Here is a 57,321-nt window from a genome sequence, read left to right on the forward strand (position 1 = left end):
CTCCGCTGGCCGGCGCCCCACTGGCCCCCGGGGGGGCGGGGCGCGGGGGGGGCGGCGCCGCCCCCGGCCCCCCCCCCGCCGCCCCCCCCGGGGGGGGGGGGGGGGCGGGCCCCGCCCCCCCGGCCCGGTCCGCGTCCCGCAACGCGCCCCCTTCCCCCAGGAGTTCGACATGCACCGTCCGCCAGGACCCGTCGGCGGCCGGTTCACCGGCAACGGGCCCGCCTACGACGCCGACCGCCTCGGGTTCGTGCTCGACGCGACGAGGACCCACGGGCCCCTGTGGTCGTTCGACCGTTCCGTGTACGTCGCCGCCGGCCCCGAGACCTGCGCGGACGTCCTGCACCGCACCACCCGCGAGTTCGAGCTGTCCGGCGGCTTCCTGCCGCCGCCCGACGGCGCCGCGGGCCACGAGCACGAGGGGCGGCACGCGCACGCCGCGCGCATGCGCGGACTGCGTCCCTCCGCGGTGCGCCGCGCGACCGGCATGGTCGCCGAAGAGGCCATGACCTTCGCCCACGAGTGGCCCGACACCACCCCCGTGGACGTCCTGGCCACCGCCCGCACCGCCTTCTCCGGCGTCGCCGCCCGCTTCGTCTTCGGCGCGGACGCCGAACCCCTGCGCCACGTCGAGCAGGAGCTCTCCCGCCTGAGGGCCCAAGGCGCGCCCCGCCGCCGGGTCCGCCGCGCCATGGACGCCGCCGCGTCGCGCATCGGCGCCGCCGTCGCCGCCCGCCGCGCGCACGGCCGCGACGAGGACGACGTGCTCGGCGCGCTGCTGCGCCCCTCCCAGCAGTACGGCACCCTGCGCGACGAGGTCGTCGTGCACGCCTGCGTGCTCGTCCTGCTCGGCGCCCAGGAGATGCCCACCCGCGCCCTCGCCTGGATCCTGCTGCTCCTCGCCCGCCACCCCGAGGCCGCCGACGCCGTCGCCGCCGAGGCCGCCGCGCTGCCCCGCGCGCCCGAGGAGACCGTCGCCGAGGACGTGCGCGGCCTGGTCCGCACCGAGGCCGTGGTGCGCGAGGCGCTGCGGCTGCACCCGCCCAACTGGCTCTTCGCCACCCGCACCGCGACCGTCGACACCCGCGTCGGCGGCTGCCCCGTGCCGCGCGGCACCCGCGTGATGGTCACGCCCTACCCCGTGCACCGCGACCCCGGGGTCCACCCGGCCCCGGACGACTTCCGGCCGGACCGGTGGATCGGCGACGACGGCGAGATCCGGCCAAACGCGGGGGCGGTCGACGGGGGCTACCTCCCGTTCGGCACGGGCCCGCGCGCGTGCGAGGGCACGGCCCTGGCCATGACCGAACTGGTCCTCTTCACGGCACACCTCGCGCTGCGCCACCACATCGGTGTAGACCTGGAGGGTCACCCCGTCCGGGTGGGCACCGAAGGGGCGTTGACGCCCGAGGGGCTGCACCTGGCGCTCACCCGCCGCAAGGCCGCCACGCCGCCGGGGGCGTAGGGGCATCCCGGCCTGCCCCCGTACCGGGACTTTCGGGCAGCCGGGCACCGCCTCCACCCCTCTAACCTGCGGCCATGACCATGTGGACCTCTCTGGACCCGGCCGATGTGACCGTCGAGCCGGGGTCCCGGACCTCCTCCCGCCTGCGGGTGCGCAACACCGGGGACACCGTGGAGGAGTACCGCCTCTCCCTCGTCGGCAAGCCGTCGGGCTGGGGCCGGATCGAGCCGGACGTTCTGCGGCTCTACCCGGGGAGCGAGGGGACCGCCGAGATCTCCTTCGCGCCACCCCGCACGTCCGACGCGGAGGCGGGACCCGCCGCCTACGGTGTCCGGATCGAGCCCCGGGAGAACGCCGGGGCCCGTGACGTGGTCGAGGGGCAGCTCACCGTCGCCCCGTTCAGCGAGGTCCGCGCCGAGATCCTGCCGCCCACGCTCATCGGGCGGATGCGCGGGCGGGCCCGCATCGCCGTGGACAACCTCGGCAACACCCCGCTCACCGCGTCCCTCGTGGCGCGCGACGAGTCCAACCGGCTCACCTTCGACCTCCAGCCCAACGCCGTGCAGGTCGCCCCGGGCCGCGCCGCCTTCGGCGAGCTGGCGGTGCGGCCGCAGGACGTGCGCTGGACGGGCAACCAGGAGACGCACCGGTTCACCGTCGCCGTGCGCCGCTCGGGCGACGACACCAGCCTCGACCTGGAAGCCACCTTCGAGCAGAAGCCCGTGCTGGGCCGCTGGCTCGTGGTGGTCGGCGGGCTCCTGGTGACCGCGGCGATCGCCTTCGCCGTGCTGTGGTTCGGCTTCCAGCCCAAGGTCACCAGCGCCCTCAAGACGACCAAGCCGTCGGGCTCCGCGCAGCCGCTGCCGCAGGGCAACGACGGGCCGCTGCCCGACGGGTCCCTGCCGCCGCCGCCCGGCGACAAGGGCGGCGACGGCGACGCGCCGCCGCCCGGCGAGCTGCCGCCCCCGCCGGGCGAGCTGCCGCCCGCGCCCCCGCCCCCGGCCGACAACAACGGCGGCGGCGACAACGACGACGGCGGCGGCAGCGACAACAACAGCGGCGGCGGCGCCAAGAAGGGCGGCGGCGCGGCCCAGCCGCCCGCGGCCAAGAAGCCCGCGCCCCGGCCCGTGGGCCCGGACTGGGACATGAACTACCAGCCGAGCGTCGTCGTGTACTTCGCGCAGCTGCGGCTGTACTACATGGACTCCAAGAACCCCTGCCAGATCAAGACGAACAAGTTCTCCGTCGGCGTGATCGACGCGGAGACGCGCCGGGCGCTCGTCTGCTACCAGGACGCCGTCAACCGCAAGGACTACGGCGCCGACATCCCGGACACCGAGCGCGGCAAGCTCGGCCGCCACACGCTCACCTCGCTGTGGATGCAGGGCGTCACCTCCAGCGTCGCCAAGCGCAACGCGACGAACTGGGAGGTCACCCAGTTCGAGGCGGCCTACTGGTGGGCGTACAACAAGTCGTACGAGCCCAGCGACATGGTGAAGCTCGAAGGCTTCGCGCAGGAAGGCGTCGACCACTTCCTCCAGAAGGGGTCGAAGGCCAGGAAGTACAGCGCGACCGTCGCCGAGCACGTCGGCAACTACCAGCGGTGGGTGGGCATCGAGCCGACGGGCACCCTCAACTCGACGACCATCAACCGCATGCTGGGCGGCGGGGTCCGCGAGTAGCGCGCACACCGCGGCGTTCGAACTCCAGAGTGACCGGGGGGCAGCCGGTGTTGCCCCCCGGTCTGCCCGTATGTCCCCTGTCCCTTGCCCTCGTGGGCAGTTGACTGGCGCGGGTGAGTATGTGGACACAGCTGGAGCCCGCCGCGACGACAGTCGACCCGGGTTCCGCAGCAACCGTGCGGCTGCGCCTGCGCAACACCGGGGACACCGTCGAGGAGTACCGGCTGACGCTGGTCGGCGAAGCGGCGGGCTGGGCGCACATCGAGCCCGCCGCGCTGCGGGTCTACCCGGGTGCCGAGGAGTCCGCGCAGATCACCTTCGCCCCGCCGCGCACCTCCGACGCCACGGCGGGGCCCGTCCCGTTCGGCGTCCGCGTCGAGCCCAGGGAGCGTCCACACACGGCCGACGTCGCCGAGGGCCGGCTGACGGTCGGCCCGTTCACCGCGGTCAAGGCGGAGCTGGTGCCGCGCACGGTACGGGGCCGCTTCCGCGCCCGGGGCGCCGTCGCGGTCGACAACCTCGGCAACCAGCCGCTCACCGCCACCTTCTCCGGGCGCGACAACGGCGACTCGGTCGGCGTCGAGGCGACGCCGGGCGCGGTCCAGGTCGAGCCGGGACGCGCCGGGTTCGCCGAGCTGAACATCCGCCCCGGGCGCGTCAGTTGGATCGGCGGCTCGACCGAGCACCCGTACACCGTGAAGGTCCTGCGGGCGGGCTCGCAGGAGCCCGAGGAGCTGCGGGGCAGCTACGTCCAGCCGTCGGTGGTCCCGGGCTGGGCGCTCGCCGTCTGCTCGGCGCTCGTCGTGCTCGCGGTGGCCGCGGCGGCGCTGTGGTTCAAGCACGACCCCAAGGTGACCAGCAGCGCGACGGTCAAGAAGACGGCGGCGTCCGCGCTGCCCAACCCGCAGGGCTCGGCCTCGGCCGCGCCCCCGCCGCCGAAGTCGGCGCCCCCGCCGGAGCCCAAGACCGACAACGACCCGCCGCCGGAGGGCGAGGCGAAGGCGCCGCCCAAGGAGGAGAAGAAGGACGGCGGCGGTGGCGGCGGCGCTCCGAAGGAGAAGAAGAAGTCCCCGTACGACCCGCTGAAGAAGATGTGGATCCAGTCCGGGCTGAGCGAGAAGTACCTCGGCGCGTCCAAGGAGCACGCGCGCAACGGCCGCAACACGTACACCCTGGGCTGGATCGACAACCAGACCCCGTGGGACCAGTACTGGTACGTCCACCCGCTCCCCGACGGCAACTACGCCTTCACCTCGTCCGACCTGCCGATCGCGCTGCTCGACAACACCCGCGAGGGCGACCAGGTCCAGCTCTGGGAGTCGGTCAAGGGCACCGAGCCCATCGCCAAGGGCGGCATGCGGGACAACCAGAAGTGGCGCATCAACCCGATCGGGGACGGCTGGGTGCGGATCATCAGCCTGGAGGACGGGAACTGCCTGACGGACATGTCCCCGAACAGCAGCCAGTACCTCCAGGTCACCGAGGTGAAGCCGTGCGAATCGGTGAGCCGGGACCAGCAGAAGTGGAAGATCGTGGAGTCCAAGGACCAGGGGTAGCCCAGAGGCGTGGGGGGGGGGGGGGGCCCCCCCCCCCCCCCCCCGCCCCCCCCCCCCCCCCCCCCCCCCCGCCCCCGCCGGCCCCCCCCCCCCGCCCCCCCCCCCCGCGCGTGCGCCGGGTGTTGGGGGGGGGGGGGGGGGGGGGGGGCCCCGGCCGGTGGGGGGGGGGGGGGGCCCCCCGGGCGGGGGGGCCCGCGGGGGGGGGGGGGGGGCCCCCCCCCCCCCCCCCCGTCCGGCCTGAAGCGTCCCTACGGCGCCCAGGGGGCCCTGTCGCCCAGGACCAGGCGGCCCGCCTTGAGGTACTCGCGGCGCGCCCCCGCCAGCACGTCGTCCGCGGTGACCGCCGATCCGCGGCCCGCCGCGCGGTAGCCCGCGGTCACCGCGGCGGAGCGGATCGCGCCGCCCGCCAGCTCGAACTCCTTGGCGCAGCGCGCGATCGCCTCGTCCAGGTCGTCCGCGCGGGGCGTCCCCGCGAGGCAGGAGTTCCACAGCGAGACGCGCTGCTGGGCGTCGGGGAACGGGAAGTCCACGACGACGTCGAGCCGCCGGGTGAACGCCTCGTCGATGTTGGCCCGCAGGTTCGTCGTCAGGACGGCGATCCCGTCGAACGCCTCCAAGCGCTGGAGGAGGTACGCGCTCTCCAGGTTGGCGTACCTGTCGTGCGAACTCTTCACCTCGGAGCGCTTGCCGAAGACCGCGTCGGCCTCGTCGAAGAGCAGCACGCAGTCCGTGCGGTCGACCTCGACGAAGATCTTCTCCAGGTTCTTCTCGGTCTCGCCCACGTACTTGTCGACCACCGACGACAGGTCGACGACGTACAGGTCAAGGCCCAGCTCGCCCGCCACCACCTCGGCGCCGAGCGTCTTGCCGGTGCCCGACTCGCCCGCGAAGAGCGCGACGACGCCGCGCCCGCGCCCGCCGCCGGTGCGCAGCCGCCACTCGCCGAGCACCCGGTCCCTGTTGCGGGCCCTGCTGGTCAACTCGTGCAGCATGTCGAGGGGTTCGTCCGGCAGGACGAGGTCGGCGAAGCCCACGGCCGGCCTGATGCGCCGCGCGTGGCTGTCGAGCAGCGGCGCGGAGACCAGCCGGGCGCTGCGCTGCACCTGGGCGAGCGTGAGACCGGCGCCCTCGAACGCGGCGAGCGCCCGCGCCGAGCGGGCCGCCCTGCGGACCTGGTCGCCGCTGAGGCGGTACGGGGCGGTGGCCTCGTCCAGGTCGAAGTCCCGTTCCAGGGAGGCGAGTTCGCGGTGCCACAGGTCGCCGGTGCCCGCCACGGCGCCCGGCGCGTCCAGGGCCAGCAGCTCCGCTTCGGGGGCCCACCTGGGGTCGGGCGCGTCCGTCCCGGCGAGGACGACCGTCGCTCCGGGCACGGCCAGCGCCCGTACGAGCGGTCCGGGCCCGGTGGGCAGCGGCTCGACCACCACGGCCGCGCCGCGCAGCCGCGCCTCGCGCAGCAGGGCGCGGGCCGCCACGGGGTCGGCGCTCTCGGGGCGGTAGCGCAGCACGGGCCGCCCGGCGGCCCGCAGCGCGGCCACCACCGGGTCGGTCGCGGCCCCGGGGACGCGCTCGCGCAGGTGCACGGTGACGTGCCCGGCGGCGGCGATCCGGGCGCCCAACGGGTCGGCCGCGCCCTCCTCACCGGCCGCGCCGGTTTCCCCCGGGGCGTCCGCGCCGGTCGGCGCCAGCAGTTCCACGCCCGCGCCCAGCAGCTCAGGGTCCAGGCGGCTGTCGTCGCCCAGCAGGTGGGCCACCACCCGCTCGGGCACCCGCAGCGCGCGGCCGGGCAGCGGCCGGTCCTCGTCCTCAAGGGTCAGCAGGCCCCCGGCGCGCAGCGGCGCGGCGGGGTGGAAGCGGTCGCGGGCGGCCGGGTCGAAGGGGCCGGTGCCCGCGAGGTCCAGGGCGAGCGCCACGGTGGCGCGGCGCCGCCCGACGTCGTCGTTGAGGTACCCGTACAGCGCCTCGAAGCCCCGGTCGACGTCGGGGGCGAGCGCCGCGACGAGGACGTGCGCGTCGAGCGCGGTCAGCCCGAAGGTCCGGGCGAGCGCGGCGAGCCGGTCGGCGCCCCCGGTGCCGGGCAGCGGCACGCCGTCGCCGTGCGGGGCGGTCCGCACCGGCTCGGCGGCGACGCGGCGGGCGGTCTCGTCGCTGATGTACAGGCCGCGCAGCGGGTCGCCCGCCGTGGGGTCGCCCGCGCTGCGGGCCTCCACGAGCGCGGCGACGCGGGCGCGCAGCGCGACGACCGACTCCAGCACGCCGCCGGAGCCCGTACCGTCCGTGTTCACTCCCCGGCCCCGTCCGTCTTCTTCGTGCCCACGCTGCGGCGCATGATCCGGGGCCTGGACCCGGCGGTCGTGCCGTCCGTCCCGCGCACCCGGATCACGCCCTCGGTGACCGGCGGCGCCACGTCGAACACCGGGGTGACCGGGAACGGCGTGGTGACCACGACGTCGAGCGAGGGCTTCAGCTCCCCGCCGAGCGCCGACCAGATGTCGGCGAGCGAGCGCGACTCGGCGGGCGGCACGCCCACCGAAAGCGGCAGGGTCCTGGTGAGCGGGCGCACCGACTCGGGCACCGCGTCGCCGGTCAGCACCTCGTGCGGGAGCAGCAGCGCCAGCACGCCGGAGAGCAGCCGGTGCTCGTCCTCGGGCCGGGAGGTCCAGGCGGTGACCAGGTAGGAGAGCCGGAACCAGCGCGGCGCCTGGCGCATGCGCTGCACGACCCCCTGGCCGTTGCGCTCGGGGTGGGCGCCGCGTTCGCGCAGCGCGAGGTCCTCGCGGATGTCGTACAGATAGGCGTTCAGCGTCGGGGCGTTGCGGCGGGCGGCCCAGTCGCGGGTCGGCGCGTCGAAGGCGACGTCACCGGTGACGGCGGGCGCGAGCAGGCCGCGCAGCGCCTCGTCTATCTCGTGGATCATCAGATGTAGCCTTCGCGGAGCGCGTACGCGACGGCATGCGCCCGGTTGGTGAGCTGGAGACGCGTCATGAGCGCGTGCAGGATGTTCTTCACCGTGCGCTCGGAGTACGCCAGTTTCTCACTGATCTGCCGGGTGTCCAGGCCCTCGGCGAGCAGCCGCAGCACGTCCACCTCGCGGGGCGCCATCCCGAAGACCGGTACGGCCCCGGCGGCCGCCGCGCCCGCGGCGGTGGCCCTGCGCAGCCGTCCCACCTGCACGAGGAGCCTGCTGATCAGGTCCGGCGGCAGCTCGCCCTCGCCGCGCGCGGCGCTGTGCACGGCGGCGAGCAGCCGCTGCTCGGTGGCCTGGTGGCGCCAGATGATGGCGCGCACGCCGTACTCGACCACCGCGAGCAGATCGGGTTCGCGCAGCTCGCGGGCGACGAGCACGACGCGCTGCTCACCGCCGCGCACCACGCGGCGCAGCTCGGCGGTGGAGAGTTCGTCGATCTGGTCGAGGAGCATCACGGCGACGGCCGGATCGTTCTGGGCCCCGTTGGTGCGTTCCGGTATGACCTCGATCGTCGGCTGATGCTGAAGGTGACTGATGACCCCGGCCCGGCTCAGCGGATCGGAAGCATGAACGGTCACTGTCACGCGCTTGGTGAGCACTTGCCGCTCCCTGTCCTAACCCCGTACGTCTCAACCGTCCAAGAGTGGACCACGCGAATCAACGTTCCATTGACACCCATTGAATGCCAGTCAATGGCCGATTACTGGTGGGTAATTTGTCTTGTAACCGCTCTCAGGGGATCGGGACGCAATACGGCCCCGGGATCTTTGTGCAGGTCCCGGGGCCGTACTGATCAGTAAGAAGACTGCTTACGCCGGCTTCTCCTCCAGGCGCGGGAACAGCACCGCACCCTTGGTCACCGTCGAGCCCGCGGGGAGCCGGCCCCACGTGCCGGCGTCCTGCACCGGCTGCTCGGCGAGCGCGCCCAGCGACGCCTCGGCGCCCAGGGAGTCCCACAGCTTCTGCGAGGTCTCCGGCATGATCGCGTTCAGCAGCACCGCGACGCCCCGCAGGGACTCGGCGGCGGTGTAGAGGATGGTCGCGAGGCGCGCCCGGCCCTCGTCGGACTCGTCCTTGGCCACCTTCCACGGCTCCTGCTCCGTGATGTAGCCGTTGACCTGCTTCACGAAGTCGAAGATCGCCAGGATGCCGCCCTGGAAGTCCAGCTCCTCGCCGATCTTCCGGTCGGCCTCGGCGACCGCCTTGGCCAGGCCCTCGCGCACGGCCAGCTCGGCGTCGCCCGCGGCGGCGTCGGCGGGCAGCGCGCCCTCGAAGTACTTCCCGACCATGGCGGCCACGCGCGAGGCGAGGTTGCCGTAGTCGTTGGCCAGCTCGGAGGTGTACCGCGCGGAGAAGTCCTCCCAGGAGAACGAGCCGTCGCTGCCGAAGGCGATGGCGCGCAGGAAGTACCAGCGGTAGGCGTCCACGCCGAAGTGCGAGGTCAGGTCCTGCGGCTTGATGCCGGTCAGGTTCGACTTCGACATCTTCTCGCCGCCGACCATCAGCCAGCCGTTGGCCGCGACCCTGCCGGGCACCGGCAGGCCCTGCGCCATCAGCATCGCGGGCCAGATCACCGCGTGGAAGCGCAGGATGTCCTTGCCGACCAGGTGCACGTCCGCCGGGAAGGTCTCCTCGAACTTCTCCTGGTTCGCGCCGTAGCCGACGGCCGTCGCGTAGTTCAGGAGCGCGTCCACCCACACGTAGATGACGTGCTTGTCGTCCCAGGGGATCGGGATGCCCCAGTCGAAGGTGGACCGGGAGATCGAGAGGTCCTGGAGGCCCTGCCGGACGAAGTTCACGACCTCGTTGCGGGCGGACTCGGGCTGGATGAAGCCCGGGTTCTCCTCGTAGAACTCAAGCAGCTTCGGGCCGTACTCGCTGAGCTTGAAGAAGTAGTTCTCCTCCTTGAGGATCTCCACCGGCTTCTTGTGGATGGGGCAGAGCTTGGTGCCCGCCTCGTCCTCGATCAGGTCGCCGGGGAGCTTGTACTCCTCGCAGCCCACGCAGTACGGGCCCTCGTACCCGCCCTTGTAGATCTCGTCCTTCTCGTACAGGTCCTGCACGAACTCCTGGACGCGGTCCGTGTGCCGCTTCTCCGTGGTGCGGATGAAGTCGTCGTTCGCGATGTTCAGGTGCTCCCAGAGGGGCTTCCACGCCTCTTCCACGAGCTTGTCGCACCACGCCTGGGGCGTGACCTCGTTCGCCTCGGCAGTGCGCATGATCTTCTGACCGTGCTCGTCCGTGCCGGTGAGGTACCACACCTTCTCGCCGCGCTGACGGTGCCAGCGCGTGAGCACGTCGCCTGCGACGGTCGTGTAGGCGTGGCCCAGGTGAGGAGCGTCGTTGACGTAGTAAATGGGGGTCGTGACGTAGAACGACTGCACGCCGCTCGCCGCCCCCTGCTTCTCGGATCCAGTGGCCGCCATGGTCGAAATCCTACTGGCCCGGCGAAGCTCCACTCACCTCGATGAGCGGCGGCGGGCCCCTCCGGGGAGGGGCCCGCCGCCGCTCCTGCCTGCCGTTACGGCCTGGCGAGGCCCGCGACGCCCCGGAGGAGGCCGTCGAAGACCTCGGCGTCGGTCAGCTCGCGCGGGTCGGCGCCCGCGGCGAAGTACGCGGCGTTGGGCACGTCCAGCTTCCGCAGGAAGTCGAAGCCCTTCGCGTCGGGCTCGCCGAACGACACGAACTGCCAGAACAGCGGCTTGTCCGCGGCGTCCGCGAGGGCCTGCTTGGCGGCCCGGATCTGGTCCGGCGCGCCGTCGGTCTGGAACACGACGAGCGCGGGGCGCCCGGTGTCGGCCTTCTCGTGGTGCGCGACGACCTCCTCGACCGCGCGGTGGTAGTTGGTGCGGCCCATCCGGCCGAGCCCGGAGTGCAGGGCGTCGACGCGGCCCTCGTACGCGTCGAGCGTGAGGGTGCCGGTGCCGTCGATCTCGGTCGAGAAGAAGACGACGTGCACGGCGGCGTCCTCGTCGAGGTGCGCGGCGAGCGCGAGCGCCTGCTCGGCGAGGCCCTGGGCGCTGCCGTCCTTGTAGTACGGGCGCATGGACCCGGAGCGGTCCAGCACGAGGTACACGCAGGCGCGCACCCCAACGCTCTCCCGCTTCTTGAGCCCGCTCCCGGCGGCCTTGTACGCGGCCACGAGCCCAGGAGCCCGAGACTTGACCCGACCAAGCGAAACAGCAGCAGCGACCTTGGCGGCCGGCTCGGGCTCGGTGGCGGCGACCGGGTCCGGGTCGGGGGAGGTGACCTCGGCGGTGACCTTGGCGGTCGGCTCGGGGTCGGGCGCGGTGACCTCAGCGGTGACCTTGGCGGTCGGCTCGGGGTCGGGCGCGGTGACCTCGGCGGTCGGCTCGGGCTCGGGCTCGGTGGCGGTGACCGGGTCCGGGGCGGGCGCGGCTTCCGCCTCGGGCTCGGTGGCGGCGACCTCGACGGTGACCTTGGCGGTCGGCTCGGGCTCGGTGGCGGCGACCGGGTCCGGGTCGGGTGCGGTGACCTCGGCGGACGCTTCGGCGGCGGGGTCCTCGACCGTGGCGGGCTCGGGTGCGGTGACCTCGGCGGTAGCCACGGGTGCGGTCTCCGGCTCGGGGTCCTCCACCATGGTGGGCTCGGGCGCGGTGACCTCGGCGGTCGGCTCGGGGTCCTCCACCGTGGTGGGCAGATGTTCCGCAGGGCGGAACGGGTGGGCACCACCCTCGGGGGCGTCGACGCTACGTGCGGGCTCGCCCGGGGTGGCCTCGGCGGTGGCCACGGGTGCGGGCTCGGGCTCGGTGACCTCGTCCGCCTCGGCGGTGGCCACGGGCTCGGTCGTCCCGGGCTCCGGCGAGGTGCCCCCCGTACCCCTAGCCTCCGCGCCCTCGTCCGAGCGCGCCCCCTGCGCGGGCACGCTCACCGCGGGGGCGTCGAACGCCGCCGCGACCAGGTCCGCCGCCGACGCGGACGCCGACGCCTCCGACGCGACCTCGGGCTCGGGCGACGGCGCAGGCACCGTCACCTTGGGCGCCGGCGCCTCCACGGCCTCCACGGCCTCCGCCGGGGCGACGCGCTCCGCCTGCGCGGGCACGACCGCCGCCGTAGCCGTAGCCGCGGACCCGGCCGCCGCCTCCTCCTCCGGGGAGGCCGACGCCCCGGGACCCGCCGACCCCGCCGACTCCGTCGGCCCCGCCGACGTCACGCGGTCGCGTCCAAACACCTTGCGCAGCAAGCTCCGAATGCCCATGGGCGAGACCTTTCGCATGAGTCGGGGGGTGCGAAGAATGCCGACCTGGCGCGCACCAGAGCAACCGAGCGCAACTGATCGCTGGCCAGGGCGGACACGTAAGGTTAGCGGCCGCCCCGCCGGGCCCGTGGTTACGGCCCGCGCGGTGGTAGCCCGGACTTCATCGCGCGTTCACCTCGCGTCGGCCGTACCGCATATGTCCCCGTCCTACGGTCACGCCGACACCACGATGGAGGGGAACGAACGTGCGCAATCTGCTGCCGCTCATCAGCTCGCACCCGGGCGGGCGGTCCGCGCTGACCTGCCGCTACCGCTGCGGTGACGCCTGCTTCCAGGACGTCCCGAACACCAGCGACAACGAGTACGTCGGAGACGTCATCAAGGGCGCCCTGTCGCGCCGTTCGATGATGCGCGCGGCCGCCGTCGTGACGGTCGCGACCGCTGCGGGCACGGCAGCGCTGACCGGCCCCGGCGCCCCGCAGGCCGTCGCGGCCCCGGCGGGCCGCCGGCCCGTCGAGCCCAGCACGCCCGGGAAGCACGACGGCGCCCGCGGCCTGCGCTTCAAGCCGGTCAAGCCCAACAAGGACGACAAGGTCACCGTCCCCGATGGCTACGCCCAGGGCGTCGTCATACGCTGGGGCGAGCCGATCCTGCGCGGCGCGCCCGCGTTCAACCCGGACAAGCAGACCGCCAAGGCGCAGGCGGGCCAGTTCGGTTACAACAACGACTTCCTCTCGCTGCTCCCGCTCAAGAGCGAGCACGGCCGTCAGGTGCTCGTGGCGAACCACGAGTACACCGACGAAGTCCTGATGTTCAAGAACTACGACGCGCAGAACCCGACCCGCCAGCAGGTCGAGGTCGCGTGGGCCGCGCACGGCCTGTCCGTCGTCGTGGTGCAGGAGGAGCGCCGCAGCGGCCGCCTCGCGCCCGTGCCGCGCCACCACCTCAACCGCCGCCTCACCGCGACCAGCGAGTTCCGCCTCACGGGCCCGGCCGCGGGCTCGGACCTGCTGCGCACGTCCGCCGACCGCACCGGCAGCAGGGTGCTCGGCACCCTCAACAACTGCGCGGGCGGCACCACGCCGTGGGGCACCACGCTGCACGGCGAGGAGAACTTCAACCAGTACTTCGCCAACGGCTCCAGCCCCACCGACAAGCGCTACGGCATCGGCTCCGGCGCGACCGAGCGCAAGTGGGAGCGGTTCGACAAGCGCTTCGACGTCGCGCAGGAGCCCAACGAGCCGCACCGCTTCGGCTGGGTCGTCGAACTCGACCCGTACGACCCGGACTCCACCCCGCGCAAGCGCACCGCGCTCGGCCGCTTCAAGCACGAGGCCGCGCAGCCGCGCCTGACCGCCGACGGCCGCCCCGTCGTCTACATGGGCGACGACGAGCGCTTCGACTACTTCTACAAGTTCGTCTCGTCGAAGCGGATGAAGAAGGGCGACTCGCGCGCCGCGCGCGCCCACAACCTCACGCTCCTCGACGAGGGCACGCTGTACGTCGCCAAGCTCACCGGCGACTCCCCGGCCGCCGAGATCGACGGCACGGGCAAGCTCCCGAACGACGGCGAGTTCGACGGCAGCGGCCAGTGGATCCCGCTCGCCACCGGCGACGTCTCGCACGTGCCCGGCATGACCGCCGACGAGGTGTACGTCTTCACGCGCCTCGCGGGCGACAAGGTCGGCGCGACCAAGATGGACCGCCCCGAGGACGTCGAGCCGTCCCCGCGCACGGGCCGCGTCTACGTCGCCCTCACCAACAACACCGACCGCGGCAAGCCCGGCAAGGCGGGCGCGGACGAGGCCAACCCGCGCAACCTCAACAAGCACGGGCAGATCCTGGAGCTGGCCGAGCACTGGGACGACCCGGCGTCCGACGGCTTCGCCTGGCGGCTCTTCCTCGTCGCGGGCGACCCGAACGACCCGGCGACGTACTTCGCGGGCTTCCCCAAGGAGAAGGTCTCGCCGATCTCCTGCCCGGACAACGTGGCGTTCGACCCGCACGGCAACCTGTGGATCTCCACGGACGGCAACCAGCTCGGCTCGCACGACGGCCTGTTCGGCGTCGCGACGCAGGGCGAGCGGCGCGGTGAGCTGAAGCAGTTCCTCACCGTCCCGACGGGCGCCGAGACCTGCGGCCCGATCATCCAGGACCGGCGCGTGCTGGTGGCCGTGCAGCACCCGGGCGAGGTCGACGGGGCGTCGGTCGAGAAGCCCGCGAGCGCCTGGCCCGACGGCCCCGGCAAGATCGTCCGCCCGTCCGTGGTGGCGGTCTGGCGCAAGGACGGCCGCGACATCGGCGTGTAGTCGCCGACCGTCCGTCCCCCCGGCGGGGGGGGGGTTTGGGCCCCCCCCCCCCCCCCCCCGGGGGGCCCCCGCCGGGGGGGGGCCCCCCGCCGCGACGTCCACCGGGACCCGCGACCACGACGGGGCCCGTCCGGCGCCCGGCTCGTACCGTTGGGGTCATGATCCTTGAGGCGCGGAAGGCCCGCCGACCGGCCGAGCGGGCGCGGCGGGCGGGGCGGGAGCGGCGGGCGCACGAAGCGCGCGGGGCGCGGCTGGCCCCGCCCGCCTGGCTGGTCGCCGGGCTGCGGCCGGCCACCGCCCCCGTCCCCTGGGCCGCCGTCGCGCGCGCGGCCGTCGCCATGGCGGCGCCGCTCGCGGTGGGACTGCTCACCGACCAGGTCGCGTACGGCGCCCTGGTCTCCATGGGCGCGCTCTCCGGAGTGATCGGCGACACCGCCGACGCGTACCGGATGCGGATCTTCAACATCGCCGTGCCGCAGCTCTTCGGCGCGCTCGGCGTGACGCTCGGGACGCTGGTGTACGGCGACGGCTGGACGGCCGTCGCCGTGCTCACGCTCGTCGCGCTGGTCTCCGGGATGATCTCCACCATCGGCGCGGTCGCCTCCGTGTCCGGGCTGCTCCTGCTGCTGAACGCGGTGGTGGGCGCGGGCCTGCCGATGCCGGGGCCGTGGTGGCGGGCGCCGCTGCTGCTGTCGCTCGGCGGGGTCGTGGTCCTGGCGCTGACCCTGCTGGGCTGGCCGTTCCGGGGCCGGGTGCCCGAGCGGGCCGCGGTCGCGCAGACGTACCGGTCGGTCGCCGACCTGCTGGAGGCGGCGGGGCGGGTGGACGCGGCGGAGTACGGCGAGAAGCGGTTCGCCGTCACCGAACGGCTCAACGCCTCGTACGACCTCGTCCTCGCGCGGCGGACCCGCGAGCACGGCAGGCGCGGGCCGCTGGTGCGGCTGCTGGCCCAGCTGAACGTGGTGATCCCGCTGGTGGAGGCGGCGCCCGCGGTGCACCTGCGGGGGCGGGGCCTGGACCGGCGGATCCCGGCGGCGGTGCGCGAGCTGGCGGACGCGGTGGAGCGGGGTGAGACCGGGAGCCGGGGGAAGGGCGGAGCCCGGGGGGAGGGCGGCGCGGGACTCGGGGGCTTCGCGGGCCTGGACCTGCTGCCGGAGCCGGGGACGCCCGCCGAACGCGCCGTCGACACCGCGCTGCGGCGCGCGGCGGAGGTCGTCCACCACCCCGACCCCGACGTGTCCAACGTCGACGACCGCCTCGGGCGGCCCGCCGCGCTGCGGGTGCGGGCGCGCAGGGCCGCGCGCAACGTCCTGCTCTCCGGCTCCTCCTGGCGGTACGGGCTGCGCCTCGCGCTGTGCGTCGGGCTCGCGCAGGTCCTGGTGTCGGTGGTGCCGGTGGAGCGCTCCTACTGGGTGGCGCTGACCATCACCTTCGTACTGAAGCCGGACTTCGGCTCGGTGTTCTCGCGGGCCGTGCTGCGGGCGTTCGGCACGGCGCTGGGGCTGCTGGTCGCGGCGGCGGTGCTCGCGGAGGTGGACCGGGGGTGGTGGGACGTACCGGTGATGATGGTGCTGGCCGCGCTCGTTCCGGCGTGGTCGGCGAAGGGGTACGCCTTCCAGACGGCGGCGATCACGCCGGTGATCCTGCTCCTCTCGGACCTGCTCAACCACCAGGGCTTCGACCTGGTGCTGCCCCGGCTCTACGACAGCCTGATCGGCTGCGCGATCGTGCTGGTCGCGGGGTACCTGCTGTGGCCGGAGAGCTGGCACACCCGGGTCGGCGCGCGGCTCGCGGACGCGGCGGAGGAGGCCGCGCGGTACGTGGAGTGCGCGTTCGGCGGGGACACGGGCGGGGACCACGTGGAGCGGGTGCGGCGCAGGAGGCGGCTGTACCGGGACCTGTCCGTGGTCCGCTCGGAGTTCCAGCGCGCCCTGACCGAACCGCCGCCGACGGGTGCGCGGGCGGCGGCGTGGTGGCCGGTGGTGGTGGCCGTGGAACGGGTCGTGGACGCGACGACGGCGGCGCGGGTGCGCGTCAACCACGGGGCGCGGCAGCCAGGTCCCGCGGAGGTCGCGGACGTGGCGCGCGAACTGCGCGGCCTGGCGCGGGGGTTGCGGGGCGCGGACGAGGGGGTGCTGGTGGCGGTACGGGTGGAGCTGCCGGGGGACGAGGCGGGAGTGCTGGCCCCGGTGCGGCGCGAGGTGGCGGCGGCGAGGGCGGTGACGTCACCGGGGGCGGGCGCGCTCTGAGGGTGCGGGGTCCGGGGCAGGCACCCCAGGACCCCGGAACCTCCCGGCCCCCTCCGGGTCACCTGCCCCGGATGCGCTCCGCCTTGGCCGCGCCCTGGAGGCCCTGGAGCTTCTCCATGTCGCGGCGGTCCCGCTTGGTGGGGCGGCCCGCGCCCCTGTCCCGCACCGGCACCTGGATCGCGACCTCGCGCGGCGGCGGGGGCGGGCTGTTGTCGACGTAGCACTCGGCGGCGGCGGGGGCGCCGACGCGCTTGCGGATGAGCTTGGCGACGGTGACGACGCGCTCGCGGCCCGCGTGGAAGACCCGGACCTCGTCGCCGATCTTCACGGGCTGCGCGGGCTTGACGCGCTCCCCGCCGACCTTGACGTGGCCGGCGCGGCAGGCGGTGGCGGCCTGGGAGCGGGTCTTGGTGAGACGGACGGACCAGATCCACGTGTCCACGCGGACGGGGCCCTGCGGGTCGGATTCGGCGGGCATGGGGAAGAGCGTACGACTCCGCGGGGCCCGGCGCGGGACGGTTTTACCCGCGCACCCCTTCACCCGCGTACCCCTCCACCCCCGTACCCCTCCACCCCCGTACCCCCTACGCCTCGCGCAGGTCCAGATCCACGAGCACCGCCCGGTGGTCCGTCGCCCCCAGGCTCAGGAACCTCACCCCCCGCACCGAGAAGTGATCGCTCACCAACACGTGGTCGATCTGCGTCCGCAGCACCGTCCTGCGGTCCGCGGGCCACGACCACTCCCGCGCCCGCCCCGCCAGCCGCGCCGCGTCGTGCAGGTCGCCCGCCCGCAGCACCTCCCTGAACCCCGCGTGGTCCTGCGACGCGTTGAAGTCGCCCGCGAGGATCGTCGGCGACCCCTTCGCCCCCGCCGCGAAGTCCCGCACGCCCCGCAGCTCCCGCTCCCACACCTCAGTGTCGAAGGGCAACGGCGGCATGGGGTGCGCGAGTTGGAGCCGTACCGCCCGCCCAGCGACCGTCGCGGTCGCCCCGGGCTGGGCCATCACCGAGGGCACCGCCCGCCCCGCGCCGAGCGGAAAGCGGCTGAGGATCGCGGACCCCCGGGACCCGTCGAGGCGCGCGACCTCGCGGTACGGGTACTGCGCCCGCGGCACCCGCGCGGCCAGCGCGTCCGCGCACTGGAGGTCGCACTCCTGGACGAACACCACGTCGGGCCGCTCCCGCCCGACCGCCGCGATCAGCCCGTCCGTGGCGTCGCCGAACTCGACGTTCGAGGTGAGGACCCGCACCTGCGCCGCGACGGGCCCGTACGCGCCCGTCGATCCGGGGCCGTAGGGCCGTACGAACCAGCCGGTCGCCGCGAGCACCAGCGCCGCCCACGCCACCCCCGTCCACCACCGCCCCAGCGCGGCCAGCGCGAGCGCGAGCCCGCCGGGCACGAGCAGCAGCGGCAGGAAGGCGAGGGCCTGCGGCACGGGCGTCACCCCGTCCGAGCCGAACGCGCGGCAGCCGACGACCACGGTGGTCCCGGCCAGCACCAGCCCGGCGCCCCAGGCGGCGGCCCGCTGCCAGGGGCGGCGCGGCCTGCGCACCCGCTGCCGGGGTCCGTCGGTCGTCAGGGGCGCGAGACGCGTGCTGTCCACGGGAGGACCCTTTCCGGCTATCCGGGGCGGATGCCGGAATTCTCCGTCAGGAATGACAGATTCCGGTCACGCCCCGGTCAGGGGCGGGTCAGATCGGCGCGGACGCGGCACCGCGCAGTGCTGCTCAGCGCCACACGGCGCCGCTCAGTGCCGCAGCGCCTGCCCGACCTCCGCCGTGGTCGCACCCGACAGCGTGCGGTTGCTCCGCGCCGTGCCCGTCTTGGACTTGCCCGCCTCGACGCCGTCGATGTTCAGCACGACCGTGTCCAGGAGGTTCCCGCCGCTGTCGCGGAAGCGGACGGTGAGCGTGTAGTCGGCGCTCTTGTCCGTGGAGTTGGTCGCGGTGACCCCGGCCGCCGTGCGGTCGCCGTCCGCCTTCGTCGCCCCGTCGACCTTCACGTCGCCCTTGGCGTCGACGCCGTCCTTGACCTCGGCCATCTTCGACGCGGCCGCCGCGGTCGCCGACGCGACGGCCTCACCGACCTTCGCCGTCGCGGACGAGGCCACCTCACCGGCCTTCGCGGTCGCCGACGCGACCCCGTCCTTGGCCTTCTGGACGTCCTCGTCGGAACATCCGGTGGCGGTCAGGGCGAGCAGCGCGGCCAGCGCGGCGGTCGTGACGGCGGCGGAGACAGCGGTACGGGTACGGGTCGTCCTCATGCCCTCCACCCTGGGCCGGTCCCGGCCGCTCCGCCAGAGGGACTCCGCCATCGGAGCCACCCGCCCCCTACTCCGCCCCGCGCCGCCCCCACCACCCCCGCCCCCACGCCCATGCCCCCGCCCCCACCAGCACGCCCGCCCCGAGCACCGCCCAGCCCGTCACCAGCAGCGGCCCCGTCAGCGCGTCGTACACCGCCCCCGTCGCCGCCCTGGCCAGCTCGGGCTCCAGCCGGTCACCGGCCACCGCGCGCCCGACCGGCAGCGCCACGAGCAGCAGCACCCCGCCCGCCGCGAGCGCGGCGCCCACGCGCAGCACGGCCCCCGGGCGGCGTACCGCCAGCGCCACGGAGGCCACCGCGAGCAGCAGGGCCAGCACCGGCAGGACGACGGCCGCGCCGCGCACCCAGCGGTACGCGGTGCGGGCCGTGTCGACCTGGCCGGGCTCCAGGAGCACGACGTGGACGGCCTCGACGGGGATCCGGTCGGCCAGCGGCAGCCCGTCGTCGGCCAGCTGCCGCTTGATCGCCGCCAGGACGGGCGTCAGGTCCAGGGCGACCGGCTCGCCGCTGCGGTCGTTCAGCGCCCGGTCGAGGGAGTCGTGCGCGGCGCGGTTGGCGGTGGTCCACACGGAACGGAACGCGCCGGTCTCGGTGAAGGCGAGCACGGCGCGGCCCAGGAGCCGTTCCACCGTGCCCTGGAAGGGCCCGGCGTCGACGTCGTCCAGCACCCCGTCCGCGACCCGGTCGGCGATCGCCGCGCGCACGTCGGGGTCGTCGGCGAGCGGCGCGACCGCCGCGACGTAGCGGTCCGTGGAGCCGACTTCGAGCGACGCCCAGGCGCAGACCGCGCCGAGCGGGACGAGGAGGGCGACCAGGACGGCGCACAGGAGGGAGAGGGAGCCGCGTACGGGGGAAGCGGGGCCGCGTACGGCGGAGGGGGAGCCGCGCATGGCTCCACTCTTGATCCACTTGCCGGGCGCCGCACTCGGGTGTGACCTGAAGGGGGGAAACCGGGACTGGAGGTCCACCATGGCCGCACACGCAGCGGCGCCGACGCGGCGCCACGCACCGCTCTCGTCCGCCGGGGCGCTGCCCGTCGTCCTGGGCGTCGGCTACTTCCTGTACGCGCTGTTCATCGGCCGCAGCGCGGTCCCCGCGCTGCTCGCGGGCGCGGTGCTGGCGGTGCTGGTGTTCGCGCTGGTACGGGTCGGCGGCGCCCTGCCGCGCGAGCTGCGCGCCGCGTCGTACGGCGCGCTGGCGGGCGCCGCGATCGGCTACCTCTACAGCCTGACCGACGCCAGCGTGCTGACCTCGGTGGGCATCGGCCTCACGGTGGGCGCGGGGACGCTGGCGGCGGCGTTCTACGTCTTCTACACGCACGAGGGCTGACGCGCGGGCGGGCGCGGGCGGCCTACTTCCCGCGCAGTGCCCCCGCTTCCGCCCCGGGACCGATGACTTCCGGGAGCCCGTGGAGTCTCCTCTGTCATGAGGAGGAAACCCCATGACGTACAGCAGTGAACTCGCCATCGAAACAAGCGGGTTGGTGAAGACGTTCGGTGATACGCGGGCCGTCGACGGCATCGACCTGGCCGTCCCGGCGGGCACGGTCTACGGCGTCCTCGGCCCCAACGGCGCGGGCAAGACGACCGCGGTGAAGATGCTCGCCACGCTGCTCCGCCCGGACGGCGGGGAGGCCCGGGTGTTCGGCAAGGACGTGGTGAAGGACGCCGACGCGGTACGCGGCCGCGTCAGCCTCACCGGACAGTACGCCTCCGTCGACGAGGACCTGACCGGCACCGAGAACCTGGTCCTGCTCGGGCGGCTGCTCGGCCACCGGAAGCCCGCGGCGCGCACCAGGGCCGCGCAGCTCCTGGAGGCGTTCGGGCTCACGGCGGCGGCCGACCGGCAGGTCAAGAACTACTCGGGCGGCATGCGGCGCCGCATCGACATCGCCGCGTCCATCCTCAACACCCCCGACCTGCTGTTCCTGGACGAGCCGACCACCGGGCTCGACCCGCGCAGCCGCAACCAGGTGTGGGACATCGTGCGCGCGGTCGTCGCGCAGGGCACCACCGTCCTGCTCACCACCCAGTACCTGGACGAGGCCGACCAGTTGGCGTCCCGCATCGCCGTCATCGACCACGGCAGGGTCATCGCCGAGGGCACCAAGGGCGAGCTGAAGGCGTCGGTGGGCGCGGGCTCCGTGCACGTACGGCTGCGCGACGCCGAGCAGCGCGCGGAGGCGCGCGACGTGCTCGTCGCCGCGCTGGGCGGCGCGGACGTCGTCCTCGACCCGGACCCGGTCGCGCTGACGGCCCGCATGACCGGGGCCGCAGGGCCGGGCGAGGCCGACGGGTACGCGACCGAGCGGGCCGCGCTGGCCCTCGCCGAGCTGGGCAGGGCCGGGATCGTCGTCGACAACTTCTCGCTGGGCCAACCGAGCCTGGACGAGGTCTTCCTGGCGCTGACCGACCGCAAGGACGCGACGCGGGACGCGACGCCGGGCGCAACTCGGGCCGCGACGCATGACGCGACGCAGGACGGCACGCAGGACGGCACGCAGGACGGCACGAAGGAGGCGGCGGCATGAGCACCGTCACCACGACCACCACCGGCCCCGGCGGCGAACTCGACGCCGCGGAGCTGGCGGCGCCCAACGCGGAGGAACTGGCCGCGCTGCTCATCGCCAAGGACCGCCCGCCGCGGCCCAGCGCGCTCTCCTCCTCGCTGACGTTCGGCTGGCGCGCCGCGCTGAAGATCAAGCACGTGCCGGAGCAGCTGTTCGACGTCACGGCGTTCCCGATCATGATGGTCGTGATGTACACGTACCTCTTCGGCGGGGCGCTCGCCGGGTCGGTCTCCGCGTACATCCAGTTCCTGCTGCCCGGCATCCTCGTGATGAGCATCGTGATGATCACGATGTACACGGGCGTCGCCGTCAACACCGACATCTCCAAGGGCGTCTTCGACCGCTTCCGTACGCTGCCCATGTGGCGCCCCGCGCCGATGGTCGGCTATCTGCTGGGCGACGCGGCGCGCTATCTGATCGCATCGGCCGTGATCATCACGGTCGGCATGGTCATCGGCTACCGCCCCGACGGCGGGGTGGTCGGCGTGCTGGCGGGCGTCGCGCTGCTGGTCGTCTTCGCGTTCTCGTTCTCGTGGATCTGGACGATGTTCGGGCTGCTGCTGCGCACGGAGAAGTCCGTGATGGGCGTCTCGATGATGGTGATCTTCCCGCTGACGTTCCTGAGCAACGTGTTCGTCGAGCCGAAGACGATGCCGGGGTGGCTCCAGGCGTTCGTCAACAACAGCCCGGTGACGCATCTCGCGTCCGCGGTGCGGGGCTTGATGGCGGGGGACTGGCCGGCGGCGGAGGTGGCGTGGTCGCTGGGGTGGTCGGCGGTGTTCGTGGTGGTCTTCGGCGCGGCGACGATGCGCCTGTACAACCGGAAGTAGGGGGCGCGGGGCGCTCGCGGGACCGTGGGCCGGGGGGTGCGCCCCGTTGGGGGCGCGGGGCTGTGTCCGTTGTGCGGCTCCGCCGCGTGGGCGCGAGCACGGGTGTGCCCCGTTAGGGGTGCGGGGCTGTGTCCGTTGTGCGGCTCCGCCGCGCGGGCGCGAGCACGGGTGCGCCCCGATAGGGGCGCGGGGAACTGCGCGAGAGTGGGGCACACGCCGCACCGACCCACCCACCCCGAGCGGGCTCGCCCCAGACGAAACCCGCACCCCGGGCAACGGCACCCACCCACTCACCCGCCCACCCACCCGCACCGCAGCCCTACGCCGTGACGGCCTCACCGCACAGGTGAAGAGGCAGCCGCATCCCGAACTCGTACGCGCGCGTGGCCGCGCGCACACGGGCGGCCACGTCCGGCGAGGCGTGGAGGTCGAGCTCCCCCACCCGCACCCACCGCAGCGCGGAAACCTCGGCGGCCGCGCTCTCCGGAAGCCGTACGGCCCGCGCCTCCTGCGCGAGGAGGACCCCGCCGTCCACGACGACGCAGAACGCCGCCTCGCGCGCGGGCACTTGGTCGATCATCAGCGCGTGCGAGACGTGCCGCCGCAGCCCGGTCTTCACCAGCAGCTCCCGCGCCGCCGCGCTCGCCACGGTCTCGCCCGCGAGCACGACACCGCCGGGAAGCCGCCACCCGCGCCCGCCCTCGGTGCGGAGCGGTCTCATGAGCAGGACGGCCCCCTCCTGATTGCGGACGAGGACGGCGGTGCCGATGAGGGAGCGGGACCCGGCGGGGCGGGCCACGGGTGTTCCGTCCTCCGGAAGGGGACAGGGGAACAGGTGGTGCCCGGGGTGCCCGGCGAACAGCTCGCACAGGCCGTCGGCCGCGTCCCGGCTGACGCAGGGGTCCATGACCTGCACCCGGGAGTCGACCCACCGCCACCGCACCCACACCGCGCGGCCGGAGGGTCCGGGCAGGAACAGCAGGTGCGCGGCGTGATCGGCACCCGAGTGCTCGGTCAACTCGCACTCAACGGACGGCAGTACGTCCTCCGGTACGGCATCCCCGCCGGCGAGTTCGACGGCGCGCCGCGCCAGCGGGGGCGCGTAGAAGAAGCGTTCGGAACAACGGGTCACGAGGGATCTCCCAGAGACTTCACGGGCGTACGGGGGGCGAGGTGAGCAGCCACCCGATCGAGGCCCACGCGGCGAAGGCGGCGCCCAGGACGAGCGCGGTACGGAGGCGCTTCACGCGTACGCGGGCCGCCGGGGAGGCAGGGCGTGGGCCCGTATCGGGACGGGGGCGTCGACGCGTACGGCGTGCAGGGTGTACGTCCCGGTGGGATCGGCGGCGGTCACCGCGAAGGGGAGCCCGGCGCGGAGCCGCCCGTACACCAGCCCCCGGCTGCCCGGGTCCGCACACCAGGCCCGCAACTCGGCGGGCGCGCTGGGAAGTTCGTCCAGCGAGGGGCTGGTGACCAGGGCGCCCCGCTGGGCGGGATCGACCCAGTGCGCGTCCGGGCCGGGGTCAAGCCCGTCCGCCACCCGGTGCGCCTGAGCGAACAGCCACCCCACGGCCATCCCCAGGTACGGAGTCCGGAAGCTCCCGAGCACGACCCGGACGGTCCCGCCATCCACGGGGCCCGTGGCGGCCACCTCGGACCGGTACTCGTAGCGGGCGGGTGGGTCGCTCGATCCGCTCGGCGCGGGCGCCCGCTGGGAAGGGGCGGGGGCGGGGGCGTGGGTCGGATCACGGCGCTGGATCATCCGGGAACCCTTTCGGGGGGAAAGCGAGTGGTTCGCCCCACAGGAGAGCACGGTTGCGGCAGGCTTGCTCCACTTGCGCCGCAGTATGCAAGTCGCCTTCCTGGCGCAAGACTTGAAGGAAATCGAGTTCAGCGAGGTCGCAGCGATGAAGGACAGCACCAGCGATGAGAACTTGAACCCCCTAGTGAGCTTCGGAGAGGACCTGCGCGCGATCCGGGTGGCCAAAAAGATGACCATGAAGACGCTGGGGAAGCACGTGGGCTACTCGGAGTCCTACGTGAGCCGGATCGAGAACGGTCTCCTGACACCGAGCCCCCGGTTCGTGAACGGCTGCGACCAGGTGTTCGGCATGGGCGACGTGCTCGCTCGCCAGTACAAACGACTGGTGTCCGGGCTGAGCCCGTCGTGGCTCGCCCCCTTCCTGGAACACGAGAGGCGCGCGAGGGAGGTCCGGGACTACTCGATTGGGTTCCTGCCGGGCTTCGCGCAGACTCCGGCCTACGCCGAAGCGGCCTTTCGCGCCACGCACCCCCACGAGGACGCCGAACAGATCGCGGCCCGGGTCGAGGAGCGGATCAAACGCCGCTCGATCCTTGACCGGTCCCCACGGCCACTGGTGTGGCTGACCATCCACGAATCCGCGCTCCGCATGGTTGTCGGGTCCCCGGCGGTCATGGCGGAGCAGCTTGAATTCCTCATCGCTCTTACCGAAAGTTCGCACGTCGTAGTGCAGGTCTACCCGTTTCAAGTCGCTGTCCCCGCAACAGGCAAGGCGTTTATCCTGCTGACCGTGGGTGGGGCACAGACGTACCTGTACGCCGAGGCAGTGGGACGAGGAGTCCTGTCGAACGCCAGCGAAGAGGTCCACCACTGGCGTCGTGTCTTCGACCGGCTGTGCGCTGATGCCGAATCTCCCGCCCGATCCATAAGGCTCATCACCGAGATGATTGAGGAGTACCGCGCATGAGCAGCACCATTGGCTCTTGGGTCAAGTCCACGTACAGCGACGGCGAGGGCGCGTGCGTCGAATGGGCGCCCACGCAGATGACCACGAGCGCGGTGCCCGTACGTGACAGCAAGACGCCCGAGGGCGCGCGCCTCAACCCCAGTGCGCACGCCTGGCAGACCTTCGTGAACAGCCTCAAAGTCTGACCGGCGCGGTGTGTCCGAGGAGTTGAACGTCGCTGACCTGCCAGGGCAACCGAACGGGGAAAGCCGCCTCTCGCAGCGAGCCCTGGCTCAGGAAGCCCGCTCCCCGCACGCGTCGAGGTGTTCCGCCGCGCGGCCCGAGCGGACGCAGATCGTCGATGTCCGCCTCACGCGCACGACGACTTCACGAACGAGACCAACACCCCGTCCCTGTAGAACCGATAACCTCTCGCCCGAACTGCCGTCAGGCCAGGATCCTGCTCCGATGCACACAGCGGTACGGGCTCGCCGAAGCAGCCCATACGGTAAAGGAATTGCCAAGCCCTTCTAACGCCCCAGCTCACGAAGGGTCCGCTCCGCGCACGCGGAGGTGTTCCGCCCAGGGCCTGCACGCGCGGGCAGCCGACCAGGTCCGCTCCGCGCACGCGGAGGTGTTCCGGCGCGGTCCCCGAGCTCGCCCCGATCGCCGCCGTCCGCTCCGCGCACGCGGAGGTGTTCCGGTGATGTAGTGACGCTGGATCTCGCGGAACAGGTCCGCTCCGCGCACGCGGAGATGTTCCGTACCGACGCGCCACGCCTGCGCCAGCAGTCCGCTCCGCCCCGCGCGGCGGCGGGCCCGAGGTCCGGCGCGGTACGGGGCCGTCCCCGCACTTCGGCATCCGGGCCGTGCCCCGGACACTGGGTGCCCGGACGCGGGCCGGATCACGTCTGCCGGGATTCAGTCCCGCGCCCCGGCCCCCGCCAAGAACGCCTCCGCCAGGCCCGGCCCCTGCCTGGACCAGCCCCCGCAAGGAGCGGAACGGACCCCGCCAGGACCGCCCCCCGGCCTCTCCCTTGACCTTCCCCCTGGGGGAAACTCCAGGCTCATGGGCGTACCGAGGAAGGAAGGGAGGCACCGCACCCCATGGACGACACGCTCACCATCGGCGCGTTCGCCCGCGCCACCCGCCTCTCCGCCAAGGCCCTCCGGCACTACGACGAGCTGGGCCTGCTCCGCCCCGCCCGGGTGGACCCGTTCACCGGCTACCGCCACTACGGCACGGACCAGTTGGAGCGCGCCCGCCTCATCGCCTGGCTGCGCCGCATCGGGATGCCGCTCGCCGAGATCACGCGCGTCCACGCGCTCCCGCCGGCCGCCGCGGCCCGCGAGATCCGGGAGTACTGGGCGCGCGTGGAGGCCGAGACCGCCGCCCGCCGCGACCTGGCGACCTTCCTCATCGACCACCTGACACACCTGACACACCAGACAGGGAAGGACGCCCCGCCCATGAACGGGACCACGCTCACCGTCACGTACGCCGCCGCCTCCGACACCGGCCTCGTCCGCACCACCAACCAGGACACCGCCTACGCGGGCGCCCGCCTCCAGGCCGTCGCCGACGGGTACGGGAGCGGGGGAGCGGAGGCGAGCGCCGCCGCCGTCTGGGCGCTCAAGCGACTGGAGAACGTCTCCCCGGCCCCCGGAGGCGCCCCCGGAGACGCCCCCGGAGGGGCCCCCGCGGGCGACCTCCTCAACGTGTTGCACGACGCGGTCGAACTCGCCAACCACGCCGTCGAGCGCTCCACCGGCGAGCACGACGACTCCGGCACGACCCTCACCGCGATGCTCTGGACGGGCTCGCAGCTCGCCCTCGTCCACGTCGGGGACTCCCGCGCCTACCTACTCCGCGACGGCGAGCTCCTGCTGATCACGCACGACCACACCGTCGTCGCGGCGATGGTGGAGGACGGCCGCCTCACGGCCGACGAGGCCGCCTCGCACCCCCAGCGCGCCATGCTGCTGCGCGCGCTGGACGGGGGGACGGCGCCCACCGCCGACGTACGGCTGAGGGACGCGCTCCCCGGCGACCGGTACCTGCTGTGCTCGGACGGCCTGCACGCGGCGGTCGCCGACGACGCGGTACGGGAGGTGCTGACGGCGACCGCGGGCGACCCGGACCGGGCGGTGCGCGCGCTGGTCGACCTGGCGCGGGCGGCGGGCGCGCCGGACAACGTGGCGTGCGTCGTCGCGGACGTGGCGGCGTAACGGGAGGGGCCCGTACGGGGGCGCGGCGTACCCTGGACGGGCCCCTGCCCCCCGTACGCACCCCGAGAGGACGGCCGACCGTGCCCGAGTCCGAACGCTGGAAGGAACGCGGCGTCCTCCTGCGCGTCTTCGTCTACGTCGCCGCGACCCACCTCTTCGCGGGCTTCATCATGCTGCTGTTCTACGTGGGGCAGAACGCACAGAAGTAACTCCCGTTCACCGCCGTACCGGGGCTACACTCGCCGTATGACTTCCGTGCGCGGTACGCAGAACTGGTGGCGCTCCTCCTAGGAGCGGCCACAGCGACTTCGCGCACTTCCCGGGCCGTTCGTATCCCATGCGACGGCCCTTCTCCATGCCCGCCCGGGGCTTTCCGGGGCCGTCCTCACCCTTCCCCCAGTGAGGAGCCCCACCCATGACCGTGACCGCCGCCGCCCCCGCCGCCGCCCCCACCGCCCCCGCCGTCACCCTCGACGAGCAGGTCGCGCGGAACCCCTCCGCGTACCGGATCCTGACCGGCGACCGCCCGACGGGACCGCTGCACCTGGGCCACTACTTCGGCACGCTCCACAACCGCGTACGGCTCCAGGGCCTGGGCGTCGAGCTGAACCTGATCGTCCCCGACTACCAGGTCCTCACCGACCGCGACGTCGCCGAGCGGCTGACCGAGCACATCGAGGGGCTGGTGCTCGACTACCTCGCGGCGGGCGTGGACCCGGCCCGCACCACGATCTTCACGCACAGCGCGGTCCCGGCCCTGAACCAGCTCCTGCTCCCGTTCCTCTCCCTGGTCTCCGTCGCCGAGCTGGGCCGCAACCCCACGGTCAAGGAGGAGATCGCGCACTCGCGGCAGGCGGCGGTCAGCGGCCTGATGTTCACGTACCCCGTGCACCAGGCGGCCGACATCCTGTTCTGCAAGGCGAACCTGGTGCCGGTGGGCCGCGACCAGCTGCCGCACCTGGAGGTGAGCCGCACGGTGGCCCGCCGTTTCAACGAGCGCTACGGCCCGGTCTTCCCCGAGCCGCAGACACTGCTCTCCGCCGCGCCGCTGCTGCTGGGCACCGACGGCACGAAGATGAGCAAGAGCCGGGGCAACGCGATCGCGCTCTCGGCGACCGCCGACGAGACGGCACGGCTGCTGCGCGGCGCGAAGACGGACGCGGAGCGGCACATCACGTACGACCCCGAGAACCGCCCCGAGGTCTCCAGCCTGGTGCTGCTCGCGGCGCTCTGCCAGGGGCGCGAGCCCGAGGCGGTCGCGCGGGAGATCGGCGGGGGCGGGGCGGCGGCGCTGAAGCGGACGGTGACGGAGGCCGTGAACACCTACCTGGCGCCGATGCGGGAGCGCAGGGCGGAGTACGCGCGGGACATGGAGCACGTACGGGCGATCCTGCGCGCGGGCAACGCGCGGGCGAACGCGGTGGCGGAGGCGACGCTGGCGGAGGTGCGGGAGGCGATGGGCACGTTCCGCTAGCCGCAATACTCGTGAAACGGGATGATTCATCCCATGAGTGATGCGCGGATCGTGGTGGGAGTGGACGGCAGCGAGCCCTCGCGGCGGGCCCTGCGCTGGGCGGCCGACCAGGCGCGGCTGACGGGCGCACGGCTGGAGGCGGTGATCGCCTGGGAGGACCCGCGCCAGTGGAACATGATCGGCTTCCCGGTGCTCCCGGACGACTACGCCCCGGAGAGCGTCGCGGACCAGGTCCTGGCCGAGGCGATCGAGCGCACCTTCGACGGCCCGCCCCCGGTGGAGATCACCCGCCACGTGATCCCGGGCCACGCGGCGGACGCCATCATCGGCGCGTCGGACGGCGCGTCCCTGGTGGTGGTCGGCGCCCGCGGCCGCTCCGGCTTCAGCCGGGCCCTGCTGGGCTCGGTCAGCAACCAGGTCGCCCAGCACGCGGCGGGCCCAGTAGTGATCGTCCGCGGCTGAGCCCCGGCCGCTCGGGCCCGCCGCGCCTCCCGCGCGGTGTCCGTGAGGGGACGTCCGGTGGTACGTCCCCTCGCCTCGTGGAGTGGGACGGCCGATTCAGGCAGCGGCCCGCAGCCGGGTGTCGTGGGTGGTGAGGGCCCGGAAGCAGGCGGCCATGTCCTGCGAGCCGAACGCGGCCAAGGCCCACAGGGCACTGATCCGCCGTCCAGAGGACCAGATGCCGGTGGTCGGCGGCCGGAACGGGGTCACGGCGATGTTCTGGGCCGCGAACGGGTTCTGGTCGAGATAGGTCATGCCGCCGGTCCCGCACAGATACGCGCGGGCGCCGGTCGCGGCGGCCAGGTCGGCGAGCCGGACGGACCGTCCTGGCCGGGCGGGAAGGTGGCTGCTGGTGAGTACCCGGCCCTTCCAGCCGAGCAGGTCCAGCAGGACGCGGGTGGAGATCTCGGCGACCGTCGCGGTCTTGCCGGACTCGAAAGCATCCAGCACCGGATCCAGGGCCTCGGCGAGGGCGGGCCAGTGGGGGCTGGCTCCGTAGTGCTGCCGCAGCATCCCCGCGGTCCTGCGGCGGGCCAGATCCGGGGCGTCGACCACAGCATCGCGGATACGGGTGAGCCGTCCGCCGGGGAGGTGGGTGGGGATGGTGAGCCACTGCCGGCGGGCCGGGTCGCCGAGGTCGGCGAGGCGGGCTCGGTGCTGGTAGTCGCGGCGGGTGAACTGCACGTCGTCCAGGACGATCCAGTAGTCCGCCGCGAACAGCTTCGTCAGGGTGGTCAGCCGGGGCAGGAAGTTCGGCTGGTGGATGGCACACAATCCGCCCGGCTCGGGCAGGTCAGGGGTTGATGAGACGGCTGGTGAAGCCGTCGCGGATGAGGGATTCGTACGCGGCATGCACGTCCTCCGTGACCTCCTGCTCGATGGCGAATCCGAGCCTCGGATACTCGATGACCCGCTGGAGGTCGCCGACGAGCATGTCCAGGACGAGCTTCTCGTCGCCGATGGACTTCAGATAGTCGTCGAACTCCAGCGGCTCCGACGCGCACAGGATCTCGACGTCGGGCCACAGCTTGCGGGCGGTCGCGAACGATCGCCTTTCCATGTACGGCTTGGAGACCAGCAGCACCGAGGTCGGGGTGATGCCTGCGTCGGCGAGGACCTCGCGGGACAAGGTGATGTTCTGCCCGGTGTTTCCGGCGTTGGGCTCCAGCAGGATCGCTTCGGCGGGGACGCCGAGATCGACGGCGTGCTCGCTGAAGTGGACGGCCTCACCGCGCGGGAAGCGGGCCCTGGTCGTGGGGCTGTTGCCGCCGGTGAACACCAGGGTCGGGAAGAGCCCGGAGCGATACAGCTCGGCGGCGTGGGCGGCGACGCCGAGGTCGTGGCTGCCCAGCCCGATCGCCACGTCGACAGGCCGCAGCTCGTGCCTCATCTGGTGGTAGTCCCAGATCAGCTCGGCCTGGCGCCACTGGTCCTCGGTGATGGTCTGCTGGTTGTCGCTCACGCGTTTCTCCCTGGTCACCGTTGCCGGGGGCCGATCGGCCCCTCGCTCATGGCCGTGATGCCCTCGATGCTGCGCAGCTGGTGCACGAGTCCGTACTGCGCGGCCACCTTGGCGGCCCGGTCGAGGACGCGGAGTCCATCATCCCGGGTCGCCGCGTCGGAGAGCAGGATGTGGCCATGAGCGGTGTCCAGTCGCACGCGTTGCATCGGTGATTCGGTGGACCCGCTGCCCCGGGCGATGTCGATGAAGTGCAGGGCCTGCGTGAGGTCGCCTTCGCCGCGGCGAGCGAGGGCGAGCTTCTGGTGGGCCACCGACCAGTCGTCGGGCTCCTGTAGGTCTTCGAAATCGCGGGTCGCGGCCTGCATGACGCGGGTCGCACAGTCGTGCTGGCCGCCCTTGCTCAGCGCGGTCCCCACCCACAGCCGGGCCCTCGCCCGGTCACGGCGGGAGAGCCGGTCGTCGACGGCGAGGGTCTCGTAGTTGCGGGCGGCGATCTCCAGCTTCCCGGACATCTCGGTGACCACGGCAAGGGACAGGTCGAGCTGAGCGACGCGGCGGGGGACGTCCAGCTGAGTGAAGACCGCGCGGGCGTCGGCATAGGAGTGCTGGGCCGAGAGCGGGCCGAGGACGACGCCCTGGTCGCGCTTGAGGTCACCGAGCAGGGCGGTCGAGCGGGCGAACAGATACAGGCCCTTCCCGTCCAGCTCGAGGGTCTTGAACCGGCCGAGCCAGCGCGTCAGGAGGCTGTCGGCGAAGGTGAAGTTCTGCCGGGACAGGGCGACCACTACCCGGTCCAGGTCGTCGGCCCAGGACTCGTACTCCCAGGCCCGGGGCCCGGAGGTGGTGACGCGCCGTCGGCCGGCGCTCGGCCCGGTGCTGGTGATCTCGGACAGGAGCGTTTCGAACCGCAGGTGGACGGCGGCGTCCGCTCGGCCGAGGGCGGTGTCGAGGATGGCCTGGGTGTCGGGTCTGGGCTCGGTGCCGGCGAGCTTGGACTCCCACTTGGATACGGTCGCGACCGCCAGGCCGAGCTGCTGGGCGAAGGCCCGCACGCTCAGCCGCAGGGCGAGCCGCAGGGCCTTGGCCTCCAGGCCGGTCCAGTGGTGCACGGTCGCCACGCGTCACTCCCTTCCACCGGTCATCGAAGCAGATGCGTGCGGTCGGCGGGACAGAAGTGGGACGGAAGTAGAACAGGCGGTGATTGGCCGCGAGTCGGCCGGACGCCACGCTCAAAAGCGTCACCACTCGTCGAGCCTTTTGGACGGTCCTGAGCACGGAACCCCTCACGGAGCATCGCCCGGTCAGCGGCCCGGTCGTTTACGGCTTCCTGCGGCTGGTGCGGGTCTGGACTCGCCCGCACCCGCTGAACCCCGCACCCTCCCGCAGCACGGCCCCTGGACGGAACGGATGAGAGGGAACTGCCATGGAAACCTTCGAACGCGCCAGGCTGGACGCTTACTTCGCCCGGATCGCCACCCAGTTCGCCCCGGGTGAGCAGACCTCGTCGTTCCTGATCACGCACCTGCTGGCCGAGCGGCCCGTGTTCGTCCGCGCGGTCGCCGCGATGACCCGGCTGGCCTCGGTGCTGCCCAAGCCGAAGTCCGTCCACCCGGCCGCCAAGCGCGAGGTCGAGCAGACCGTTCCGGTCGACACCCTCACCCGCGAGATGTTCACCGACGACGACACCGCCATGGACTACCTCGAGTCCCGGGCCGCAGGCGAGACGGTCTGCCTGCTGGACGTCGGCGGCTACTTCGCCCCCAGCCTCGCCGAGGTCCACAGCCGCTTCACCGGCCGGCTCGCCGGGGTGATCGAGGACACCGAGAACGGACACCGCCGCTACGAAGACCTCGACAAACTGCCCTGCCCCGTCATCTCCGTCGCCCGCTCACCGCTGAAGGACCCCGAGGACTTCCTCGTCGGCCAGTCCGTCGTCTTCTCCACCGAGGCCGTCATGCGCGACCGCGGCGACATCCTCCACGGCCGCCCCGCCCTGGTGATCGGCTTCGGCAAGCTCGGCTCCTCCATCGCCCGGCTCCTGCACGCCAAGGGCGTCCAGGTCACCGTCTTCGACATCGACCCCGTCCGCCGCACCCAAGCCCTCTCCCAGGGCTTCACCGTCGCCCGCGACCGCGAGGCCGCCTTGACCGGGGCCGGGCTGGTGCTCTGTGCGACCGGCGCAATCTCCCTGCGCGGCGAGGACTTCTCCCACCTGCGCAACGGCGCCTACGTCGCCACGGTCACCAGCAGCGAGGACGAACTCGACCTCGCCGGACTCCCCGACGTCTACACCCGCACCCAGGTCGGCGACCACGTCACCCGCTACCGGACCACCGGCCACTACTTCTATCTGGCGAATGGCGGCAACGCCGTCAACTTCATCCACGGCGCCGGCGTTGGGCCGTTCATCTTCCTGGTCCAGGCCGAGATCCTCGCCGCGATCAGGATGCTCACCCGCGGCGACCTCGCCCCCGGCATCCATGAGGTCCCCGCACCCGACCGCGAAGCCATCGCGGCGACCTGGCTCTCCTACTTCAACAGGTGATCACCATGCCCATCACGGCCAACCACATCCGCACCACCATCGCCGCCTACCTTGACCAACACCCCGAGGACAAACGCGAACTCGCCGTCGTCCTCGGCCTGATCGACGACGGCGACGACCTCACCAGCCGCAGGACTCTGCCCGGCCATGTCACCGCCGGGGCGATTCTCATCGGCCCCGATGGCCGCATCCTGCACATTCTCCACAACGCGACCCAGAAGTGGCTGCTGCCCGGTGGTCATCTGGAGCCCTCGGACAACACGCTCCTGCAAGCCGCGGGCCGCGAACTCGCCGAGGAGACCGGCATCCCGCCGCACGTGGTCACTCCGCACGGCGAGACCCCGCTCCACATCGACATCCACCCCATCGACGCCAACCCCGCCAAGGAAGAACCCGCCCACCAGCACTTCGACTTCCGGTTCCTCTTCCGCACCACCGCCGACATCGGCGCACTACAGACCGAGGAAGTCTCCGACGCTGCCTGGCGAACGGTCGGCGCCCTCCACGACGAGAGGTTGAGTCAGCGCGTGGTGCGAGCACTGCGCTGACTCCGAGATCGGCCGCCCTACGTCTGCGACCTCCGACGCGCGGGGCGGCCTACCCGGCCCGCTCAGCGACAGGCAGCCAAGAGAACCGCGAACCCCGCAAGCACTCCCAGGTCCGCTGGGTCGACGCCGGAGCCGTCCCGGAACGGTTCGTGGACACGACCGCCAGCGCCCTCCACCGCTACCTCGAGGGAGGCCCGCAGGTCTCCCTCGACGGCTGGCGCTAGCCCCTACGCCTCCGGCAGCACCCCCGCCTCCGTCAGTCCCGCCCGGACCGCCTCGCCCAGGGCCTGGACCGCCGACTGGGGGCGGACCATCACCGTCAGGTCCGTGATGCGGCCCTGCGCGTCCAGGTGCAGCATGTCCAGGCCGTGGACCTCCCGGCCGCCCGCCACCGCGCGGAACACCAGGATCTCCGCGTCCGCGCCCTCCGTGGAGCCCGTGAACTCCCCTACGTAGCGGAAGTCCTCGAAGACCCGGCTCAGGAGCACGTCCAGCAGGGCAAGTACCGCCGCGCGGCCCTCGAACGGGCGGAACTTCACCGGGCTGTTGAGCCGCGCGTCCGGTGCGAACAGCCCCTCCACCCCCGTGAGGTCGCGCTTCTCCACCGCTGCCCGGAAGCGGGCGACCGTCTCGTGCGTGGGCATTCCGCCACCTCATTCATAGTCATGAAAGTGAGTAGTCAGATTCATGACTATGATGGGCCCCTGTCCACGGGAACGGAAGGGGTCAGCCCATGGCTCTGCGGCACGCCGTCCTCGCCGCCCTGCTCGACGGCGAGTACAGCGGCTACCAGCTCGCGAAGGCCTTCGACGTCGGCGTCGCCAACTTCTGGCACGCCCTGCCCCAGCAGCTCTACGCCGAGCTGGCCAAGCTGGAGCGCGAAGGGCTCGTCAGCGGGCGCCAGATCGTCCAGGAGACCCGCCCCAACAAGCGCCTCTTCCGCGTCACCGACGCGGGCCTCGCCGAGCTGGAGCGGTTCGCCGCCGACGCGCCCCGGCCCTCCTTCATGCGCGACGACCTCGTCGTCAAGGTCCAGGCCGTGGACGGCGTCGCCGACCCCGCCCCGGTGATCGAACAGCTCCTGGAGCGCGCCCGCGTCGCCGAGGCGAAGACCGAGCTGTTCATTGGGCTGCTCGGGCGGCTGCGCGGGCCCCTGGACGAGGCCGAGTTCCTGGCGCGCGGCGAGCGCGTCGGCCCGTACCTCACCTGCCTCGGCGGCATCGGCTTCGAGCGCGCCTACCTGGAGTGGTGCCACCGCGTCGTGGCCCTGCTCCGCGCCCGCGAGGAGGCCCGCCGTGGCTGAGCGCGGCCAGCGCGGCACTCCCCGCTACGCGCGGTACGTCGCCCTCGGCGACTCCCAGACCGAGGGCATCGGCGACGGCGACGACCTGCGCGGCCACCGCGGCTGGGCCGACCGCCTCGCGGACCTGCTCGCCGCCGAGAACCCCGACCTGCGGTACGCCAACCTCGCCGTGCGCGGCCGTCTCGCCGGACAGGTCCGCGCCGAACAGCTGGGCCCCGCGCTCGCCCTGCGGCCCGACCTCGTGACCGTGGTCGCCGGGGCCAACGACGTGCTGCGGCCCGGCTGCGACGTCGCCGCCGTCGTCGCCGACCTCGACGCGATGTTCGCCGCGCTGACCGGCGCCGGGGCGACCGTCGCCACGCTCACCTTCCCCGACGTCGCCAAGATCGCCCCGCTCGCCCGGCGCCTCGCGCCCCGCATCGACGAACTCAACGCGTACATAAGGGAGTCGGCGGCCACGCACGGCGTGCTCGTCGCCGACTCCGCCCCGCACCCCGTCACCACCGACCCGCGCATCTGGTCCGCCGACCGGCTGCACGCCTCGCCGCTGGGCCACCAGCGCATCGCGGAGTGCGCCGCCCACGCCATCGGGCTCCCGGGCCACGAGGACTGGGCCGCGCCCCTGCCGCCGCTGCCCGCGCGCGGCCCGGTGCGACGGGCGGCCGCCGAGGCGCGCTGGGCCGGGACGTTCCTCGGCCCGTGGGCGCTGCGGCGGCTGCGCGGCCGCTCGTCGGGCGACGGACGCACGGCGAAACGACCGGAGTTGGTACGGGTCCTGCCGTAGCGCGGCGGGCGCGGGCACGCCCGGGGAACGCCCCGGAGGGCCGTACGAATAAGGCGTACCGGCTGTCAGTGCCATGGGCGACCATGGGTTCGTGTCCACTCTGCCCCAGCAGTCCCACACGCCGTCCGCGACCGCCACCACCGACCACATGATCGTGTGCGGCGACGACGCGCTCGCCCACCGGCTCGCCGCCGAGCTGCGTTACGTGTACGGCGAGCGGGTCGTCCTCGTCGTGCCGCCGGGGCGCGACGCGCGCACCGCGCAACTGCCGCTGTCCGCACGCGGCATGGCCTCCGCGCTCTTCGGGCGGATGTCGGCGGCCGTGGGCCGGGTGGCCGTGCCCGGCGGACCCGCGGGCGCGCCTGCCGCCGGGCCCGGGACCCCCGGAGGTCCCGCCGGGAGCCCCTTCGCCGCCGCGCCCGGGGCCAACGACAGCCTCGCGGGAGTGCGCGAGGTCGAGGTCGTCGAGGCGGCCGAGCCGACCGACGAGGTGCTGGCCGACGTCGGGGCGGCCCGCGCCGCCGCGCTCGCGCTGGTCTACGACTCCGACGAGACGAACATCCGCGCGGCGCTGACCGCACGGCGCCTCAACCCCCGCATCCGGCTGGTGATCCGGCTCTACAACCGCAAACTGGGGCAGCACCTGGAGGCGCTGCTCGACCAGGCCGCCGCCGTCTCCTCGCCCGGCACGCCGCCGTCCGGCCTGGACACGTCCACCACGGTGCTCTCCGACGCCGACACCGCCGCGCCCGCGCTCGCGGCCACCGCCGTCGCCGGGACGTCCAAGGTCGTGCAGGCCGACGGGCTGCTGCTGCGGGCGGCCGAGCACCGGCCGGGCACCGGCGCGTCCCGGCACCTGTGCGCGCTGGCGGTACTGACGCCGACCGGGCCGGGCCCGGTGCCGGAAGGCCAGTCGGCAGGGCCCGCGGAAGGGCCGCAACTCCTCCCGGACGCCGAGCAGTTGGCGCAGGCCGGGGACCGCTCCACGCTGGTGCTCGAAGCGGTCGGGCAGGCCGACCAGCCGTCGGGCCCCGCACGGAGCCTGGCGCTGCCGCCGCTGCCCATCGGGCAACTGTTCTCGCGGCGGCTGCGGTTCGCGGTGGCCGGGCTCGGGGCGGTGGTGCTGGGCCTCGCGCTGGCCTCGTGGTGGGCGCTCGGCGACCACCCGCTGCACGCCACGTACCTGACGCTGCTGGACATCTTCGCCATAGGGGAACCGGCCGTCGACCAGCCCACCAGCCGCCAGGTCATCCAATTGCTTTCCGGGCTGGCCGGGTTGTTGCTGCTGCCGCTGCTGGTGGCGGCGGTGCTGGAAGGGCTCGGCGCGTTCCGCACGGCGTCCGCGCTGCGCAGACCGCCGCGCGGGCTCTCGGGCCACGTGGTGCTGCTCGGCCTCGGCAAGGTCGGTACGCGCGTGCTCGCGCGGCTGCACGAGCTGGACATCCCCGTGGTGTGCGTCGAGGAGGACCCGGACGCGCGCGGCATTCCGCTGGCGCGCAGGCTGCGGGTGCCGACGGTGATCGGCGACGTGACGCAGGAGGGCGTCCTGGAGGCGGCGAAGATCCACCGGGCGCGGGCGCTGCTCGCGCTGACCAGCGTCGACACGACGAACCTGGAGGCGGCGCTGTACGCGCGGTCGGTGAAGCCCGACGTCCAGGTGTCGCTGCGGCTGTTCGACGACGCGTTCGCCACGGCGGTGTACCGCACGCTGCGCACCGCGCACCCGCGCGCGATCACCCGCAGCCGCAGCGTGTCCTACCTCGCGGCGCCGTCCTTCGCGGGCGCGATGATGGGGCGCCGGATCCTGGGCGCGGTGCCGGTGGAGCGGAAGATGCTGCTGCTCGCGGCGGTGGACGTGGCGGGCAACCGGGAGCTGGAGGGGCGCACGGTCGCGGAGGCGTTCCGGCCGGGGGCGTGGCGGGTGCTCGCGCTGGACACGACGCCCCCGGACGAACGCCGCGCGGGCCTCTCGGCGCGCGCGGGGGCCTCGTCCCTGACGTGGGACCTCCACCCGGGGCAGCTCCTGGGCCCCCGGGACCGGGTGGTGGTCGCGGCCACCCGGCGGGGACTTGCGGAGCTCACGGGGTAGGGGGCGGCGGGCTACGGGTGGCGCGGGAGGACGTTCTGGCACCTCCAGTGCCAGGAGTAGTCGTTTCCGTTCCGCTTGCCGTCGAGGATCATCATCTCCAGCATCTTCGTACCGGTGTCCCTGCCCACGACCCCGTCCTGCTGGAGGCCCCAGTACGCCTGGAACTTCTTCACCGCGCGCAGGGTGTCCGGGCCGAACTGCCCGTCCGGGTAGGTGTAGATGTCGTTGTTGTCCATCGAGTCGATGCCGACCTGGACGCACAGCGCCTGCTCGCCCGTCGCGCCGTAGCGGATGTTGGGGGCGTCGACCCAAGCGGCCGCCGGACCGGCGCTCACCAGCAGGCTCGCCGCCCCCATCGCCACCGCGGTCACGGCCATGCCCGTACGACGGCCCATGCGGAACTTCACGATGCCCCTCCGTTCTGCGGGCCCCCGCCCGCACTCTTGCCTGCGGTCCGCCGCGACACCGGCGGACCGTTCGAGGAACAACCTGCCGACCCCCGCCAACAAACCACCAACAAAGGGCGCCGCCCCTAGCCCGCCAGCGGCCGCCCCACCAGCGTGTCCAGGATGTCCCGCGCCGCGAGCAGGTCCTCGATCACCCCCGTCATCCGCGCCCGCTCCGCCGCCAGCCCGTCCAGCAGCTCGGGACAGGTCCCCGCGAGCACCACCCCGTCCGCGATCCGGCACGTCAGGATCTCCGCGATCGCCGCCGTGCCGAGCCCCGCCGAGAGCAGCACCCTGACGCGGCGCACGACCGTCACGGACTCCTCCGGGTAGTCGCGGTAGCCGTTCGGCAGGCGGTCGGGGACCAGGAGCCGCTGCTCCTCGTAGTAGCGCAGCGCCCGCCTGCTCACGCCCGTGCGCCGGGACAGTTCACCGATCTTCATGGGGCAGCTCCCGCGGGGGTTTGACCTTCACACCGACGTGAAGGTCTAACTTCCGGGACATGACGACGCATTCCACAACCCCCGTGACCGTTCTGGGACTTGGCCCCATGGGCCACGCCCTCGCGACCGCCTTCCTCACCGCCGGGCACCCCCTCACTGTATGGAACCGCACCCCCGCCAAGGCCGCCGGCCTCGTCGCGCGCGGAGCGGGCGCCGCCGCCGACGTCGAGAGCGCGGTGCGCGCGTCGGAGCTGGTGGTGGCCTGTCTGATGGACTACGACGCCGTACGCGGGAGCGTCGAGCGCGCGCCCGCCGCCGACGCGTGGGCGGGCCGCGTCCTGGTGAACCTCTCCAGCGGCGAGCCGGGGCAGGCCCGCGCGATGGCCCGGTGGGCGGGGGAGCGCGGGATCACCTACCTGGACGGCGCGGTCCTCACCCCGGTCGCGACGATCGGCACGCCCGCCGCCGCGTTCCTCTACAGCGGTGATTCTGGCGCGTACGACTCCGTCAGGGCCGCCCTCGCCTCGCTGGGCGGCAGCGGGCAGTACCTCGGCGACGAGGCGGGCCGCGCCGCCGCGTACGAACTGGCGCTCCTGGACCTGTTCGCCGCCTCCGTCGCGGGCCTCGCCCACGCGTTCGCGCTGGCCCGCGCGGAGGGGATCGACCCGGTGGACTTCGGGCGCCGGGCGGGCGGCACGGGCGGGCTGCTCACCGCGATGGCCCCGGCCTTCGGGGAGTCGCTGGCGGCGGGGAACTTCACGGGGGAGCGCGCGACGATCGCGTCGGCGGCGTCCGCGCTGCGGCACATCGTCGCCGCGTCCGACGCGCACGGCCTCGACACCGGGACGCTCACGGCCGCGAAGGCGGTCATGGACAGGGCGGTGGCGGCGGGCCACGGCGCGGACGGCTACCCCCGACTGGTGGAGCACTTCGGAGCGGGGCGGGAGTGAGGCGCGCCTGCCGGGGGTGAGGCGGGGGTGGGGCGCGCCGGGGACGGCGTACCCCCTACCGCCCTCCCCGGATCGCCGCCTCCACCGAAGCGACCCGCTCCGCCAGTACCCCCAGCGCCGACACCGCCCGCGTCAGCGGGTCCGACTCGGGGCCGCCCAGCGCCTGCGTGCGGACGTACGCCGCCCGCAGCTCCGCCCAGCGCGCCGCACCCTCAGGGGTGAGCGTGCCGCGCAGCTCCGCGAGCTTCAGGAGGTTCGCCTCCGCGCCCGTGGTGAGCGTCTGGGCCTCGCCCGTGTAGTGGTCGTCCAGGACCGCCGCCAGCTCCTCCCCGTTCATCACGGGCACGATCCGCGCCGCGATCTTGTTCATGTCGCGGTACGAGCCCTGGAGCCGGAACGGCGGCTCGGTGCGGGTCGCGTCGGACTGCCCGGCCGACGCCATGTACGCGGTGTTCACCGCGAGCACGGTCCGGCGCGCCGCCAGCAGGTGGCGCAGCACCGCGAGCACCGCGTCGAGTTCGGCCGGAGCGTACGGGTACGCCAACCTCTCGGCCCGCGCGGCTGGATCCCCCTCCGCCAGCCGGAGGAGCAGCTCCAGGTCCGCCCGGTCGCGCCCCGCGAGCGGAGCGAGGACCGGGTTCGAGGTGAGCGCGTTCTCGACGAAGCTGTCCGCGAAGACCGCCCCGTACCCGCTCACCACGTCACCCAGGTTCCACACGTCGGCCCGGTTCGCCAGCATGTCGGGCACCTGGAAGCGCCCGCCCGACTCGGTGTACGGGTTGCCGGCCATGCACACCGCGAAGCGCTTGCCGCGCAGGTCGTGGCCGTTCAGGGAGCGGGTCGCGTCGCACAGCGGGATGAACTTCTGGAGGAACTCGGGCGAGGTGTGCTGGATGTCGTCCAGGTACAGCAGCGTGTTGCTGCCCGACTCCAGCGCGAAGTGCACCTTCTCCAGCTCGGCGCGCGCCGTCGCGTCCGGCGCGCGCTCCGGGTCCAGCGAGGTCACCTCGTGGCCCAGCGCCGGGCCGTCGACCTTCACCAGGACCAGGCCGAGCTTCTGGGCCACGTACTCCATCAGCGTCGTCTTGCCGTAGCCCGGCGGGGAGATCAGCAGGAGCATGCCGTGGGTGTCGGTGCGCTTGGCGTCGCCGGCCGCGCCGAGCTGCTTGGCGAGGTTGTCGCCGATCAGCGGCAGGTACACCTCGTCGATGAGCCTGCTCCGCACGAACCCGGACATGGCGCGCGGCCGGTGGTCCTCCAGCCGCAGCCGGACGCGCTCGGCCGCGACCAGCTCGGCGCGGCGCCGCTGGTAGGCGCGGAAGCCGGGGACGTCGCGCGCGGCGAACTCCGCCGTGCGGAGAAGGAATTCGTCCAGGCGCAGCGCCATGGAGCCCGCCCTGACGCGGGGGTGCGCGCCCAGCAGGCCCGTCACCGTACGGGACAGCGGCGCGTTCGACTCGTAGCGCGGCAGGTCGCGGCAGAGTTCCACCGCAACGGCCTCCGCGAGGTCGCCGGGGGACACGTCGGCCGTCGCCGCGTACGCCGACAGCCACGCCGTCACCAGCTGCGCGCGCCCCGCGTGGTCATCGCCGAGCGCGGCCAGGTCCGCCTCGTACGCCTCGTGGGCCGCCGCGTCCGCCGTGCGGAACTTCTCCACCAGCGCCCGCGCGGCCCCGCTCGTCACGAACCCGGGCGGGCCCGACGTGACCTCCTCGAAGAGGTAGTCGGCCGCCAGCGGCTCCAGGCCCGTCAACTCCGCCCGGAGTTCCGCGATCGCGGGCGTCAGGCCGAACGTCTCGCGGGCCCGCGCCATGGACCGCGCCCGCCGCGCCCAGCTCTCGCGGAAGGCCGCGTCGGTGCCGTGCGCCCAGTGGCGCTGCGCGGCGGCGCGGGCGTCCGGCGGGAAGCGCAACAGGCCCGCGTCCGCGTGCAGTTCGAGCAGCGCGCCGAGGATCGCCGTCGCGTCGTGGTCGTGGACGCCCCGCTCGTACCCCTCGTCGTACGCGGCGCGCGCCGACTCCCGGACGAGGGCGGGCAGCTCGGCGTCGGCGAGGGCGTCGGCGAGGGCGGCGGGGCCGTGCTCGGCGATGAGCCGGGCCGCCAGGTGCTCGGCGCGGTAGACGCCGGGGGACTCCGACGGCAGCAGGCGGTCCCAGTACGGGCGGGTGTCGGCGAAGGCCGGGTCGGTGACGGGCGCGCGGTAGTCGGTGCCGGTCAGCGCGTAGGAGAGGCCGTCGGCGCCGGGGACGAGCGTGAGGTCGAGCGGCTGGGTGTTCACCGCGAAGCGGTGGCGGCCGAAGCGGACCGTCCGGCCGCCGTCCGCGTACAGCTCGGCGCGGTCGCGCAGCGCGCGCACGGCCTCCTGGCGGGCCGACTTCAGCCGCCCCTCCAGCTCGTCGGCGCGCACCTGATCGCCGATTCCGCGCAGCTCGGCGGCGGTGCGGCGGACCTTGGCGACCATCGGGTCGGACGCGAAGTGGGTGTTGACCGCGTCCAGGTCGGGCAGCTCGGCGGCGCGGCGCGCGAGGGCGTCCAGGACGCGGGCGGCCGATCCGGCGAGGCGTTCGGCGTGCCGGGCGCGGGCGTCCTGGAGGGTCTGCTTGCGCGAGGAGAACGCCTCGTAGACCTCGTCGCGCTTGGCCGCCAGCTCCGCGAGGAAGTCGTCGAACTCCGCGAACCGCGACTCCAGCGTCTCCAACTGGAGGAGAAGCCGGGCCAGTTGCTCGTCGCACTCCTCGGGGGTGCCCGCGGCGGCGAGCGCGCCCGTCACCGACTGGTTCAGCAGCGCGAACTCGGCGGTGAACCCGGCGCGGCCCTCCTGGTCGAGCAGCTCGCGGCGGCGCGCGGCGAGGACCGCGCGGGCCCGGTTCACCCCGGCGAGCACCTCCGCGACCCGCTCCAGGATGGCGGTGCGCACGGTCGCGTCGCCGATGTCGAGGCCCGCGACGACCTCGGTGACCGTCCGGAGGCCCTCGGCCAGCCCCTCGACCCGGTCGGCCAGCGGCTGGGCCGCGGCCGCGGTGGCCGCAGCCGACGCCTCGTCGGTGAGCGCGGCGACGTCCGCGTGGTACCCGTCGAAGGCGTCCTCGCGCGCCAGGAACGCCACGGCGCGCTGCGCGGCCGACGCGACGTCGTGCTCCACGTCGGTGGCGAGCGCGTCGATGCGCTCGACGTCGGCGTACCGCATCTCGCGCAGCGTCGCCAAGTGGCCGTGCGCGCGCCGCAGTTCGGTGATGCGCGCCACCCATTCGGCGGCCGAGCGCGGCGCCTCGCCGCGGATGCGGCGCACCAGCTGCGCGATGTGCGCAGCGGCGTCGGCGAGCGCGTCGGCGGCGCGGCGGGTCAGCTCCTGGACCGTCTCGAACTCGCCGACGATCTGCTCGGCGGTCTCCCGCAGCGCGGCCAACGGCTCGGCGAGAGCGTGCAGTTCGGGGTCGGTGAGCCAGTGGTACTGGTCGCTGGCGCGCACGCACTGGGCGACGAGCCGCCCGTACACCTCGGCGTTCGGCGTCAGCTCGGAGACCGAGTGGGCGAGGGCCAGGCAGTCGGAGACGCCGCGCACGAGGTCGGCGTTGCCGACGCGGCCCAGGGCCCCGTCCACGTGCTGCTCGGGGGCGCGGGTGTCGGCGGTGAAGGGGGTGCGCCACACCTGCGTCTGGTGCACCCGCGCGGGCCCCGGCGCGCCCTCGCGCAGCAGGTGCAGCGTGCCGTCGTCGAAGAGCGCGTAGCCGACGCAGGTCAGCGGGGTCGCGGCGGCCTTGCGCAGCAGGTTGTACGGCAGGAGCAGGGTGCGGCCCCCGCCCCGGTAGACGTACAGCACGTCCTCGCCGCCCGGCGCGTGGACCTCCCGCTCGAAGGCGAGCGCCGAGGTGTCGACGTCGACGTCGAAGGTGCGGTGCGCGCCGGTCGCCAGGTAGTAGCCGCCGGGGAAGACGATGCCCTGGTCGTCGGGGAGGCGGCGGCAGGAACGCCCGATCGCGTCGATCCTGACGGCCTCTTTGGTGAGGGTGTTGAAGACGAGGTGGCGGTGCTCCTCCTCGTTGTACGGCCGGACCCTGAGCAGGATCAGGGGGCCGACGCGGGCGTGCTCGACCTCGGCGTCGGCGAGGGCCTGGAGCGGTTCGGCGACCGGCTCCCGGTAGATCCCGTCGGGGGTCTCGGTGTCGTTCTCGGTCTTGAGGGTGAGGGTGCCGTGCAGGGTGTCGAGGTAGACCTCGCCCCGGATCGCGATGTGCGGGTGGCGGCCCCTGACGTGGTCGTCGCGGGTGGCGGCGGTCCACGTCACGTCGTGGGCGGGCGGCAGGACGTGGTCGCGGTCGCCCCGGGCGTCGAGGAAGTGCGCGGTGCCGTCGCCGTCGGTGCGCCAGCGCAGGACGCGTACGTCGCTGCCGCTCTCGCCGGTCTGGAAGACGGCGAGCAGCTTGTCCTCGGTGCGGCGCAGGCGCAGCAGGCGGGCGGAGCGGAAGTAGCGGTGCAGGGTGTGGAACTCGGTGGTGAAGTCCGGGTCCCCGAGGAGCCCTTGGAGCCCTTCGGCGTGACCGCCGTCGCCGTCGCCGTCGACGGCGGCCACGCCGTGCGGCCGGTGGAACTGGAAGACGTGTCCCACGTCCGGTTCGCCCGGCGGGGCGGGGTCAGCCGCGTACCCGAAGAGCAGGCCGCCGTCGACCGCCGCGAGGTCCCTGGGCAGCGAGGGCAGCGCGGTGCGCAGCTGCTCGGTCGCGGTGAGGGTCAGCTCGGTGGAGCCGAAGGCGGCGGAGCGCGCGTCGTTGAGGGCGGCGGCGCGGGCGGCGAGGGTCTGGGCGTGGGTGGTGAGGCGGGTGCGGAGGATGTCGTACGCGGTGTCCATGAACGTTCCTTGAGTCGCTGGCCGTTACGGGGCGGGCGCCGGTGCGGGGGCCGGGCTCATCGCGGGGCGCGGTGCGCGTGGCTCGGGGCGCGGTGCGCCTTTCGGGGTCCGCCTGAACGGGGCCGTTCGGCACGGGCGGCCCAGGGGCGGGGCGGACCGCGCGACCGGCCGCCCCGCCCCCCGGGCGCCGCTCCTACGCGGTGCCGTTCTTCTGCGCCAGGTGCTTTCCGAGCGCCGCGCTCGCCGCCACGTCCCGCACGTCGGCCGCCGACACCGCCCCGATCATCTCCTTCACGTCCTCGGGGAAGGACGCGGACCCGTCCAGCCACGCCCCGGCCAGCGCCTGCACGGTCTCCGAGCCGGCCACGAACTCGTCGATGCCCTTGCCCATCCCGATCGCCCCGACCAGCCGGTCGAAGAAGACGGACTCCCCGCCGACGACGCTGACCTTCGCGTTCTCCAGACCGGTCGCCACGACGGTGGCCTGCGCCTCGGCGACCTGCCGCTGGACCTCAAGACCGGCGAGCCGCAGCTCCTTCTCCGCGTTGAGGCGCATCCGGTACTCCTCGTGCCCCCGGGACGCCTCGTCGAGCGCCGCCATCGCCGCGGCCTTCTCGGTGAGCCCCTCGGCCTCGGCGAGCGCCTTGGCCTTGGCGCCCTCCGCCTCGGCGAGGCCGCGCGCCCGCGTCCCCTCGGCCTCGGCGAGGCCGCGCGCCTTCGTGCCCTCCGCCTCGGCCCGCAGCCGCGCCTCGGTCGCCGCGGCCTCCGCCGCGCCCGCCTTCTCGATCGCGTCGGCCTCCCGCTCGCGCACCTCGGCAGCGGCCAGGCCCGCGGCGGCGGCCTCCGCGCGCAGCCCCTCCGCGAGGCGGATCTTGGCGCGGGCGTCGAGCTCCGCGGTCTTGCCGCGCGCCTCGGCGAGCGTCAGCTCCTCCGCCGCGCGGTGCACGGCCGCGGCCTCCGCGGCCTCGGCGGCCTTGATGTCCCGTACCAGCGCCTCCTGCGCCTGCGCCTCGGCCATGATGACCAGCGCCTGCCGCTCCCGCTCGGCCTCCTCGACGGCGCGCAGCCGCTTGATGGACTCCTCCTGCTCGGCGACCGTGCGGTCCACCGCGACGCGCTCCCTGATGACCTCGGCGATCTCGCGGCGCTCCGCCTCGACCTCCTTGTCGGCGGAGATCCGGGTCAGCGACGTCTCCCGCTCCCGCGCGATGACTTCCAGCTGGCGGTCCTTCTCGATGCGCTCGGTCTCGATGGCGATGACCCGCTCGCGGTTCTTCTCCGCGACGGCCACCTCGCGCGCCTGGTTCTCGCGCTGCACGCCCAGCTGCTCCTCCGTGCGCAGGAAGGCGCTCTGCGCGCGCAGCCGCTCCTCCTCGACGACCCGCGCGGTCTCGGCCTCCTCGCGGGCCCGTACGGTCTCGATCTCGCGGCGCTGCTTGATCTCCGCGTCGGCCTGGCGGCGCTCCAGTTCGAGGATGGCCTCCCGCGCGTCGACGTTCTGGCGGGTCAGCTCCTTCTCCTCGTTGCGCTGGTACTCGTTGGTGCGCACGTGCTCGACGGCCGTCAGCTCGGTGATCTTCCGGATGCCCTGCGCGTCCAGGATGTTGTGGGCGTCGAGCTGGTTGAGCGGCGTCTGCTCCAGGTAGTCGATCGCCGCGTCCTCCAGGCTGTAGCCGTTGAGGTCGGTGCCGATGACCTGGATGATCCGGTCCCGGAACTCGTCGCGCTTGGTGTAGAGGTCGGTGAAGTCGAGCTGCTTGCCGACGGTCTTGAGAGCCTCGGAGAACTTCGCGTTGAACAGCTCCTGGAGCGTCTCCTTGTCGCTGGCGCGCGCGGTGCCGATGGCCTGGGCGACCTTGATGACGTCCTCGGTGGTCTTGTTGACCCGGACGAAGAAGGAGATCCGGATGTCGGCGCGGATGTTGTCCTGGCAGATCAGCCCGTCCCGGCCGGTCCTGGTGATGTCGATCGTCTTCACCGAGATGTCCATGACCTCGGCCTTGTGCAGTACGGGCAGCACGACCTGCCCGGTGAAGGTGACGTCCACCTTCCGCATCCTGGAGACGATCAGCGCCTTGCCCTGCTCGACCTTCCGGAAGAGCTTGCTGATGACGACGAGTCCGACGAGTGCGATGAGCAGGACTACGGCGATGAGCACGCCGGCGCCCAAGGAGATGGCATCCATGGTGAGGCCCCCGGAAGGTGGTGAGTGGGAAGAGGGGTGTGCGGTGCGACCGTCCTCGCGGTGCTACCGTCCGTGCGGCGCTACCGCCCGCGGGTCGTGCGGCGTCAGTGCGGCGCGACCCAGAAGAACTCGCCCTCTTCGTCGTACGCGTAGAGCAAGGCGGCGCTGCCGAGCGCCAGTTCGCCGCTGCCGACGTCGTCCTTCGCCTGGCGGACCTGGACGATCGCGGTCGAGCCGTCGCGCGCGGCGACCTCCGCCTGGCCGAACCCCTCGTCCACACGCCCGGTGCGGATGACGCAGGTCAGACCGACGAAGTCGGCGCGGGACGGCTCGGGTTCGTCGGGGAACAGCGGCTTCAGCGGCCTTACGAGGAGCTTGGTCGCCGCCCCCGCGACGACCAGCGCGCCGAGCAGGGCGCCCGCGCCCGCCGCGCGGCCCGCCCAGCCGTCGAGGTCGAGGCGGTGCAGCAGCACGGTCCCCGCGAGCGCGGCGAACCAGCCGGTCGCGACGTAGAGCGAGACGCCGATCGAGAGCGGCACCCCGCCGAGCCCCCAGGCGTCGGGTCCTTCCCCGTCCGCCTCGGCGCCGCCCACCAGGACCAGCAGCCAGAAGCCGATCACGACGACCAGCGCGCCGCCGAAGAGGGCGGCGGGGAAGCCGAGCGCGGCATCGACGAACTCGTCGAACCCCCCGAGTCCCGTCATCCTCCCCACCTCCCCCCGTTCCGCTTGCCGGTTTCCGGCACCGAAGCCCTCCCCCCGAACGCGCCGCGGTGACCGCGGCGACAGGTCCTTCGGCCTTGCCCCAACGATCCTGCCGGATCGATTCTCTGTTCGCACTGCCGGTTTCCGGAAGTCTTTATGCATCCTTGATGCCGGGGGCGCGCGTCATGGACGCGTTAAGGACGCGTCAAGACTGCGGGAGTGTGGATGACGGAACGTGCGGTGCCGGACGAGTATCTGAGCGGCTATGCCCAAATCCTGACCGAGGTCGCGGCCACCGGGCGGCGGCTGAGCCGTGCCGAGCTGGAATCCCGCAGGCGCCTGGGCGAACAGGCCGCGGAGAGCGGCCACGGGCTGCGCGCCCTGGTCAACGCCTATCTCGTGGAGACACGCACGGTGTGGCCCGCCGGTTCCCGCTCGGCCGCCGCCGCTTCCGCGCCGAGCGTCCTGACCGCCGTCGAGCAGGCGGTGGACGCGGTCGCCGAGGGGTACGAGCGGGCGCAGCGCATCGCGGTGCGCCGCGAGGAGGCCGCGCGCCGCGAGTTCATCGACGACCTGCTGTACGGGCGCAGCGACCTGGGGCGGCTCGCCGAGCGCGCCACCCGCTTCGGGCTGCGGCTGGCCAACGCGCACGCGGTCGCCGTCGCGACGGGCCCCGACGCGTACGCCGAGGCGGATCCGGTGACCCGGCGCGTGGAGGGCGCGCTCATCGCCCGCTTCGGCGACCGGCACGCGCTGCTCACCACCAAGGACGGGCGCCTGATCTGCATCGCGCCCGGCGACCAGGAGGAGGTCCTGGCGCACTTCGCGAAGCAGGCGCACGCCGCGACGGACGGCGGCCGGGTCGCGGTGGGCCGGGCGCACCCGGGCGCGGGCGGCGTCGTCCACTCCTACGAGGAGGCGCTGAACGCGCTGGACCTCGCGGAGCGCATGGAGCTGGACGATCCGGTGCTGTACGCGGCGGAGCTGCTGGTCTTCCCGGTGCTGTCGCGGGACCGGGAGGCGCTGGCCGACCTCGTGCGCAGCGCGCTGGGGCCCCTGACGCAGGCGCGCGGCGGGGCGCGGCCGCTGCTGCGGACGCTCTCGGTGTACTTCGACGCGGGCTGCGTCTCGGCGGAGGCGGCGCGGCGACTGGCTTTGAGCGTACGGGCGTTGACGTACCGCCTGGAGCGGATCCACCAGCTGACGGGCACGAACCCGGCGGACCCGGTGCACCGCTACACGCTCCAGACGGCGGTGATCGGCGCCCGCCTCCTGGACTGGCCGGCCCGGGAGCTGTGAGGGGGGGCCGCGGGCGAGGACGCCCCCAACCTCCCTGTGGCGCACCGCACATGGACGTTCGGCCGGTCCCCGCCTAGCATCCCTTCCGCGGACATCGCGTGTCGGTCACCGGCTGGGTGAGGCATGGAGGTGTCCGGGACATGCCCTCGGAGGCATTCCCTTGACCGTTCAGTACAACCACACCATCGTCTTCGCGAAGGACAACCGCGCGTCCGCGGACTTCCTCGCCCACCTCCTCGGCCTCGAAACCGGCACGGAGTGGGGCCCGTTCATCCCGCTCCCCCTCGCCAACGGCGTGACGCTCGACTTCGCCACCATGCCGGGCGGCAACGAGATCCAGCTCCAGCACCACTGCTTCCTCGTCTCCGAGGAGGAGTTCGACGGGATCTTCGAGCGCATCGAGGCAGCCGGGCTCACCTACTACGCCGACCCGCACGGCAAGCGGCCCGGCGAGATCAACCACAACGACGGCGGCCGGGGCGTCTACTTCCACGACCCCGCGGGCCACGGCATGGAGTGCATCACCGTGCCGTACGGCGGCTGGCCCGAGTAGGCCCGAGCAGCACCGGAGCAGCGCCGCGTCCCGCCCGAGTGGCGGGGCGCGGCCCCCGGGGCGAGTGTGGTGTGCGGACAGTGCCCGCAAGGCCCCCGGAGGTCCCGCCATGTTCGCTGCCCTCGGACGGTTCGTGGTGCGCCGCCCCTGGTGGGTGATCGCGGCCTGGGTGATCGCGGCGGCAGCGGTCGTCTCGCTCGCGCCCAAGCTCACCTCCAGCAGCGACGAGGCGAGCTTCCTGCCCCGCGACTACGAGTCGATCCGCGCGGCGGACGTGCAGGAGAAGGAGTTCCCGCAGCAGCAGAACATCGGCGCGGTCATCGTCTTCCAGCGCGGCGACGGACGCCCGCTCGCCCCCGCGGACGCCGCCGCCGTCACCCGTACGGCCCAGAAGCTCACGGCCCGGAAGATCGAGGGCGTCGAGGGCGTCGCCGCCGGCCAGGTCTCGCCGAACAAGCTGGTCCAGACGGCCTTCGTGGCCATGCCGAAGATCACCGGCCCCGAGGACACCACCCAGCAGGACGCCGTCGAGGAACTGCGCACCGGGCTCGGGGCCGACCTGAAGGACACCGGGCTCACCGCGGGCGTCACGGGCTCCGCCGCCCAGGCGCTGGACGAGGCGGACGCGTCGAAGCGCGCCGGGATGCTCGTCGGCATCGGCACGATCGTGATCATCATCGTGCTGCTCCTGGTGATCTTCCGCTCCCCGATCATCGCGCTCCTGCCGGTCGTCCTCATCGGCCTGATCTCCCCGATGGCCACGGGACTCATCGCCTCCGCCAACGAGCTCTTCGACATGAAGGCGGACTCCTCGATCCAGGAGCTGCTGACCGTCGTCCTGTTCGGCGTCGGCACCGACTACATCCTGTTCCTGCTCTTCCGCTACCGGGAGGCGCTGCGCGCGGGCGAGGACCCCAAGGGCGGCATGGTGCACGCCGTGGAGCGGGTCGGCGAGGCCATCGCGTCGGCGGCGGGCGCGGTGATCGTCGCCTTCGCCGCGCTCGGGCTCTCCACGCTCGGCATGCTCAAGTCGATGGGCCCGGCGCTGGCCATCGCGGTGTTCGTGACGCTGCTGGCGGGCCTCACCCTCGTCCCCGCGGTCGTCTCGCTGCTCGGCACGCGGGTCTTCTGGCCGTCCAGGTCCTGGCGCGAGGAGCCGCACGGCACAGGATTCGCCAGGCTGGGCGCCTCGATCGCCCGCAGGCCCGCCGCCTGGGTGGCGGTGTCCGGGCTGTTCATGGGCGTGCTGGCGCTGGGCGCGCTGGGCTACCGGGCCAACTTCGACCTCGCGGGCTCCTCGCTGCCCGAGACCAAGGAGTCGATGGTCGCGCTGAAGGACCTGGAGAAGGGCTTCCCGGCAGGCACCACCGACCCCACGTCGGTCTACCTGTCGGCCGTGGAGGGGGCCAGGCCCACCCCGGCGCAGGTCAAGGAGTTCGGGGCCGCCCTCGCCGCCGTGCCGGGCGTCGAGAAGGTCGAGGAGCCGAAGGTCAGCCGGGACGGCACGGCCGCCGCGTACAGCGTGGTCCTCGCCGATCCGCCCGCGTCCGACGCGGCGCGGGAGACCGTCGCCGACGAGCTGCGCCCGGCCGCGCACGGGGCCGCGCCCGAGGGCACGAAGGCGCTGGTCGGCGGGATCACCGCGGTCTACGTCGACATCAACAAGGCCGTGGACCGCGACTATTCGGTGGTCTTCCCGGTCGCCGCGCTCTGCATCATGGTCATCCTGGGCCTGCTGCTGCGCAGCCTGGTCGCGCCCTGGTACCTGATGCTGTCGGTCGCGCTCGGCTTCGGCGCGACGCTCGGCGCGACGTCGTTCCTGTTCACGACGGTCGGCAGCCAGCCGGGGCTGATGTTCATGCTGCCGGTGATCATGTACTTGTTCGTGGTGGCGCTCGGCACCGACTACAACATCCTGATGGTGTCGCGGCTGCGCGAGGAGGCCAGGGGCGGCCTGAGTCCGCGCGAGGCCGCGGGCAAGGCCGTACGGCACTCGGGGCCGACCATCGCGTCGGCGGGCGTCATCCTGGCGGGCACCTTCGCCACCCTGATGCTCGCGGGCAACTCCACGCTCTCCCAGATGGGCTTCGCGCTGTCGTTCGGCATCGCGGTCGCCGCGTTCGTGATGGCACTGGTCTTCACCCCCGCGCTCACCGCGCTGATCGGCCACCGGGCGTGGTGGCCCGGCCACGGCGACCGGTAGCGCGCGATGCGCGGGGCGGCGCGCCGGGCGGCACGGGACCGGGCCGCGCGCCGGGCAAAACCGGGTAAAGACCGGCAAGGGGTGACGCCCCCTCACCTCTCGTGTGCGGGGCAGCGAGTTTCGCCCGAAGAGCCTCGAAGACCGTCGCGCCCACCGCTCGTTAGCAGGGGGAGCACGACGAGGGACGAGGGGGAACGGGTGGAATCCGGCGGCTCCACACTGATCGGTTCGGTCCAGCGCGCCATGCGGCTGCTGGACGCGTTGACCTCGGAGCGGGAGGCCACGGCGAAGAAGCTGGCCAGGATCACCGGGGTGCCGCTCGCGACCACGTACCACCTGTTGCGGACGCTGGTCCACGAGGGTTACGTGGAGCGCGAGCGCGGGGTGTTCCGGCTCGGCCCCGCCGCGGGCGCGCTGACCGGGCCGGGCGCGGTGCGCGGCGAGGGGGCCAGCCGGGCGCACTGGCTGCGCTCGCTGGGCGCCGAGCTGGACGCGGAGGCGTACTGCGGGGTGTACGAGAACGGCGAGATCAGGACCGTCGACCACACGGACGCCCTGGCCGGGCCGCGCAAGGAGGAGTGGACGGACTTCCGCCCGGCGGGCTGGGCGCACGCACTGGGCCGCTGCCTGCTCGGCCAACTGCCGCCCGAGGCGCGGCGGGAGTACCTGGGCCGGTACCCGATGTGGGCGCTGACCCCCTTCCCCGACGCGGACGAGGACGTCGTACGGGGCCCGGTGCGCACCGCGCACTCCCCGCGCCAGCGCGCGCCCGAGCCGTCCGCCGAGTGCGACGGGGTCCCGCGCGAGACGGTGTGCGACGGGGTCCCTCGGGAGACGGTGTGCGCCGCCGTACCGCTGCTGACGGGCGCGGTGCCCGCGGCGGTCGCGGTGGCGCTCCCGGCCGACGAGGCCGAGCGGCTGCCCGAGGTGACGGCCCGCCTGCGGGCGCTGCTGGAGCGGCACGTGGTGGCGCGGCTGCTGCCGCTCTGAGGAGCGGGGCGCCCCCGTGCCCCGGGAGCGTCAACCACAGGTTTGTCCACAGGTTGTGGACAAACTTTCGGCACCGCCCTCCACCGGGACGCGCCCCTTCCGCCGGGAGCCGCCGAGAGCCGGGAGGGTGACGTTCACCCGCCCGGCGCGCCCCGCGTCACGGGGGCGGCGGCCCATCACTGCCATGTTGATGAGCCGCCACCCCTGTTTCGGAGAATGGAGCACCCCATGAAGGCACTGGTCCGCGCCGCGCTGGTCGCACTCGTCCTGGTCCCGCTGGCGGGCTGCGCCGGTTCCGACGCGCGCTTCCCGGGCGGCTACGAGGAGGGGCCCCGGCGCGACGACAAGGCGTTCGGCAGCGCCTGCCCGCAGGTCGCGCCCGGCACGGCCGACGCGGCGAAGCTGGCGAAGTCCAGGGCGCTGGCCGCGATCCGGTCCATGCCGCAGCTCTCGGAGTTCGCCGCGCTGGTGAAGACCGCCAAGGCGGAGGACATGTTCGCCTCCATGCAGAACGTCACGGTCTTCGTCCCCACCGACGAGGGCTTCGCCGCGCTGCCCGAGGCGCGCCGCAAGGAACTGGCGCAGCCGCGCGCCGCGGGCGACCTGATCCGCTCGCTGGTCGTCGCCCAGGACCTCACCAAGGAGGACCTGGCGGCGGGCCGCAGCTACCCCTCGCTCCAGGAGGGCGTCCAGGTCCGCGCGGCCGCCGCGCCGGGCGGGGCGACGGTGGACGGCGCCGACGTGGTGTGCGGCAGCGTCACCACGTCCGACGCGCGGCTGCACCTGCTGTCGGCGCTCCCCGACCGCGAGTCCTGACGCGGGACGCGAGTCCTGAAGCGGGACGGCGCGCACGGCCCCGCCGCTACGGCCCCGGAGGGATCCCTCCGGGGCCGTACGTGTGAATTACCGTACTGACGCCATGTCAGATGAACGGGAAACGTGCCCGGCATGGCTTTCTGTCACCGTACGTAGTCGTCGTCCGTGCCCCGGATCCTTCCGTGCGGCGCGGCCGGCTCGCGCGAAGGCAGGAACCGATGGCTCTCGTCCGCCGACTCCACGTCGTGGCCCTGGTGCTGGCGCTGCTCGTCCCGCTGCCCGGCTGGGCCGTGGCGGACGGGGGGCGCGACGGCGCCGCCGTACCCGGCACGGGCAAGTACCCGGTCGACGGGTCCGGCACGCCGCTCGCCTCCGTACGGCCGGGCGAACGGGTGCGCTGGGTGGTGAACCTGCCCGCGCTGCGCCCCGACGACGGACGGCTCGCGGTCACCGACCGCATCGCCGGGCGACTGGCCTACGAGCCGGGGACGCTGACCGCGCCGCCCGGCGCGGACGGGCAGGTCGACGGCGGCAGACTGGAGCTGACGGGCCGCTACCCCGACGGGATCGAGGGCGCGGCCACCGTCGCCGACGCCCCCTTCGAGGGCGGCAGGGCCCGGGTCGAGGTGCGCCCGGCGGACTTCTACGCGGACGGACGCCCCGCGGTCTCGCACGTACGGGGCTGGGGCGCCGTCCGCGTCGACGGCTCCGCGACCGGCACCCTGCTCACCGTGCGCGACGCGGCGGGCCGCCCGATCGAGAGCTTCACGGACCGGGAGGCGCGCGAGGGACTGCTGAGCCTGAGCGGCCTCGGCTACCCGGTCCACGGCGCCCACGACACCTCGACGATCACGGTCACCGCGCAGGGCCGGGGCGCCCGGCTGGTCGTCTCCTTCCACGGCGACTCCCCGCAGGCCGCGTACAGCACGATCGTCGGCGAGCGGGGCGAGGAAGAGGTCCAGGGCAGCGCGGAGGCGGTGCGCGGCGGCGGCGAACGGTTCGAACTGCGCTCGGCGCGGGTGAGGGTGACCGAGCCCGAGCCCGAAAGAGCGCGGGGCGGCGAAGACCGGGGCGGGGAAGGCCGGGGCGGGGACGGTACGGCGGGGGCGACGCCCCCGCCTTCGGCGTCCCCGTCGCCTTCCGCCCCGCCCTCGCCCTCCGCCGCGCCCTCGGCGTCCCCGTCCGGGAGCGCCGCGCCCGTCCCGCCGTCCCGGCGCCCCCTCGTGTCGCGGCCGTCCGGGCGCGCGGCCGTGAGCTGCACGCCCACCGCCGGTTCCACGCACTGCACCCGCTACACCTACAGCGGCGGCAACCAGACGTTCACCGTCCCGCCCGGTGTGACGAGCCTCGTGGCGCGGCTGTGGGGCGGTGGCGGCGGCGGTGTGAAGACCTCGTACTACACCGGACAGCGCGGCGGCGGCGGTGGCGGCTACACGACGGCCACCGTCCCCGTGACGCCGGGACAGCAGCTGACGATCACCTCGGGCCAGGGCGGCCAAATGGACTCCGCCGCCGCCACGTACGGCGGCGGCGGGTCGGGCGGCCCCGGCCGCCCGGACGCGTCCGGCGGCAGCGGCGGCGGCATGAGCGCGATCTGGGACGGCGTCTACGGCTCCACGCCGCTGCTCATCGCGGGCGGCGGCGGAGGCTCGTCGCCCGGCGCCGACACCAACACCCCGTCGGCCGGTGGCGGCGGCGGCGCCTCGGGCGGCCAGGACAACCTGCCCGCGTACTCCGGGCGCGGCGGCACCCAGACCTCCGGCGGCGCCGCGGCCACCACCCTGGGCTGCAACGCGGGCGCGGCCACCGGGGGCGGCAAGTTCCAGGGCGGCAACGGCGGCGGCTCCAGCAACTTCGAGGGCGGCGGCGGGGGTGGCGGCGGCTGGTACGGCGGCGGCGGCGGACGCTGCCAGGTCTCCACGGGCGGCACCGACATCAACGGCATGGGCGGCGGCGGCTCCGGCTACACCGCGTCCGGCACGACGAACCCCAGGACCACGGCGGGCAACAACAGCAGCGCCAACGGCCAGGGCGGATCGGCCGCGGGCACCGGCGACCCGCTCTACCGCTCGGGCATCGGCAGCGGCGGCGGCACCACGAACGGCGGCAACGGCGAGGTCACCATCGAATGGACGGTCAAGGTCGGCCTGTCCATCACCAAGACCCCGGCCTCGGGCACGTACGTCCCCGGCGCGCAGGTCACCTACACCGTGACCGTCAACAACAGCGGCCCGGCCCCCGCGATCGGCGCGGCCGTCCGCGACACGTTCCCGTCCAGCTTCTCGGGAGTGACCTGGACCTGCGCGGCCAGCAGCGGCAGCGCCTGCGGCCAGGCGTCGGGCAGCGGCAACATCGACACCACGGCGGACATCGCGGCGGGCGGCAGGGTCACCTACACCATCACGGGATCGACCGCGCCCGACCGTACGGGCACCCTGGACAACAGCGCGACCGTCACCAGGCCCGCCGCGTCCATCGACGACAACTGCAACACCTCCTGCACGGCCAACTCCACGCTGACCCGCGACCCGCAGGCGAACCTGGAGGTCTCCAAGACCCTGGTCACCTCCCCGGTCGTCCCCGGCCAGACCGTCGAATGGCGGGTGACCGTCAGGAACGCCGGGCCCTCGCGCGCCACCGGCGTCGTGGTGAAGGACCGGATCCCGGCGGGCGTCACCGGCGCCTCGATGTCCGGCGCCTCCAACTGCACGGCCTCGGGCGGGGAGTTCACCTGCGGCGCGGTGGAACTCGCGCCGAACGCGTCCGCGACCTGGACGCTGCGGGGCACCCTCGACCCGTCGGCGACCGGCGCCCCCGAGAACGTCGTGACGGTGAGCGGCGGCCCCGACCCGTCCGGCACCAAGACCGCGACCGCCTCCCCGACCCCGGCGTCCCCGCAGGCCAACCTGACCATCACGAAGGTGCTGGTCACCTCGCCCGTGGTGGCGGGCGAGAAGATCGAGTGGCGGGTCACCGTCTTCAACGCGGGCCCCTCGCGGGCGCGCGACGTCGTCGTACGGGACAAGATCCCGGCGGGCGTCACGGGCGCGACGATGTCCGGCGCCTCCAACTGCACCGCTTCGGGCGGCGAGTTCGTCTGCGCGGCGGTGGAGATCCCCGCGGGCCAGAGCGCCGGCTGGACCCTGACGGGCACCCTCGCCCCGGACGCCACGGTCACCCCGACGAACACGGTCACCGTCTCCGGCGGCCCCGACCCGTCCGGCACGAAGACCGCAGTGGCCAGCCCGACCGCGTCCCCCGAGCGCCGCGCCGCACTGGAGATCACCAAGACCCTCGTCACGTCCCCTGTGGTGCCGGGCGAGCGCATCGAGTGGCGCGTGACGGTCAAGAACAACGGCCCGTCGCTGGCCAGGGACGTCGTCGTGAAGGACAAGGTGCCGGACGGCGTGACGGGCACGACGATGCCCGGCTGCACGCTGGCCTCGGGCACGTACACCTGTGACGCCGTCGAGCTGGCGCCCGGCGCGTCGAAGACGTGGACGCTGAGCGGCACGCTGGACCCGGCCGCGACGACCACGCCGACGAACACGGCGACGGTGACCGGCGGCCCCGACCCCTCCGCCGCGACCCGCACCGCGGTCGCCTCGCCCTCAGCCTCGCCCGAGCCGCGCGCCTCGCTCGAAGTGACGAAGGTGCTGCTGACCAGCCCCGTCGTGCCGGGCGAGAAGGTCGAGTGGCGGGTGACGGTGAAGAACAACGGCCCCTCCCGCGCCCGGAACGTCGTGGTGAAGGACGACGTGCCGGACGGCGTGACCGACACGTCCATGCCCGGCTGCGCGCTCGCCTCCGGCACGTACACCTGCGACGCGGTGGAGCTGGCGCCCGGCGAGTCCCGCTCGTGGACGCTGTCGGGGACCCTGGACCCGGCCGCGAGGACCGCTCCCCAGAACGTCGTCGTGGTGACGGGCGGCCCCGACCCGTCCGTCACCGAGCACCGGGCGACCGCGACCCCCTCGCCGTTCCGGCCCCGCGCCGCCCTGGAGGTCACCAAGGTCCTCCTGACGTCCCCCGTGGTGCCCGGCGAGCGCATCGACTGGCGGGTGACGGTGAAGAACAAC

Annotated in this window: 46 protein-coding genes, 1 pseudogene and 1 CRISPR repeat array (1 of these 48 only partly in view); of the genes and pseudogenes, 27 read left to right on the top strand and 20 right to left on the bottom strand. The window is 73.8% G+C overall.

What is annotated here, in order from left to right; genetic code table 11:
- Positions 1-169 precede the first annotated feature (169 nt).
- From ACIBNE_RS31990 to ACIBNE_RS32000, 3 genes are all read left to right on the top strand, one after another.
- Positions 170-1,462: a cytochrome P450 gene (locus ACIBNE_RS31990; RefSeq protein WP_399277797.1), complete on the top strand. Its 1,293-nt coding sequence runs from the start codon at positions 170-172 to the stop codon at positions 1,460-1,462.
- 74 nt (positions 1,463-1,536) lie between these two features.
- Positions 1,537-3,144, top strand: a complete 1,608-nt coding sequence (locus ACIBNE_RS31995; protein ID WP_399277799.1) for a hydrolase — start codon at positions 1,537-1,539, stop codon at positions 3,142-3,144.
- 119 nt (positions 3,145-3,263) lie between these two features.
- Positions 3,264-4,700 (top strand): RICIN domain-containing protein, encoded by a 1,437-nt coding sequence (locus ACIBNE_RS32000; RefSeq protein WP_399278356.1) that lies wholly within the window; start codon positions 3,264-3,266, stop codon positions 4,698-4,700.
- A 248-nt stretch (positions 4,701-4,948) separates the two neighbouring features.
- On the opposite strand, the gene ACIBNE_RS32005 is transcribed toward ACIBNE_RS32000, so the two are convergent.
- The 5 genes from ACIBNE_RS32005 to ACIBNE_RS32025 form a co-directional block, all read right to left on the bottom strand.
- The gene (locus ACIBNE_RS32005) at positions 4,949-6,982 is read right to left on the bottom strand and encodes an AAA family ATPase (protein ID WP_399277801.1); all 2,034 of its coding nucleotides are present in this window, start codon (positions 6,980-6,982) and stop codon (positions 4,949-4,951) included.
- Positions 6,979-7,614 (bottom strand): DUF4255 domain-containing protein, encoded by a 636-nt coding sequence (locus ACIBNE_RS32010; protein ID WP_399277803.1) that lies wholly within the window; start codon positions 7,612-7,614, stop codon positions 6,979-6,981. The genes ACIBNE_RS32005 and ACIBNE_RS32010 overlap by 4 nt, the downstream gene beginning before the upstream one ends.
- Positions 7,614-8,264 (bottom strand): response regulator transcription factor, encoded by a 651-nt coding sequence (locus ACIBNE_RS32015; protein ID WP_399277805.1) that lies wholly within the window; start codon positions 8,262-8,264, stop codon positions 7,614-7,616. Before ACIBNE_RS32015 ends, ACIBNE_RS32010 begins: the two co-directional genes overlap by 1 nt.
- A gap of 210 nt (positions 8,265-8,474) precedes the next feature.
- On the bottom strand, positions 8,475-10,091 hold the full coding sequence (gene metG, locus ACIBNE_RS32020) for a methionine--tRNA ligase (protein ID WP_399277807.1): 1,617 nt from the start codon (positions 10,089-10,091) through the stop codon (positions 8,475-8,477).
- A gap of 95 nt (positions 10,092-10,186) precedes the next feature.
- Positions 10,187-11,884, bottom strand: coding sequence for a VWA domain-containing protein (locus ACIBNE_RS32025; RefSeq protein WP_399277808.1), 1,698 nt, complete (start codon positions 11,882-11,884; stop codon positions 10,187-10,189).
- 245 nt (positions 11,885-12,129) lie between these two features.
- On the opposite strand from ACIBNE_RS32025, the gene ACIBNE_RS32030 reads away from it, so the two are divergent.
- Positions 12,130-14,193, top strand: coding sequence for a PhoX family protein (locus ACIBNE_RS32030; RefSeq protein WP_399277810.1), 2,064 nt, complete (start codon positions 12,130-12,132; stop codon positions 14,191-14,193).
- A gap of 158 nt (positions 14,194-14,351) precedes the next feature.
- The gene (locus ACIBNE_RS32035; protein WP_399277811.1) at positions 14,352-16,442 is read left to right on the top strand and encodes an FUSC family protein; all 2,091 of its coding nucleotides are present in this window, start codon (positions 14,352-14,354) and stop codon (positions 16,440-16,442) included.
- 58 nt (positions 16,443-16,500) lie between these two features.
- On the opposite strand, the gene ACIBNE_RS32040 is transcribed toward ACIBNE_RS32035, so the two are convergent.
- From ACIBNE_RS32040 to ACIBNE_RS32055, 4 genes are all read right to left on the bottom strand, one after another.
- Entirely contained in the window at positions 16,501-16,920 is a 420-nt protein-coding gene (locus ACIBNE_RS32040) for an RNA-binding S4 domain-containing protein (RefSeq protein ID WP_399277813.1), read from the bottom strand.
- A 106-nt stretch (positions 16,921-17,026) separates the two neighbouring features.
- Entirely contained in the window at positions 17,027-18,046 is a 1,020-nt protein-coding gene (locus tag ACIBNE_RS32045; RefSeq protein ID WP_399277815.1) for an endonuclease/exonuclease/phosphatase family protein, read from the bottom strand.
- A gap of 144 nt (positions 18,047-18,190) precedes the next feature.
- The gene (locus tag ACIBNE_RS32050) at positions 18,191-18,706 is read right to left on the bottom strand and encodes a hypothetical protein (protein WP_399277817.1); all 516 of its coding nucleotides are present in this window, start codon (positions 18,704-18,706) and stop codon (positions 18,191-18,193) included.
- Positions 18,707-18,773: 67 nt separating this feature from the next.
- Positions 18,774-19,655 carry a hypothetical protein gene (locus ACIBNE_RS32055; RefSeq protein ID WP_399277819.1) on the bottom strand — a complete coding sequence of 294 codons (882 nt, stop codon included), beginning with the start codon at positions 19,653-19,655 and terminating at the stop codon, positions 18,774-18,776.
- Positions 19,656-19,734: 79 nt separating this feature from the next.
- Between ACIBNE_RS32055 and ACIBNE_RS32060 the strand changes: the two genes are divergently transcribed.
- The 3 genes from ACIBNE_RS32060 to ACIBNE_RS32070 all read left to right on the top strand — a co-directional run bounded on the left by ACIBNE_RS32060 (position 19,735) and on the right by ACIBNE_RS32070 (position 22,164).
- Positions 19,735-20,094, top strand: coding sequence for a hypothetical protein (locus ACIBNE_RS32060; protein ID WP_399277821.1), 360 nt, complete (start codon positions 19,735-19,737; stop codon positions 20,092-20,094).
- A gap of 112 nt (positions 20,095-20,206) precedes the next feature.
- A complete protein-coding gene (locus ACIBNE_RS32065) occupies positions 20,207-21,295 on the top strand; it encodes an ATP-binding cassette domain-containing protein (RefSeq protein WP_399277823.1) in 1,089 nt (362 codons plus the stop codon).
- Positions 21,292-22,164, top strand: coding sequence for an ABC transporter permease (locus ACIBNE_RS32070; RefSeq protein ID WP_399277825.1), 873 nt, complete (start codon positions 21,292-21,294; stop codon positions 22,162-22,164). Before ACIBNE_RS32065 ends, ACIBNE_RS32070 begins: the two co-directional genes overlap by 4 nt.
- Positions 22,165-22,483: 319 nt before the next feature.
- Here ACIBNE_RS32070 and ACIBNE_RS32075 read toward each other — a convergent pair whose 3' ends face one another.
- Positions 22,484-23,296 carry an NUDIX domain-containing protein gene (locus ACIBNE_RS32075; protein WP_399277827.1) on the bottom strand — a complete coding sequence of 271 codons (813 nt, stop codon included), beginning with the start codon at positions 23,294-23,296 and terminating at the stop codon, positions 22,484-22,486.
- Positions 23,297-23,407: 111 nt separating this feature from the next.
- Positions 23,408-23,926 carry a hypothetical protein gene (locus ACIBNE_RS32080; protein ID WP_399277828.1) on the bottom strand — a complete coding sequence of 173 codons (519 nt, stop codon included), beginning with the start codon at positions 23,924-23,926 and terminating at the stop codon, positions 23,408-23,410.
- Between the two features lie 112 nt (positions 23,927-24,038).
- Between ACIBNE_RS32080 and ACIBNE_RS32085 the strand changes: the two genes are divergently transcribed.
- The 6 genes from ACIBNE_RS32085 to ACIBNE_RS32110 all read left to right on the top strand — a co-directional run bounded on the left by ACIBNE_RS32085 (position 24,039) and on the right by ACIBNE_RS32110 (position 29,037).
- A complete protein-coding gene (locus ACIBNE_RS32085; protein ID WP_399277830.1) occupies positions 24,039-24,893 on the top strand; it encodes a Scr1 family TA system antitoxin-like transcriptional regulator in 855 nt (284 codons plus the stop codon).
- Positions 24,890-25,078: a DUF397 domain-containing protein gene (locus ACIBNE_RS32090; RefSeq protein WP_399277831.1), complete on the top strand. Its 189-nt coding sequence runs from the start codon at positions 24,890-24,892 to the stop codon at positions 25,076-25,078. Before ACIBNE_RS32085 ends, ACIBNE_RS32090 begins: the two co-directional genes overlap by 4 nt.
- Positions 25,079-25,423: 345 nt before the next feature.
- Positions 25,424-25,692: direct repeats of the CRISPR family, unit length 29 nt; unit sequence GTCCGCTCCGCGCACGCGGAGGTGTTCCG.
- A gap of 287 nt (positions 25,693-25,979) precedes the next feature.
- Complete coding sequence (locus ACIBNE_RS32095) at positions 25,980-27,101, top strand: MerR family transcriptional regulator (protein WP_399277833.1); 1,122 nt, start codon at positions 25,980-25,982, stop codon at positions 27,099-27,101.
- An 80-nt stretch (positions 27,102-27,181) separates the two neighbouring features.
- Positions 27,182-27,310: a DUF6126 family protein gene (locus ACIBNE_RS32100; RefSeq protein WP_399277835.1), complete on the top strand. Its 129-nt coding sequence runs from the start codon at positions 27,182-27,184 to the stop codon at positions 27,308-27,310.
- Between the two features lie 206 nt (positions 27,311-27,516).
- Positions 27,517-28,575 carry a tryptophan--tRNA ligase gene (gene trpS, locus ACIBNE_RS32105; RefSeq protein ID WP_399277836.1) on the top strand — a complete coding sequence of 353 codons (1,059 nt, stop codon included), beginning with the start codon at positions 27,517-27,519 and terminating at the stop codon, positions 28,573-28,575.
- A 33-nt stretch (positions 28,576-28,608) separates the two neighbouring features.
- On the top strand, positions 28,609-29,037 hold the full coding sequence (locus ACIBNE_RS32110) for a universal stress protein (RefSeq protein ID WP_399277838.1): 429 nt from the start codon (positions 28,609-28,611) through the stop codon (positions 29,035-29,037).
- A gap of 96 nt (positions 29,038-29,133) precedes the next feature.
- Here the strand turns inward: ACIBNE_RS32110 and ACIBNE_RS32115 are convergent, their stop codons facing one another.
- The 3 genes from ACIBNE_RS32115 to ACIBNE_RS32125 are packed head-to-tail and all read right to left on the bottom strand — an operon-like array spanning position 29,134 to position 31,656.
- Positions 29,134-29,850: a WbqC family protein gene (locus ACIBNE_RS32115; protein ID WP_399277840.1), complete on the bottom strand. Its 717-nt coding sequence runs from the start codon at positions 29,848-29,850 to the stop codon at positions 29,134-29,136.
- A gap of 19 nt (positions 29,851-29,869) precedes the next feature.
- Positions 29,870-30,538 (bottom strand): YdcF family protein, encoded by a 669-nt coding sequence (locus ACIBNE_RS32120; RefSeq protein WP_399277842.1) that lies wholly within the window; start codon positions 30,536-30,538, stop codon positions 29,870-29,872.
- 14 nt (positions 30,539-30,552) lie between these two features.
- Complete coding sequence (locus tag ACIBNE_RS32125) at positions 30,553-31,656, bottom strand: helix-turn-helix domain-containing protein (RefSeq protein ID WP_399277844.1); 1,104 nt, start codon at positions 31,654-31,656, stop codon at positions 30,553-30,555.
- 305 nt (positions 31,657-31,961) lie between these two features.
- Between ACIBNE_RS32125 and ACIBNE_RS32130 the strand changes: the two genes are divergently transcribed.
- The 3 genes and pseudogenes from ACIBNE_RS32130 to ACIBNE_RS32140 form a co-directional block, all read left to right on the top strand.
- Complete coding sequence (locus ACIBNE_RS32130; protein ID WP_399277846.1) at positions 31,962-33,083, top strand: adenosylhomocysteinase; 1,122 nt, start codon at positions 31,962-31,964, stop codon at positions 33,081-33,083.
- 5 nt (positions 33,084-33,088) lie between these two features.
- On the top strand, positions 33,089-33,631 hold the full coding sequence (locus ACIBNE_RS32135) for an NUDIX hydrolase (protein ID WP_399277848.1): 543 nt from the start codon (positions 33,089-33,091) through the stop codon (positions 33,629-33,631).
- A gap of 68 nt (positions 33,632-33,699) precedes the next feature.
- Positions 33,700-33,855: pseudogene (locus ACIBNE_RS32140) on the top strand (DNA mismatch repair protein MutT); the annotation flags it as partial.
- A 3-nt stretch (positions 33,856-33,858) separates the two neighbouring features.
- Here ACIBNE_RS32140 and ACIBNE_RS32145 read toward each other — a convergent pair.
- Positions 33,859-34,275 carry a nuclear transport factor 2 family protein gene (locus tag ACIBNE_RS32145; protein ID WP_399277850.1) on the bottom strand — a complete coding sequence of 139 codons (417 nt, stop codon included), beginning with the start codon at positions 34,273-34,275 and terminating at the stop codon, positions 33,859-33,861.
- Positions 34,276-34,364: 89 nt separating this feature from the next.
- Between ACIBNE_RS32145 and ACIBNE_RS32150 the strand changes: the two genes are divergently transcribed.
- The 3 genes from ACIBNE_RS32150 to ACIBNE_RS32160 all read left to right on the top strand — a co-directional run bounded on the left by ACIBNE_RS32150 (position 34,365) and on the right by ACIBNE_RS32160 (position 37,807).
- Entirely contained in the window at positions 34,365-34,934 is a 570-nt protein-coding gene (locus ACIBNE_RS32150; RefSeq protein WP_399277853.1) for a PadR family transcriptional regulator, read from the top strand.
- Positions 34,927-35,718, top strand: a complete 792-nt coding sequence (locus ACIBNE_RS32155; protein ID WP_399277855.1) for an SGNH/GDSL hydrolase family protein — start codon at positions 34,927-34,929, stop codon at positions 35,716-35,718. Before ACIBNE_RS32150 ends, ACIBNE_RS32155 begins: the two co-directional genes overlap by 8 nt.
- Before the next feature lie 73 nt (positions 35,719-35,791).
- Entirely contained in the window at positions 35,792-37,807 is a 2,016-nt protein-coding gene (locus tag ACIBNE_RS32160; protein ID WP_399277857.1) for an NAD-binding protein, read from the top strand.
- An 11-nt stretch (positions 37,808-37,818) separates the two neighbouring features.
- Here ACIBNE_RS32160 and ACIBNE_RS32165 read toward each other — a convergent pair whose 3' ends face one another.
- Positions 37,819-38,214 carry a peptidoglycan-binding protein gene (locus ACIBNE_RS32165; protein WP_399277859.1) on the bottom strand — a complete coding sequence of 132 codons (396 nt, stop codon included), beginning with the start codon at positions 38,212-38,214 and terminating at the stop codon, positions 37,819-37,821.
- Between the two features lie 125 nt (positions 38,215-38,339).
- Positions 38,340-38,696 (bottom strand): MerR family transcriptional regulator, encoded by a 357-nt coding sequence (locus ACIBNE_RS32170; protein ID WP_399277861.1) that lies wholly within the window; start codon positions 38,694-38,696, stop codon positions 38,340-38,342.
- A 59-nt stretch (positions 38,697-38,755) separates the two neighbouring features.
- Between ACIBNE_RS32170 and ACIBNE_RS32175 the strand changes: the two genes are divergently transcribed.
- Complete coding sequence (locus tag ACIBNE_RS32175) at positions 38,756-39,646, top strand: NAD(P)-dependent oxidoreductase (protein ID WP_399277863.1); 891 nt, start codon at positions 38,756-38,758, stop codon at positions 39,644-39,646.
- A gap of 55 nt (positions 39,647-39,701) precedes the next feature.
- On the opposite strand, the gene ACIBNE_RS32180 is transcribed toward ACIBNE_RS32175, so the two are convergent.
- The 3 genes from ACIBNE_RS32180 to ACIBNE_RS32190 all read right to left on the bottom strand — a co-directional run bounded on the left by ACIBNE_RS32180 (position 39,702) and on the right by ACIBNE_RS32190 (position 47,381).
- The gene (locus ACIBNE_RS32180) at positions 39,702-44,492 is read right to left on the bottom strand and encodes a DNA repair ATPase (RefSeq protein ID WP_399277865.1); all 4,791 of its coding nucleotides are present in this window, start codon (positions 44,490-44,492) and stop codon (positions 39,702-39,704) included.
- A 193-nt stretch (positions 44,493-44,685) separates the two neighbouring features.
- Positions 44,686-46,677: an SPFH domain-containing protein gene (locus tag ACIBNE_RS32185; RefSeq protein WP_399277867.1), complete on the bottom strand. Its 1,992-nt coding sequence runs from the start codon at positions 46,675-46,677 to the stop codon at positions 44,686-44,688.
- 104 nt (positions 46,678-46,781) lie between these two features.
- Positions 46,782-47,381: a hypothetical protein gene (locus ACIBNE_RS32190; RefSeq protein ID WP_399277868.1), complete on the bottom strand. Its 600-nt coding sequence runs from the start codon at positions 47,379-47,381 to the stop codon at positions 46,782-46,784.
- Between the two features lie 225 nt (positions 47,382-47,606).
- On the opposite strand from ACIBNE_RS32190, the gene ACIBNE_RS32195 reads away from it, so the two are divergent.
- The 6 genes from ACIBNE_RS32195 to ACIBNE_RS32220 all read left to right on the top strand — a co-directional run.
- Positions 47,607-48,680 carry a PucR family transcriptional regulator gene (locus ACIBNE_RS32195; protein ID WP_399277870.1) on the top strand — a complete coding sequence of 358 codons (1,074 nt, stop codon included), beginning with the start codon at positions 47,607-47,609 and terminating at the stop codon, positions 48,678-48,680.
- 160 nt (positions 48,681-48,840) lie between these two features.
- A complete protein-coding gene (locus ACIBNE_RS32200; protein WP_399277872.1) occupies positions 48,841-49,233 on the top strand; it encodes a VOC family protein in 393 nt (130 codons plus the stop codon).
- Positions 49,234-49,342: 109 nt separating this feature from the next.
- Positions 49,343-51,436 carry an MMPL family transporter gene (locus ACIBNE_RS32205; protein WP_399277874.1) on the top strand — a complete coding sequence of 698 codons (2,094 nt, stop codon included), beginning with the start codon at positions 49,343-49,345 and terminating at the stop codon, positions 51,434-51,436.
- Between the two features lie 198 nt (positions 51,437-51,634).
- Entirely contained in the window at positions 51,635-52,426 is a 792-nt protein-coding gene (locus tag ACIBNE_RS32210; protein WP_399277876.1) for a helix-turn-helix domain-containing protein, read from the top strand.
- A gap of 228 nt (positions 52,427-52,654) precedes the next feature.
- Entirely contained in the window at positions 52,655-53,242 is a 588-nt protein-coding gene (locus ACIBNE_RS32215; protein ID WP_399277878.1) for a fasciclin domain-containing protein, read from the top strand.
- 218 nt (positions 53,243-53,460) lie between these two features.
- Positions 53,461-57,321, top strand: partial view of a hypothetical protein gene (locus tag ACIBNE_RS32220; RefSeq protein WP_399277880.1) — the beginning only. Its footprint extends 9,405 nt past the window's final position; 3,861 of the gene's 13,266 nt are visible here — the first part of the coding sequence; the start codon lies at positions 53,461-53,463; its stop codon lies off the right edge, out of view.

This window comes from Streptomyces sp. NPDC050504, from assembly GCF_044458065.1.
Taxonomy (GTDB): Bacteria; Actinomycetota; Actinomycetes; order Streptomycetales; family Streptomycetaceae; genus Streptomyces.

What these genes read in the sequence shown, in the direction of transcription:
- ACIBNE_RS32055 (WP_399277819.1), bottom strand. Translation starts at nt 19,655, where the DNA reads ATGCGCGGCTCCCCCTCCGCCGTACGCGGCCCCGCTTCCCCCGTACGC.
- ACIBNE_RS32035 (WP_399277811.1), top strand. Translation starts at nt 14,352, where the DNA reads ATGATCCTTGAGGCGCGGAAGGCCCGCCGACCGGCCGAGCGGGCGCGG.
- ACIBNE_RS32185 (WP_399277867.1), bottom strand. Translation starts at nt 46,677, where the DNA reads ATGGATGCCATCTCCTTGGGCGCCGGCGTGCTCATCGCCGTAGTCCTG.
- ACIBNE_RS32160 (WP_399277857.1), top strand. Translation starts at nt 35,792, where the DNA reads ATGGGCGACCATGGGTTCGTGTCCACTCTGCCCCAGCAGTCCCACACG.
- ACIBNE_RS32215 (WP_399277878.1), top strand. Translation starts at nt 52,655, where the DNA reads ATGAAGGCACTGGTCCGCGCCGCGCTGGTCGCACTCGTCCTGGTCCCG.
- ACIBNE_RS32080 (WP_399277828.1), bottom strand. Translation starts at nt 23,926, where the DNA reads ATGATCCAGCGCCGTGATCCGACCCACGCCCCCGCCCCCGCCCCTTCC.
- ACIBNE_RS32060 (WP_399277821.1), top strand. Translation starts at nt 19,735, where the DNA reads ATGGCCGCACACGCAGCGGCGCCGACGCGGCGCCACGCACCGCTCTCG.
- trpS (WP_399277836.1), top strand. Translation starts at nt 27,517, where the DNA reads ATGACCGTGACCGCCGCCGCCCCCGCCGCCGCCCCCACCGCCCCCGCC.
- ACIBNE_RS32145 (WP_399277850.1), bottom strand. Translation starts at nt 34,275, where the DNA reads ATGCCCACGCACGAGACGGTCGCCCGCTTCCGGGCAGCGGTGGAGAAG.
- ACIBNE_RS32190 (WP_399277868.1), bottom strand. Translation starts at nt 47,381, where the DNA reads ATGACGGGACTCGGGGGGTTCGACGAGTTCGTCGATGCCGCGCTCGGC.
- ACIBNE_RS32135 (WP_399277848.1), top strand. Translation starts at nt 33,089, where the DNA reads ATGCCCATCACGGCCAACCACATCCGCACCACCATCGCCGCCTACCTT.
- ACIBNE_RS32170 (WP_399277861.1), bottom strand. Translation starts at nt 38,696, where the DNA reads ATGAAGATCGGTGAACTGTCCCGGCGCACGGGCGTGAGCAGGCGGGCG.
- ACIBNE_RS32180 (WP_399277865.1), bottom strand. Translation starts at nt 44,492, where the DNA reads ATGGACACCGCGTACGACATCCTCCGCACCCGCCTCACCACCCACGCC.
- ACIBNE_RS32090 (WP_399277831.1), top strand. Translation starts at nt 24,890, where the DNA reads ATGAGCAGCACCATTGGCTCTTGGGTCAAGTCCACGTACAGCGACGGC.
- ACIBNE_RS32070 (WP_399277825.1), top strand. Translation starts at nt 21,292, where the DNA reads ATGAGCACCGTCACCACGACCACCACCGGCCCCGGCGGCGAACTCGAC.
- ACIBNE_RS32025 (WP_399277808.1), bottom strand. Translation starts at nt 11,884, where the DNA reads ATGGGCATTCGGAGCTTGCTGCGCAAGGTGTTTGGACGCGACCGCGTG.
- ACIBNE_RS32195 (WP_399277870.1), top strand. Translation starts at nt 47,607, where the DNA reads ATGACGGAACGTGCGGTGCCGGACGAGTATCTGAGCGGCTATGCCCAA.
- ACIBNE_RS32010 (WP_399277803.1), bottom strand. Translation starts at nt 7,614, where the DNA reads ATGATCCACGAGATAGACGAGGCGCTGCGCGGCCTGCTCGCGCCCGCC.
- ACIBNE_RS32050 (WP_399277817.1), bottom strand. Translation starts at nt 18,706, where the DNA reads ATGAGGACGACCCGTACCCGTACCGCTGTCTCCGCCGCCGTCACGACC.
- ACIBNE_RS31995 (WP_399277799.1), top strand. Translation starts at nt 1,537, where the DNA reads ATGACCATGTGGACCTCTCTGGACCCGGCCGATGTGACCGTCGAGCCG.
- ACIBNE_RS32065 (WP_399277823.1), top strand. Translation starts at nt 20,207, where the DNA reads ATGACGTACAGCAGTGAACTCGCCATCGAAACAAGCGGGTTGGTGAAG.
- ACIBNE_RS32110 (WP_399277838.1), top strand. Translation starts at nt 28,609, where the DNA reads ATGAGTGATGCGCGGATCGTGGTGGGAGTGGACGGCAGCGAGCCCTCG.
- metG (WP_399277807.1), bottom strand. Translation starts at nt 10,091, where the DNA reads ATGGCGGCCACTGGATCCGAGAAGCAGGGGGCGGCGAGCGGCGTGCAG.
- ACIBNE_RS32175 (WP_399277863.1), top strand. Translation starts at nt 38,756, where the DNA reads ATGACGACGCATTCCACAACCCCCGTGACCGTTCTGGGACTTGGCCCC.
- ACIBNE_RS32095 (WP_399277833.1), top strand. Translation starts at nt 25,980, where the DNA reads ATGGACGACACGCTCACCATCGGCGCGTTCGCCCGCGCCACCCGCCTC.
- ACIBNE_RS31990 (WP_399277797.1), top strand. Translation starts at nt 170, where the DNA reads ATGCACCGTCCGCCAGGACCCGTCGGCGGCCGGTTCACCGGCAACGGG.
- ACIBNE_RS32000 (WP_399278356.1), top strand. Translation starts at nt 3,264, where the DNA reads ATGTGGACACAGCTGGAGCCCGCCGCGACGACAGTCGACCCGGGTTCC.
- ACIBNE_RS32130 (WP_399277846.1), top strand. Translation starts at nt 31,962, where the DNA reads ATGGAAACCTTCGAACGCGCCAGGCTGGACGCTTACTTCGCCCGGATC.
- ACIBNE_RS32205 (WP_399277874.1), top strand. Translation starts at nt 49,343, where the DNA reads ATGTTCGCTGCCCTCGGACGGTTCGTGGTGCGCCGCCCCTGGTGGGTG.
- ACIBNE_RS32150 (WP_399277853.1), top strand. Translation starts at nt 34,365, where the DNA reads ATGGCTCTGCGGCACGCCGTCCTCGCCGCCCTGCTCGACGGCGAGTAC.
- ACIBNE_RS32040 (WP_399277813.1), bottom strand. Translation starts at nt 16,920, where the DNA reads ATGCCCGCCGAATCCGACCCGCAGGGCCCCGTCCGCGTGGACACGTGG.